Annotated in this window: 50 protein-coding genes (2 of these 50 only partly in view); 32 read left to right on the top strand and 18 right to left on the bottom strand. The window is 64.4% G+C overall.

Features of this window, described 5'->3' with window-relative positions:
- The 3 genes in view from VSR68_RS12325 to VSR68_RS12315 are tightly spaced (at most 14 nt apart) and all read right to left on the bottom strand, a layout consistent with a single transcriptional unit that may run on beyond the window.
- A protein-coding gene (locus tag VSR68_RS12325) for a dipeptide ABC transporter ATP-binding protein (RefSeq protein WP_342940108.1) crosses the window boundary here: on the bottom strand, window positions 1-86 show its start. 1,852 nt of this gene lie to the left of the window's left edge; the window shows 86 of its 1,938 coding nt (coding positions 1-86); the start codon lies at window positions 84-86; its stop codon lies beyond the left edge, outside the window.
- Between the two features lie 14 nt (window positions 87-100).
- Window positions 101-1,108 carry an isoaspartyl peptidase/L-asparaginase gene (locus VSR68_RS12320; protein WP_342940107.1) on the bottom strand — a complete coding sequence of 336 codons (1,008 nt, stop codon included), beginning with the start codon at window positions 1,106-1,108 and terminating at the stop codon, window positions 101-103.
- Entirely contained in the window at window positions 1,105-2,067 is a 963-nt protein-coding gene (locus VSR68_RS12315) for a MurR/RpiR family transcriptional regulator (RefSeq protein ID WP_342940106.1), read from the bottom strand. Before VSR68_RS12315 ends, VSR68_RS12320 begins: the two co-directional genes overlap by 4 nt.
- A gap of 323 nt (window positions 2,068-2,390) precedes the next feature.
- Here VSR68_RS12315 and tssE point away from each other — a divergent pair, with 323 nt between their 5' ends.
- Window positions 2,391-2,789, top strand: coding sequence for a type VI secretion system baseplate subunit TssE (gene tssE, locus VSR68_RS12310; RefSeq protein ID WP_342940105.1), 399 nt, complete (start codon window positions 2,391-2,393; stop codon window positions 2,787-2,789).
- A gap of 262 nt (window positions 2,790-3,051) precedes the next feature.
- On the opposite strand, the gene VSR68_RS12305 is transcribed toward tssE, so the two are convergent.
- A complete protein-coding gene (locus VSR68_RS12305; RefSeq protein ID WP_342940104.1) occupies window positions 3,052-3,798 on the bottom strand; it encodes an SDR family oxidoreductase in 747 nt (248 codons plus the stop codon).
- Window positions 3,799-3,849: 51 nt separating this feature from the next.
- On the bottom strand, window positions 3,850-4,809 hold the full coding sequence (locus VSR68_RS12300) for a GlxA family transcriptional regulator (RefSeq protein ID WP_342940103.1): 960 nt from the start codon (window positions 4,807-4,809) through the stop codon (window positions 3,850-3,852).
- 212 nt (window positions 4,810-5,021) lie between these two features.
- Between VSR68_RS12300 and VSR68_RS12295 the strand changes: the two genes are divergently transcribed.
- From VSR68_RS12295 to VSR68_RS12280, 4 genes are all read left to right on the top strand, one after another.
- Complete coding sequence (locus VSR68_RS12295) at window positions 5,022-5,948, top strand: LysR family transcriptional regulator (RefSeq protein ID WP_342940102.1); 927 nt, start codon at window positions 5,022-5,024, stop codon at window positions 5,946-5,948.
- Between the two features lie 110 nt (window positions 5,949-6,058).
- Window positions 6,059-7,252, top strand: a complete 1,194-nt coding sequence (locus VSR68_RS12290; protein ID WP_342940101.1) for a CaiB/BaiF CoA-transferase family protein — start codon at window positions 6,059-6,061, stop codon at window positions 7,250-7,252.
- Window positions 7,249-8,199, top strand: a complete 951-nt coding sequence (locus VSR68_RS12285) for a hydroxymethylglutaryl-CoA lyase (protein WP_342940100.1) — start codon at window positions 7,249-7,251, stop codon at window positions 8,197-8,199. Before VSR68_RS12290 ends, VSR68_RS12285 begins: the two co-directional genes overlap by 4 nt.
- A gap of 91 nt (window positions 8,200-8,290) precedes the next feature.
- A complete protein-coding gene (locus VSR68_RS12280; protein WP_342940099.1) occupies window positions 8,291-9,634 on the top strand; it encodes an MFS transporter in 1,344 nt (447 codons plus the stop codon).
- 69 nt (window positions 9,635-9,703) lie between these two features.
- Here VSR68_RS12280 and VSR68_RS12275 read toward each other — a convergent pair whose 3' ends face one another.
- Window positions 9,704-10,429 (bottom strand): GntR family transcriptional regulator, encoded by a 726-nt coding sequence (locus VSR68_RS12275; RefSeq protein ID WP_342940098.1) that lies wholly within the window; start codon window positions 10,427-10,429, stop codon window positions 9,704-9,706.
- Between the two features lie 142 nt (window positions 10,430-10,571).
- On the opposite strand from VSR68_RS12275, the gene VSR68_RS12270 reads away from it, so the two are divergent.
- The 4 genes from VSR68_RS12270 to VSR68_RS12255 all read left to right on the top strand — a co-directional run bounded on the left by VSR68_RS12270 (window position 10,572) and on the right by VSR68_RS12255 (window position 17,194).
- The gene (locus tag VSR68_RS12270) at window positions 10,572-11,792 is read left to right on the top strand and encodes a pyridoxal-phosphate-dependent aminotransferase family protein (RefSeq protein WP_342940097.1); all 1,221 of its coding nucleotides are present in this window, start codon (window positions 10,572-10,574) and stop codon (window positions 11,790-11,792) included.
- A gap of 245 nt (window positions 11,793-12,037) precedes the next feature.
- Window positions 12,038-13,324, top strand: a complete 1,287-nt coding sequence (locus VSR68_RS12265) for an MFS transporter (protein WP_342940096.1) — start codon at window positions 12,038-12,040, stop codon at window positions 13,322-13,324.
- A 17-nt stretch (window positions 13,325-13,341) separates the two neighbouring features.
- A complete protein-coding gene (locus VSR68_RS12260; RefSeq protein WP_342940095.1) occupies window positions 13,342-14,091 on the top strand; it encodes a 2-keto-4-pentenoate hydratase in 750 nt (249 codons plus the stop codon).
- A 79-nt stretch (window positions 14,092-14,170) separates the two neighbouring features.
- Window positions 14,171-17,194, top strand: a complete 3,024-nt coding sequence (locus tag VSR68_RS12255) for an FAD-binding and (Fe-S)-binding domain-containing protein (protein ID WP_342940094.1) — start codon at window positions 14,171-14,173, stop codon at window positions 17,192-17,194.
- 63 nt (window positions 17,195-17,257) lie between these two features.
- Here VSR68_RS12255 and VSR68_RS12250 read toward each other — a convergent pair whose 3' ends face one another.
- Together VSR68_RS12250 and VSR68_RS12245 are read right to left on the bottom strand one after the other, a co-directional pair.
- Entirely contained in the window at window positions 17,258-18,382 is a 1,125-nt protein-coding gene (locus tag VSR68_RS12250; protein WP_342940093.1) for an aminotransferase, read from the bottom strand.
- 227 nt (window positions 18,383-18,609) lie between these two features.
- Window positions 18,610-19,533, bottom strand: coding sequence for a helix-turn-helix domain-containing protein (locus tag VSR68_RS12245; protein WP_428983500.1), 924 nt, complete (start codon window positions 19,531-19,533; stop codon window positions 18,610-18,612).
- A gap of 170 nt (window positions 19,534-19,703) precedes the next feature.
- Here VSR68_RS12245 and VSR68_RS12240 point away from each other — a divergent pair, with 170 nt between their 5' ends.
- The 3 genes from VSR68_RS12240 to VSR68_RS12230 all read left to right on the top strand — a co-directional run bounded on the left by VSR68_RS12240 (window position 19,704) and on the right by VSR68_RS12230 (window position 21,846).
- On the top strand, window positions 19,704-20,603 hold the full coding sequence (locus tag VSR68_RS12240) for a DMT family transporter (RefSeq protein ID WP_342940254.1): 900 nt from the start codon (window positions 19,704-19,706) through the stop codon (window positions 20,601-20,603).
- A gap of 236 nt (window positions 20,604-20,839) precedes the next feature.
- Window positions 20,840-21,097, top strand: a complete 258-nt coding sequence (locus tag VSR68_RS12235) for a hypothetical protein (RefSeq protein ID WP_342940091.1) — start codon at window positions 20,840-20,842, stop codon at window positions 21,095-21,097.
- A 173-nt stretch (window positions 21,098-21,270) separates the two neighbouring features.
- Window positions 21,271-21,846: a LysE family translocator gene (locus tag VSR68_RS12230; RefSeq protein WP_342940253.1), complete on the top strand. Its 576-nt coding sequence runs from the start codon at window positions 21,271-21,273 to the stop codon at window positions 21,844-21,846.
- 15 nt (window positions 21,847-21,861) lie between these two features.
- Here the strand turns inward: VSR68_RS12230 and VSR68_RS12225 are convergent, their stop codons facing one another.
- The 5 genes from VSR68_RS12225 to VSR68_RS12205 all read right to left on the bottom strand — a co-directional run bounded on the left by VSR68_RS12225 (window position 21,862) and on the right by VSR68_RS12205 (window position 27,490).
- A complete protein-coding gene (locus tag VSR68_RS12225; RefSeq protein WP_342940090.1) occupies window positions 21,862-23,079 on the bottom strand; it encodes a winged helix-turn-helix domain-containing protein in 1,218 nt (405 codons plus the stop codon).
- A gap of 128 nt (window positions 23,080-23,207) precedes the next feature.
- Window positions 23,208-23,495 carry a hypothetical protein gene (locus VSR68_RS12220; protein WP_342940089.1) on the bottom strand — a complete coding sequence of 96 codons (288 nt, stop codon included), beginning with the start codon at window positions 23,493-23,495 and terminating at the stop codon, window positions 23,208-23,210.
- A 686-nt stretch (window positions 23,496-24,181) separates the two neighbouring features.
- Complete coding sequence (locus VSR68_RS12215) at window positions 24,182-25,885, bottom strand: FAD-dependent oxidoreductase (protein WP_342940088.1); 1,704 nt, start codon at window positions 25,883-25,885, stop codon at window positions 24,182-24,184.
- Between the two features lie 60 nt (window positions 25,886-25,945).
- Window positions 25,946-26,935: a DedA family protein/thiosulfate sulfurtransferase GlpE gene (locus VSR68_RS12210; protein ID WP_342940087.1), complete on the bottom strand. Its 990-nt coding sequence runs from the start codon at window positions 26,933-26,935 to the stop codon at window positions 25,946-25,948.
- A 303-nt stretch (window positions 26,936-27,238) separates the two neighbouring features.
- Window positions 27,239-27,490 (bottom strand): hypothetical protein, encoded by a 252-nt coding sequence (locus VSR68_RS12205; protein WP_012403560.1) that lies wholly within the window; start codon window positions 27,488-27,490, stop codon window positions 27,239-27,241.
- A 489-nt stretch (window positions 27,491-27,979) separates the two neighbouring features.
- On the opposite strand from VSR68_RS12205, the gene VSR68_RS12200 reads away from it, so the two are divergent.
- Entirely contained in the window at window positions 27,980-28,501 is a 522-nt protein-coding gene (locus VSR68_RS12200) for a methylated-DNA--[protein]-cysteine S-methyltransferase (RefSeq protein WP_342940086.1), read from the top strand.
- A 237-nt stretch (window positions 28,502-28,738) separates the two neighbouring features.
- Here the strand turns inward: VSR68_RS12200 and VSR68_RS12195 are convergent, their stop codons facing one another.
- A complete protein-coding gene (locus VSR68_RS12195; protein WP_342940085.1) occupies window positions 28,739-30,412 on the bottom strand; it encodes a methyl-accepting chemotaxis protein in 1,674 nt (557 codons plus the stop codon).
- Window positions 30,413-30,882: 470 nt separating this feature from the next.
- On the opposite strand from VSR68_RS12195, the gene VSR68_RS12190 reads away from it, so the two are divergent.
- A complete protein-coding gene (locus VSR68_RS12190) occupies window positions 30,883-31,992 on the top strand; it encodes a porin (protein WP_342940084.1) in 1,110 nt (369 codons plus the stop codon).
- Window positions 31,993-32,060: 68 nt separating this feature from the next.
- On the opposite strand, the gene VSR68_RS12185 is transcribed toward VSR68_RS12190, so the two are convergent.
- Window positions 32,061-34,394, bottom strand: a complete 2,334-nt coding sequence (locus VSR68_RS12185) for a putative bifunctional diguanylate cyclase/phosphodiesterase (RefSeq protein ID WP_342940083.1) — start codon at window positions 34,392-34,394, stop codon at window positions 32,061-32,063.
- Window positions 34,391-34,546 (bottom strand): hypothetical protein, encoded by a 156-nt coding sequence (locus VSR68_RS12180; protein ID WP_342940082.1) that lies wholly within the window; start codon window positions 34,544-34,546, stop codon window positions 34,391-34,393. The genes VSR68_RS12185 and VSR68_RS12180 overlap by 4 nt, the downstream gene beginning before the upstream one ends.
- A 434-nt stretch (window positions 34,547-34,980) precedes the next feature.
- Between VSR68_RS12180 and VSR68_RS12175 the strand changes: the two genes are divergently transcribed.
- From VSR68_RS12175 to VSR68_RS12165, 3 genes are all read left to right on the top strand, one after another.
- Window positions 34,981-37,002, top strand: a complete 2,022-nt coding sequence (locus VSR68_RS12175; protein ID WP_342940081.1) for an acyl CoA:acetate/3-ketoacid CoA transferase — start codon at window positions 34,981-34,983, stop codon at window positions 37,000-37,002.
- A gap of 90 nt (window positions 37,003-37,092) precedes the next feature.
- Window positions 37,093-37,347 carry a DUF6723 family protein gene (locus VSR68_RS12170; RefSeq protein WP_087736484.1) on the top strand — a complete coding sequence of 85 codons (255 nt, stop codon included), beginning with the start codon at window positions 37,093-37,095 and terminating at the stop codon, window positions 37,345-37,347.
- A gap of 101 nt (window positions 37,348-37,448) precedes the next feature.
- Complete coding sequence (locus VSR68_RS12165) at window positions 37,449-37,688, top strand: DUF2442 domain-containing protein (protein ID WP_087736651.1); 240 nt, start codon at window positions 37,449-37,451, stop codon at window positions 37,686-37,688.
- Between the two features lie 239 nt (window positions 37,689-37,927).
- Here VSR68_RS12165 and VSR68_RS12160 read toward each other — a convergent pair whose 3' ends face one another.
- On the bottom strand, window positions 37,928-39,331 hold the full coding sequence (locus VSR68_RS12160; protein WP_342940080.1) for a GntP family permease: 1,404 nt from the start codon (window positions 39,329-39,331) through the stop codon (window positions 37,928-37,930).
- Between the two features lie 332 nt (window positions 39,332-39,663).
- Here VSR68_RS12160 and VSR68_RS12155 point away from each other — a divergent pair, with 332 nt between their 5' ends.
- From VSR68_RS12155 to VSR68_RS12085, 15 genes are all read left to right on the top strand, one after another.
- On the top strand, window positions 39,664-41,133 hold the full coding sequence (locus tag VSR68_RS12155; protein WP_342940079.1) for a sigma-54 interaction domain-containing protein: 1,470 nt from the start codon (window positions 39,664-39,666) through the stop codon (window positions 41,131-41,133).
- Between the two features lie 71 nt (window positions 41,134-41,204).
- Window positions 41,205-41,795: a BON domain-containing protein gene (locus VSR68_RS12150; RefSeq protein ID WP_342940078.1), complete on the top strand. Its 591-nt coding sequence runs from the start codon at window positions 41,205-41,207 to the stop codon at window positions 41,793-41,795.
- Between the two features lie 73 nt (window positions 41,796-41,868).
- On the top strand, window positions 41,869-42,147 hold the full coding sequence (locus tag VSR68_RS12145; RefSeq protein WP_342940077.1) for a hypothetical protein: 279 nt from the start codon (window positions 41,869-41,871) through the stop codon (window positions 42,145-42,147).
- Between the two features lie 378 nt (window positions 42,148-42,525).
- Window positions 42,526-42,729, top strand: coding sequence for a hypothetical protein (locus VSR68_RS12140; protein WP_342940076.1), 204 nt, complete (start codon window positions 42,526-42,528; stop codon window positions 42,727-42,729).
- A gap of 64 nt (window positions 42,730-42,793) precedes the next feature.
- Window positions 42,794-43,993, top strand: a complete 1,200-nt coding sequence (locus VSR68_RS12135; protein WP_342940075.1) for a serine hydrolase domain-containing protein — start codon at window positions 42,794-42,796, stop codon at window positions 43,991-43,993.
- 124 nt (window positions 43,994-44,117) lie between these two features.
- A complete protein-coding gene (locus VSR68_RS12130) occupies window positions 44,118-44,408 on the top strand; it encodes an H-NS family nucleoid-associated regulatory protein (protein WP_090869800.1) in 291 nt (96 codons plus the stop codon).
- Window positions 44,409-45,009: 601 nt separating this feature from the next.
- Window positions 45,010-45,534, top strand: a complete 525-nt coding sequence (fae, locus tag VSR68_RS12125) for a formaldehyde-activating enzyme (RefSeq protein WP_342940074.1) — start codon at window positions 45,010-45,012, stop codon at window positions 45,532-45,534.
- A 30-nt stretch (window positions 45,535-45,564) separates the two neighbouring features.
- Window positions 45,565-46,665, top strand: a complete 1,101-nt coding sequence (locus VSR68_RS12120) for an aldo/keto reductase (RefSeq protein ID WP_342940073.1) — start codon at window positions 45,565-45,567, stop codon at window positions 46,663-46,665.
- The gene (locus tag VSR68_RS12115; RefSeq protein ID WP_342940072.1) at window positions 46,662-48,101 is read left to right on the top strand and encodes an NAD-dependent succinate-semialdehyde dehydrogenase; all 1,440 of its coding nucleotides are present in this window, start codon (window positions 46,662-46,664) and stop codon (window positions 48,099-48,101) included. The genes VSR68_RS12120 and VSR68_RS12115 overlap by 4 nt, the downstream gene beginning before the upstream one ends.
- A gap of 118 nt (window positions 48,102-48,219) precedes the next feature.
- Window positions 48,220-49,638 carry an MFS transporter gene (locus VSR68_RS12110; protein ID WP_342940071.1) on the top strand — a complete coding sequence of 473 codons (1,419 nt, stop codon included), beginning with the start codon at window positions 48,220-48,222 and terminating at the stop codon, window positions 49,636-49,638.
- A 353-nt stretch (window positions 49,639-49,991) separates the two neighbouring features.
- Entirely contained in the window at window positions 49,992-50,561 is a 570-nt protein-coding gene (locus VSR68_RS12105) for a fimbrial protein (RefSeq protein ID WP_342940070.1), read from the top strand.
- A gap of 76 nt (window positions 50,562-50,637) precedes the next feature.
- Window positions 50,638-51,378: a fimbrial biogenesis chaperone gene (locus VSR68_RS12100; protein WP_342940069.1), complete on the top strand. Its 741-nt coding sequence runs from the start codon at window positions 50,638-50,640 to the stop codon at window positions 51,376-51,378.
- Between the two features lie 231 nt (window positions 51,379-51,609).
- Window positions 51,610-54,240, top strand: coding sequence for a fimbria/pilus outer membrane usher protein (locus VSR68_RS12095; protein WP_342940068.1), 2,631 nt, complete (start codon window positions 51,610-51,612; stop codon window positions 54,238-54,240).
- Between the two features lie 171 nt (window positions 54,241-54,411).
- Entirely contained in the window at window positions 54,412-55,341 is a 930-nt protein-coding gene (locus VSR68_RS12090; protein ID WP_342940067.1) for a fimbrial protein, read from the top strand.
- A 223-nt stretch (window positions 55,342-55,564) separates the two neighbouring features.
- The gene (locus tag VSR68_RS12085) at window positions 55,565-57,166 is read left to right on the top strand and encodes a peptide chain release factor 3 (RefSeq protein ID WP_087732324.1); all 1,602 of its coding nucleotides are present in this window, start codon (window positions 55,565-55,567) and stop codon (window positions 57,164-57,166) included.
- A 111-nt stretch (window positions 57,167-57,277) separates the two neighbouring features.
- Here VSR68_RS12085 and VSR68_RS12080 read toward each other — a convergent pair whose 3' ends face one another.
- Window positions 57,278-57,671, bottom strand: the end of a protein-coding gene (locus VSR68_RS12080) for a LysR family transcriptional regulator (RefSeq protein WP_342940066.1). 476 nt of this gene lie beyond the right edge of the window; only the last 394 of its 870 coding nucleotides appear in the window; the start codon falls outside the window, past its right edge — the gene reads right to left on this strand; its stop codon occupies window positions 57,278-57,280.

Genomic DNA, 57,671 nt, shown 5'->3' with positions numbered 1-57,671 from the left:
TGCGGCGGCAGGCTATCGAGCGGACGTGACTGTTTCGGCGTGTTCGTCACGATGATTTCTCCTGGCGTCTGTGGCAATGAAGGCATGCGGCAAGTTGCGTCTAGCGGTAGATGGCGGTGACGGGCGCTTTGCCGACGCGTGCATAGCCGCGATACATGCCTTCCGTGTTGAACGGCAATACGACGTTGCCGTGCGCGTCGACGGCGATCAGGCCGCCGCGTCCGTCGATGCGCGGCAGGCGGTTCATCACGACATCGTTCGCCGCTTCTTCCAGCGAGACGCCGCGATAGGCCATCTGCGCGGCGACGTCGTAGGCGGCGACCATGCGCATGAACATTTCGCCCGAGCCCGTCGTCGACACGGCGCAGGTGGCGTCGTCGGCATAGCAGCCCGCGCCGATCAGCGGTGCGTCGCCGACGCGGCCCAACTGCTTGTTCGTGATGCCGCCCGTCGACGTCGCAGCCGCGACGTGGCCGTACAGATCGACGGCGACCGCGCCGACCGTGCCGAACTTCCGGTTCGGATCGATGGGCTCGTGAGGTAGCGCATCGTCGTTGGCTTGCGTCGCTGGCGCCGCGGGCGTTTGCGCGGCGAGCGTCGCGCCGTCGTGGTCGAGCATCGCGCGCTGCTGCTCGCGCGCGAGTTGCCACTGACGATAGCGCGCGTCCGTGTGAAAGTACGACGGGTCGACGAACTCGAGGCCCTGGGCTTGCGCGAACGCCTCCGCGCCGTCGGCGGTGAACATCACGTGCTCGCTGTATTCGAGCACGTGACGCGCGGCGACGATGGGATTGCGCACGCGCTTCACGCACGACACGGCGCCCGCTTCCAGCGTGCGGCCGTCCATGATCGACGCGTCGAGTTCATGCGTGCCCGCCGACGTGTAAACAGCGCCGTGTCCCGCGTTGAAGAGCGGGCAGTCTTCGAGCAGCCGCACGGCTTGCGTGACGGCGTCGAGCGCGCTGCCGCCGTCGGCGAGCACGCGTTGAGCAGCGGCGAGCACGGCGCGCAACTCGGCGTGATAGCGGGCTTCCGCATCGGGGGCCATCGACGCGCGCACGATCGTGCCCGCGCCGCCATGAATCGCGATTACCGCCTTGGACGTCATTGCTTTTTCTTCGCTCGGTTGGAGGTGGGTCGCGGGGTCGGCCGCGTGGCCGTCTTCGTGGTGGGCTGCATTGCGGACGTTTCGGTGAGCCAGGGCAGCACGAACTCCGTCATGTCGGCGGCGGCCTGGGCCGAACGTTTCGCGCGATACGCGACGGCGTCGCACAGCGCTTCGATTACCGCGAGCACGGTTGCTTCGGACGTCGCGGCAAGACGCCGCTCGGCACGGATGAAAAGCGAGCGCGTGGCCAGCGCCGCGAGCGGCGACGCCGGGCCGTCCGTCAACGCGAGCACGTCGGCGCCGAGGCCGGCGGCGCGGCGCGCGAGCGCAATCGTGTCGTCGACATAGCGCGGGAACGCAATCGCGATCACCAGATCGCCGCGGCGCGCATTGAAGAGACGGCGCGCCGCGTGTGTCGGCCCGCCGATCAGCGCGAGCGACTGCACGTTGTCGTGATAGGGCAGCAGGTTGTGCTCCATCAGGCTCGCGAGAAAGGCGCTCGCGCCCGAGCCGAGGATAAACACGCGCTGCGCGCCGATGATCGCTTCGACGGCGGCTTCGGCGGCTGCGCTGTCGATCGCGTTGCGCGTCGTGCCGAGATTCGTTGCGGCCTGTTCGAGCGACGCGCTGAAGAGTTCGTCGCCCTTGGTCCGCGACTCCTGCGCGGAACGCAAGCGTTCGACGGGCGCGAGCGTCGCTTCGAAGCCGCGCACAAGCGCTTCGCGAAACGCCGGATAGCCGTCGAAGCCGAGCGCGCGCGAGAAGCGGTTCGCCGTCGCGACGGATGCGCCGACGGCTGTGGCCAGTTCGTCGATACGCATGGTCGCCGCGCGAAACTGGTTGGCCAGCACGAACTCGCCCATGCGCCGGTGGACGGGCGTGAGGATCGGCATCGCGGCCGTGATGCGGGCGGCGATGGCCGGCTCTGGGGCGGCGGAGGGCGTCGGGTGACGGGGCATCGGATGGTGCGGGTTGTGTGCGTGGTCGGCAATGTAAGTAAATTTACATCGAATGTATACGGAGAAAATAAATTTTCACAGTGGAGTAGGGGTTTTCACGAAGGAAACACGAGGGCCACTTGGGCGTTTGTGGAAGGAGACGCAGGGCGATCGGCCCTGGAGGTGTTTCTGGATGACGCGGGGCGCGCGAGTGTGGAAGCAGGCGCGGCGGCGCGGCGGCTGCTGCGGCGAATGGAAGCGGCGCCGTCAGTCGGACGGCGCGCGTTGTTGTTGAGAGGTGGTGCGCGCCACGGGAGTGCGCTGCGGCGTGGTGCTTTTATCCTTTGCGGGGGGCATCAGCGCCGATTGCCATCGACGACTTCGACCCGCACACCCAAACGTTTCTGTCCGTGCAGGACAACATCCATCGGATCCTGAACAGCCGCCGCAACGGTCTCGCGCATCTGCCCGACTATGGGCTCGACGATCTGTCCGAGATATACCGGCACTTGCCGGCGTCGGCGCACAAACTCAGGCGTGAGATCGAGGCCACGCTGCTCAAATATGAACCGCGTCTGTCGAGCATCGAGATCAGCATCGAAGAAACCGCGCCGGGCATGCTGCTGAGTTTCACGATGGCTTGCCATTTGCGCACGCACGGGCTCGTGCGCTTCGGCACACACTTCACGCCGGACGGACGCACGCGGCTGAAAATGCTGAACCGCGACGCCGATCGATACTGAGCTTCCCGCTTCGCCTATCGCGGTCCGAATGCCTTGAGGTGAGGAAATTCGGGAGTGAGCCCTCCGGGGCAGTTCTCACGCACCTCAAGCACGATGGCCGCTGCGAAGAATGCGTGAAAAAGCCTATATTTCCCGGCAATTTCGCGTTTTTCTATAGAGCGGCGAGTCCGCAATGCGGCCATGCATGAAGTCTCCGATCAGGCTGCCTCACGCAAAGGTGAGGCTTTTCGGGACTTCACTCCTGCGCTACGCGACTGCGCGCTTACTGCGGCAGCTCCCGCACATCCGCGGTTGCGACGGCGCCGAACGTATCGCTCAACGCGTAGCCGATCAGCTTGGCCGCCGACTCTTCCGGCGTCGACAGTTTGCCGCTGCGCTTCAGTTCCTCGAACTTCTCGCGCATCGGGAACTTGTCCAGCCCGGTGCTGCGAATCTCCGCCTGCATGTTCGTATCGACGACGCCCGGCGCGACGCTGCAAATGCGCAGCGCCCGGTTCTCGTCGAGCGCCACGGAGCGCGCGTGATGATCGAGCGCGGACTTCGTCGCGCAGTAGATGCTCCAGCCCGAGTACGGATGACGCGCGGCGCCGCTGGAAATGTGAACGATCCGCCGGTCGCCGGCATCGGGGCTTGCGGCGGTGAACGCGCTCGCCAGCATCAACGGCGCGGACACGTTCAGCGTGACGGCTTGCGCGATCGCGGCGACGTCCTGCACTTCGACGGGACCGATCGGCTGCACCATGCCCGCATTGTTGAACAGCAGCGCCGTCTGCGCGCCTTTCAGGAAGTTGCGCAACGTGTCGCCGGAGAGGAATTGCGTGAGGCGTTCCGCATTCGACAGATCGACTTCGACCTGCTCGAAACCTTGCCGCGCGATGAGCGCGTCATTGCGCGAGCGCGAAATGCCGAGCACGGCGATGCCTTGCGCGAGCAGCTGTTCGGCGAGCGCCGCGCCGAGGCCGCGCGTATGACCGGTGACGATGGCGCGAACGGAAGTGGTAGCGTTCATGTCGAGGTTCTAAAGAGCCGTTGATGTGCCGGATATTTTCTCACGCAGCACTCACTCTTGCCGGAAGCGCTCGCGATATTGCTTCGGCGTTGCGCCAATACGCTTCGTGAACACGATGCGCATGCGATCGGCCGTGCCGAAGCCGCAATCGTACGCAATGGTCTTGAGCGCCGCGCCGCTGCTTTCCAGCAGCTTGCGCGCCGCGTCCATCCGCGCGCGCTCGACGAACTCGTGCGGCGTCACGCCCGTATCCTGCACGAAGATCCGCGCGAAATTGCGCGCGCTCATTCCCGCGACGTCGGCCAGTTGCCTGACTGTGAAGTTCTCGCGGATGTTCGCCATCACGTGCGCCTGCACCTTTGCGACGGGCGAGGTTTCGTCGGCGGGCGCGGTCAGGTAAGGGCTGAACTGCGATTGCCCGCCCTGACGCTGCGAGAACACGACGAGGCGCTTCGCCACTTTCAGCCCGGTCTGCGGGCCGTGGTCCTCGGCGACGAGCGCAAGCGCGAGATCGATGCCCGCCGTCACGCCCGCCGACGTCACGAGCCGGTCGTCGCGCAGATAGATGCGATCGAAGTCGACGCGCGCGTTCGGGAATTGCGTCGCGAGCTGTTGCGCGTGCTGCCAGTGTGTCGTGACGTTGCGCCCGTCGAGCAGGCCCGCGTGGCCCAACGCGAACGCGCCCGTGCAGATCGAGCCATAGCGCTTGCATTGCGATGCGACGCTCGCGAGCCAGTCCGTCAGGCGCGGATCGGGCGCGCGCTCCGGCAACGCGGGGCCGCCGGCGATCAGCGCGAGATCGAAGGACGAGCGCTTCTGGTCGAATGTTTCGTCGGCGATGAACGTGATGCCGTTCGATGCGCGCAGCGGCTTGCTGTCGGCGGCGAGCAGCGTCACTTCATAGCGGTCGTTGCCGTCGATGAAACCGTTCGCTTCGGAGAAGACGTCGACGGGACCGGCGACATCCAGCGCCTGGACGCCCGGAAAGATCGCGATGGCGACGCTCGGCATTCGATGACCTCGCAGGCAACGCGTTGAAAAGAGCGCACAGGATAGCAAATCCGCTTTTGACGCCGACGCGCAGGCAGCCACGCCACGCAGAGCAGGAGCAGCGCGAATAGCGGTTACGTATCCACCGGGAGCACTCGAAGCGGGGTGACGGCGCAATTCGCGGCACAATATCACGCATTGCAGTCCCGACACTGCGCGTGCCCGTATTCGCCATGGCTCTGAAGAATCTCCACCGCCGCCTCGACCTCACGACCTTGCAACTCTTCATCGCCGTCTATGAGGAAGGCACGCTGACGCGCGCCGCCGAACGCGAGTCCATCGCCGTATCCGCAGCGAGCAAGCGTCTGCTCGAACTCGAGCAGGCCGTCGGCGCGACGCTCTTTCAGCGCAACGCGCGCGGCATGACGCTCACGCCCGCGGGCGAAACGCTGCTGCATCACGCACGCCGCGTGATGCGCGGCATCGAGAACATTGGCATCGAACTCGCGGGCCACGCGAGCGGCGTGCGCGGCTATGTGCGGATGATGGCGAACCTCTCGGCGATCGTCGAATTCCTGCCTGAAGATTTGCGCGCGTTTCTCGCCGTCAACGATCGCGTGAAGATCGATCTGGAAGAGCGGCCGAGCGGCGGCGTCATCGAAGCCGTCGCGGACAGTCTCGCCGATCTCGGCATCTGTTCCGGTGAAGCCGACGCGCGCGGCCTCGAAGCGACGCACTACCGGCACGACGCGCTATGTGTCGTGATGCGCGACGATCATCCCCTCGCGGAACGCACGAGCGTCGCGTTCGCGGAAACACTCGACAGCGATCACGTCGGCCTGCATTCGGCCAGTTCGATCAACGCGCGCACGCATATGGCCGCGCGCCAGGCGGGCAAGCCGCTCAGGCTGCGCATCCACGTGCCGGGCTTCGACGCCGTGTGCCGGATGATCCAGGCGGGCATGGGCGTCGGCGTGCTGCCGACCAACGTCTACCGCATCATGGGGCGGCCTCTGGGCCTCGTCAGCGTCGCGCTCGAAGACGACTGGGCCGAGCGCGATCTCATCATCGTCACGCGCGACGCGGCGCGTCTTTCGCCCGTCGCCAAGCTCCTGTTCGATCATCTGCGTTCCGTCGAAGCCTTGTCCAGCAAGGCTTAGTGCGGAGCGTTCGCGAACCGCGAACGGTCGTTGGCGAAATGCGGTTGGACGCTCCGGCGGCCGCGCTTCTAACCTTGTCTCCAACATGAATTCACATTGGAGACAGCATCATGAGTGGTCCGTTGCAGGGTATCCGCGTCGTCGAAATCGGCACGCTGATCGCCGCGCCGTTCGCTGCGCGGCTGCTCGCCGAGTTCGGCGCGGAAGTCATCAAGATCGAAGCACCCGAAACGGGCGACCCGCTGCGCAAATGGCGCAAGCTGCATGAGGGCACGTCGCTCTGGTGGTATCTGCAATCGCGCAACAAGAAGTCGATCTGCGTGAATCTCAAGTCGGCCGAAGGCGCCGACGTCGTCAAGCGTCTCATCGCCGACGCCGACATCGTCATCGAAAATCTGCGTCCCGGCGCGCTCGAAAAGCTCGGCCTCGGCTGGGACGTGCTGCACGCGATCAACCCGAAGCTCACGATGGTCCGCATTTCCGGCTATGGCCAGACGGGCCCGTATCGCGATCGTCCGGGCTTTGGCGCGATCGGCGAAGCGATGGGCGGCATCCGCTATACGACGGGCGATGTCGACGGCGCGCCGGCGCGCGTCGGCGTGAGCCTCGGCGATTCGCTCGCGTCGCTGCATGGCGTGATCGGCGCACTGATGTCGGTGCTGCGCGTGAAGACGGGACAGGGCGACGGACAGGTGGTGGACGTGTCGCTCGTCGAGAGCGTGTTCAACCTGATGGAAAGCCTCGTGCCTGAGTTCGATCTGCTCGGCCACGTGCGCGAACGCAGCGGCGGCGCGCTGCCGGGCATTGCGCCGTCGAACACGTATCGCACGGAGGACGGCGGCTTCGTCGTGATCGCGGGCAATAGCGATCCCATCTTCAAGCGGCTGATGCATGTGATCGGCCGTCCCGATCTCGCCGACGATCCCGCGCTCGCGCGCAACGACGGCCGCGTCGCGCAGACCGCGATGCTCGACGCCGCGATCACCGCGTGGACCTCGCATCACTCGATCGACGACGTGCTGGCCGCGCTCGAAAGCGCGGAAGTGCCGTCGGGCCGCATCTACTCCGTTGCCGATATCGTCGCCGATCCGCACTATCAGGCGCGCGAGATGTTGTTGAAGGCCGACTTGCCGGGCGGCGCGTCGGTGAAGATGCCCGGCATCGTGCCGAAGCTGTCCGAGACGCCTGGCGAAGTGCGCTGGCAAGGGCCGACGCTCGGCGAACACACGTCGAGCGTGCTGGCCGCTCTCGGCTATGAACAAAGCGAAATCGAGCGGCTGCGCCGCGAAGGAGCCGTGCAATGACATTCGATGACGATATTCGGTTTGACAAGCTGATCGTGCAGGAAGTCGCGCCGCGCGACGGCTTGCAGATCGAGCCGACATGGGTCGAAACGGCCGACAAGATCGCGCTGATCGATCAGCTGTCGACGGCAGGCTTCACGCGAATCGAAGCAGGCTCGTTCGTTTCGCCGAAAGCGATCCCCGCGCTGCGCGACGGCGAAGCGGTTTTCACGCAGATCCAGCGACGCGAAGGCGTGATCTTCGTTGCGCTCGTGCCCAACGTGAAGGGCGCCGAGCGCGCGCTCAATGCACGCGCCGACGAACTGAACCTCGTGATGTCCGCGAGCCAGACGCATAACCGCGCGAACATGCGCATGAGCTGCGAAGCGTCGCTCGATGCGTTCGGCGATATCGTGCGGCTCGCGCGGCACTTCACGGTGTCGTTGAACGCGACGGTCGCGACGGCATTCGGCTGCCCGTTCGAAGGCGCGATCGACGAAGACCGCGTGGTGTCAATCGTCGACACGTACCGTGAAATGGGCATCAACGGCATCACGCTCGCCGATACGACGGGCATGGGGAACCCGCGCCAGGTCGCGCGACTCGTCAAGCGCGTGCTGCAACGCGTGCCTGCCGACGCGCTCACGCTGCACTTTCACAACACGCGGGGCCTCGGTCTCGCGAACGTGCTGGCCGCGTATGAAGCAGGCGCGCGCCGTTTCGACGCGGCGCTTGGCGGCCTTGGCGGATGCCCGTTCGCGCCGGGTGCGTCGGGCAACATCTGCACGGAAGACCTCGTCAACATGTGCGACGAAATGGGCATCCCGACGGGCATCGACTTGCAGAAGCTGATCGCGTTGTCGCGCACGCTGCCCGCATTGCTTGGTCACGACGTGCCGGGACAGCTGATGAAGGCGGGCCGCAATTGCGACGTGCATCCCGTGCCCGATTACGTGCGCGCTATCTGAAGCATTTCATTTACTTCGACAACAACACTGACGATCGCATGGCATCGCCGCCGAATCCGGCGGTTGCCTTGCATGGGACAGGAGACAAAACATGAGTACAACAGATGCAGTGACGGCCGACGGCCGCGACGACAAACTATCGGCGACAGCCGACATCATCAGGAAGGTCGCGTGGCGGCTGATGCCGCTCATCATGATCTGCTACCTGTTCGCGTTCTTCGACCGCATCAACATCAGCTTCGCGAAGTTCCAGCTGCAAAGCGATCTTGGCTTTTCCGATACCGCATATGGCCTTGGCGCGAGTCTCTTCGTGATCGGCTATGTGCTCTTCGAAGTGCCGAGCAACATGCTTCTTTACAAGGTCGGCGCGCGCAAATGGATCGCGCGGATCATGATTTCATGGGGTCTCGCGACGGCGGCAATGGTCTTCGTCACGAACGAATGGCAGTTCTATGGACTGCGCTTCGTGATCGGCGCGATGGAAGCGGGCTTTGCGCCGGGCGTGCTCTACTATCTGACGCTTTGGTTTCCGGCCAGCTATCGCGGACGTATCACGTCGCTGCTGTTCCTCGCATCGGCGTTTTCGGGTCTGGTCGGCGCGCCGATTTCAGGTCTCGTGCTTGGGCACATGGACGGCGTGTTCGGCATTCGCGGCTGGCATTGGCTCTTTATGCTGGGCGGCTTGCCGTGCGTCGTGCTCGGCATACTCGTGCTGAAGGTGCTGAAGGATCGCATCGACGATGCAGGCTGGCTGTCGCCCACCGAGAAGACGTATCTGTCGGCTCAGGTCGCGCAGCAGGCGCAGCCGACGACGCACGGGCACTCGCTGCTCGGCGCGATCCGCACGCCGGGTTTTCTCACGCTGGGCCTCGTCTATTTCCTGATTCAGATCGCGTCTTACGGCCTCAATTTCTGGGCGCCGCATCTGATCCGCAGCGCCGGCACGCAAAACCCGACGATCATCGGTCTGCTGACGGCCGTGCCGTATATCTGCGGCGCTATCTGCATGGTGGTGGTGGGGCGGATGTCGGACGCGTCGGGCGAGCGCCGCAAGTTCGTGAGCGCGCTGCTGGTGATGGCGGCTGTCGGGTTCTTTGCAGCGGGCTTCTTCGACAAGCAGACCGTGATGCTCGTGGTGGCGCTCGCCGTGCTTGGCGCGGGCGTGATCGCTTCGATTCCCGCGTTCTGGGCGCTGCCGCCGAAGCTCGTGACGGGCGCGGGCGCCGCGGGCGGCATCGCGCTGATCAATACGCTGGGACAGTTGGGCGGAATCGTGAGTCCGGTGATGGTAGGTCGCGTGCGCGACGTGACGGGAAGCACGACGCCTGCGTTGTATGTGATCGGCGCGTTGAGCCTGATCTGCGCGTTGATCGTTCTGTATGGTCTGCCGCAGTCGTTGCGGCAGAGAGATCATACGGGGCGGGTGAACGGGTGATGGTTTCGTGATCCGGTGATGAAAAAACGCACGGCATCCGCCGTGCGTTTTTCATTTTGGGCCTTCAAATCAAGCCTTCAACTTCCCCGCCGCCGCATCTTCCCGCGACTGTATCTGCAACACGGCATCGCGCTTGTCCAGCAGATGCTGCCGCAAGATCGCGCTCAGACGCTTGCCGTCGCGCGCCTCCAGCGCCTTCAGCATTTCATCGTGATCGTGAATCGCGCGGTCCCACTTCGGGGTCTGAAAGTTCGAGCGAAAGCGCAGCGCCTGCAATCTGCGGTTCACCGCGACATACGTCTGACGCAGCGCCGAATTGCGCGCGGCCTCGTTGATCTTGTCGTGAATCGCCTGGTTGCGGCTGTAGTAGCCGGCCAGATCGTTTTGCGTGCGGCACGCGAGCATCGCATAGTGCAGCGCCTTGATCTCCGTCAGCTCGGCAGCCGTCATGCGCTCGGCGGCCAGCTCGCCTGAAAACGCCTCGAGCCCGCTCATCAGCTCGAACGTCTCGCGTATCTCCGCTTCCGACATCTTCGACACCGACGCGCCGCGATTCGGCTCGATTTCGATCAGCCCTTCGGCCGCGAGCACCTTCAGCGCCTCGCGCAACGGCGTGCGCGAAATGCCGAGCGTCTCGCATAGCTCGCGTTCGTTCAGCTTCTTGCCCGGCTCCAGCACGCCTTCGACGATAAAGCGCCGGATGTGTTCGACCACCGTGTCGTGCAGACGCTGGCGTTCGACCTTCGGCATCAGGGGAGACGGTGTCAAGCCTGCGTCAATGTCCGAATTTTGCATACAAAAATCCTCATGCGATATGCGCGGATTTTAAATCATGCAAGCCATTCCGAGGAAATACACGGGTAAACACTGCCTTGGGGCGACTACGATCCGTTGTTATAGTTTTTTGCATGCAAAATTCAATCGAGGAGATCGACCGATGCTGAAGCTCGACTTTCATCCCGCAGGCCGCCACTTCTTGCAGATTCCGGGTCCGAGCCCGGTGCCTGACCGCATCCTGCGGGCGATGAGTTATCCGACCATCGACCATCGCGGTCCGGAGTTCGGCGCGCTGGGCCTGAAAGTGCTCGAAGGCATCAAGAAGATCTTCAAGACGCAGCAGCCCGTCGTGATCTATCCGGCGTCGGGCACGGGCGCCTGGGAGGCCGCGCTGTCGAACACGCTGAGCCCCGGCGATCACGTGCTGATGTTCGAGACGGGTCACTTCGCGACGCTGTGGAAAAAGATGGCCGACAACCTCGGCCTGAAGCCGGAGTTTCTGGGCCTGCCCGGTATCGAAGGCTGGCGGCGCGGCGTGCAGCCGCAGATGATCGAAGCGCGTCTGCGCGAAGACACGCAGCACGCGATCAAGGCCGTGTGCGTCGTGCACAACGAGACGTCGACGGGCGTCACGTCCGACATCGCGGCCGTGCGTCGTGCGATCGATGCGGCGGGCCATCCGGCGCTGCTGCTCGTCGATACGATCTCGGGCCTCGCGTGCGCCGACTATCGTCACGACGAGTGGGGCGTGGACGTGACCGTGTCCGGCTCGCAGAAGGGCTTGATGCTGCCGCCCGGCATCAGCTTCAACGCGGTGTCGCAGAAGGCGATCGAGGCGGGCAAACACGCGAAGCTGCCGCGCGCGTTCTGGGACTGGGCCGAGATCATCGAAATGAACAAGAGCGGCTACTGGCCGTACACGCCGAACACGAACCTGCTGTATGGGCTCTCGGAAGCGCTCGACATGATTCTCGGCGAAGGGCTCGACAACGTGTTCGCGCGTCACGATCGCCTCGCCGAAGCGTGCCGCCGTGCGGTGCGCGCGTGGGGCCTCGAGATTCAATGCGCCGATCCGTCCGTCTACAGCCCTGTGCTGACGGGCGTGATGATGCCAGACGGCATCGATGCCGATGCGGTGCGCAAGGTCATCTACGAACGCTTCGACATGTCGCTCGGCACGGGCCTCGGCAAGATGAAGGGGCGCATGTTCCGCATCGGTCATCTGGGCGACTGCAACGACCTCACGCTGATGGCCACGCTCGCGGGCGTCGAGATGGGCCTGCAACTCGCGGGCGTGCCCATCGCCGCGAGCGGACTGCCTGCCGCGATGGCGTTCCTGATGTCGCAGCCGAACACGCCGAAACTCAAGGCGGCCGCGTGATCCGCCGATAAGCATCAGCGATGAAGGAAGCGGATCACACCGGTTCCTTCATTCGCAGACGATGACGCAGTCACCTCAAGCGCCTCGTCAGCGCAACACAGCACAACAACAAGAAAGCAGCACGCAAGCGAACAGCACCACAGACGCGATCAACGCAAACGGCAGACCACGCAGACGGCGGCTCGCGCGGCATCACGGCTGAACAGCCTGCGCGAACGCGCCGTCACAAGCAACGGAGACAGACGATGAAGCGGTTTCGTGTGACCAGTGCGACCAGTATCGTTCTACTGATGCTATGCATCATGTACTTCATCACCTACCTTGACCGCGTCAACGTCAGTACGGCGGCTGCGGGCTTCGGCAAGGAGTTTCATCTTTCGCATACGGAAGTCGGCCTCGTCTTTTCGGCGTTTGCCTATCCGTATCTCGTGTTCCAGATCATCGGCGGCTGGGTCAGCGATCGCTTCGGCGCGAAGCGCACGCTGATCGCGTGCGGCGCGATCTGGGCCGTCGCGACGCTGTTGACGGGCTTCGCGGGCGGCCTGATCTCATTGCTCTGCGCGCGCGTGCTGCTCGGCTTCGGCGAAGGCGCGACGTTTCCTGCCGCGACGGCTGCGATGTCGCGCTGGGTCGCGAAAGAAAAACGCGGCTTCGCGCAGGGCATCACGCACTCGGCGGCGCGCATCGGCAATGCGATCGCGCCCGGCGTGATCGTGCTCGTGATGACGACGTGGGGCTGGCGCGAATCGTTCTATATCTGCGGCGCGTTTAGCTTGCTGTGGGTCGTCGTGTGGGCGCTGACGTTCACCGAGCATCCGAAAGAGCATCGCCGCATCACGCAGGCGGAACTCGACGTGCTGCCCGCGCCGAAGGCCAAAACCGCAAACGTGCCGTGGAAAGCGCTCTTCAAGCGCATGGCGCCCGTCACCATCGTGTACTTCTGTTATGGCTGGACGTTGTGGCTTTTCCTGAGCTGGATTCCGCAGTACTTCCTGCACAGCTATCACCTCGATCTGAAGAAATCGGCCGTGTTCGCTTCGGCGGTGTTCTTCGCGGGCGTGATCGGCGATACGCTGGGCGGCATCGTCACCGACAAGCTCTTCGAGCGCACGGGCAGTCTCAAGCGCGCGCGCAGCTGGATGGTGTCGATCTGCATGCTGCTTACGCTTGCGTCGCTGGTGCCGTTGATGCTCACGCACAACGTGTATGTGTCGATGGTGTGTCTGTCGTCGGGCTTCTTCTTCGCCGAGATGACGATCGGGCCGATGTGGGCGATTCCGATGGACATCGCGCCGGAATACTCGGGCACCGCGAGCGGCATGATGAATACGGGCTCGGCGCTCGCGGCGATCATTTCGCCCGTGTTGTCGGGCTATCTGATCGATTCGTTCGGCAACTGGGAATTGCCTTTCGTGGGCAGCATGCTGCTGATGGCGATCGGCGTCGTGCTCGCGTTCCGCATGCAACCGGAAAGCCGTTTCGCAGTCGGCTCGGAGCCGGGCGCACAACCTGCCACGCGCTTCAACGCGTGAACCTTGCTAACGTCTGAATGAACATGCTGAGCCGACAACTCGCCGACGCGCGCGCCGATCACACGACGCTCGCGTCACTCCCGAGCGAACTGATTCCCGCCGACGCAAGCGCCGCTTACGCGATCCAGCACGAGCTGCTGGCGTCGCGCGGCGCGCGCATCGGCGGCTGGAAAATCGGTGCGAAATCCACCGAGGGCGCGATTCAGGGCGCGCCGCTGCCATCGACCGATCTGCACGCCGACGGCGCGCGTCTGCCGCGCGCTCACTACACGCCGCTCGGCCTCGAACTGGAAATCGCGTTCCGCTTCAACCGGCGTTTCGAACCGGCCGAGGACGCGTATCATGAAGTGGAGGTGCTCGATGCAATCGACTCGATGGCGGCCACCATCGAAATCGTCGCGAGCCGCTTCGAGCAGTGGCCCAACGTCGACAAGCTCGCGCAACTCGCGGACTTGCAGAATCACGGCGCGTTGATCGTCGGCGAGTTCACGAAGTACCGGCGCGATTTTCCGTTCATCGCGCCCTCGCTTACATTCACGTTCGACGGGCGCGACGTCGTGAAGGCGGCGCCGTCGAATCCGTGCGGCGATCCACGGCGTCTGCTGACGTGGCTCGTCAATCACTGCACGCAGCATCGCGGCATTGCCGTGACGCCCGACATGGTCGTGACGACGGGTTCTTTTACGGGCATGTTCTTCCCAGAGCAGGCGGGCACCGCGCGCGGACACATCGAAGGGCTTGGGCCCGTCAGCGTCACGCTCGAATAGTCCCGCTTTTTCAGGGCCCGCCTATCGCCTATAAGTCTATTAAGCCTCGCCTTCCGGGCATTCTCACAGGCCGAAGCACATGTCGAACGCCAATTCCACTTTGCTCGTCAAACCAATCCATCTCGTGCCTTCGTCGGCGCGCATCGGTACGCCGCTCGCGAACCGGCTGCGCCAGGAGATGCGCGGCGACGTGCTGTTCGATGCCGCAAGCCGCGGCCGCTATTCGACGGATGCATCGATCTATCAGATCACGCCGATCGGTGTCGTCGTGCCGCGCGACCAGGACGATCTGCGCGTCGCGCTGGACATCGCGCGCAGCGAGCACGTGCCGCTGCTCGCGCGCGGCGCGGGCTCGAGCCAGTGCGGGCAGGCGGTGGGCGAGGCGCTCGTCGTCGATACGAGCAAATGGCTCAACCAGGTCATCGACTTCGACAAGGACAAGCGCACGGTGACGGTCGAGCCCGGCATCGTGCTCGATCATCTGAATGCGTGGTTGAAGCCGCACGGCCTGTGGTTTCCCGTCGATGTATCGACGGCGGCGCAATGCACGATCGGCGGGATGGCGGGCAACAACTCGTGTGGTTCGCGCTCGATCGAATACGGCAACATGGTCCACAACGTCGAAGCGATCGACGCGATTCTCGCGGACGGTACGCAAGCGCACTTCGCTTCGCTGCGCGACGCGCCGCAGGGCATGCGTTTGCAGCAGATTCTCGAAGGCGTGAAGGCGATTGCGCTGCGCGAGCGCGATGAGATCGTCGCGCAGGTGCCGAAGGTGTTGCGGCGCGTCGCGGGCTACAACATCGATCTGTTCGACTGCCAGAATCCGCGCGCCTATACCGACGATGGCTTTGCAAATCTCGCGCATCTGCTCGTCGGCTCGGAGGGCACGCTCGCGTTCAGCCGCCAGTTGACGTTGAAGCTCGCGCCATTGCCCACGCACAAGACGCTGGGCGTCGTGAACTTCCCGACGTTCTGGCAGGCGATGGACCTGACGCAGCACATCGTGAAGCTCAAGCCTGTCGCGGTCGAACTCGTCGATCGCACGATGATCGATCTCGCGATGGGCAATCCTTCGTTCAGGCCGGTGATCGAAAAGGCGCTGGTCGGCAGGCCGGAAGCGATTTTGCTCGTCGAGTTCGCCGGCGAGGACCGCGATGCGCAGCTTGCGTTGCTCAGGCAGTTGACGGAGCTGATGGCCGATCTCGGCTTGCCCGATTCCGTCGTGCAGATGCCCGACGCCGCCGAACAGAAAGCGCTCTGGGAAGTGCGCAAGGCGGGCCTCAACATCATGATGAGCATGAAGGGCGACGGCAAGCCCGTATCGTTCATCGAAGATTGCGCGGTGCCGCTCGAACATCTCGCCGAATACACGAGCCGGCTCACGGACGTGTTTCGTCGCAACGGCACGGAGGGGACATGGTACGCGCATGCGAGCGTCGGCACGCTGCACGTGCGGCCCATTCTCGACATGCGACGCGACGGCGCGAAGAAGATGCGCGCCATCGCGGAAGAAGCGGCCGCGCTCGTGCGCGAATACAAGGGCGCGTATTCGGGCGAGCATGGCGATGGTTTGTGCCGCGGCGAATGGGTCGCGTGGCAATACGGTCCGCGCATCAATCAGGCGTTCAGCGAGATCAAGGCGCTCTTCGATCCCGACAACCGGATGAATCCGGACAAGATCGTGCGTCCGCCGAAGATGGATGACGCGCGCAACTTCCGCTTTGCGCCCGGATACAAGGTGCGCGCGTTGACACCCGCGCTCGACTGGTCGACGTGGAATGTCGAGCGCGATCCGCTGACGGGCGTGGAAACGGCGCCCGGAACGGGCAGCGATCTGGCGGGCGGCCTCGCGAAAGCCGTTGAGATGTGCAACAACAACGGACATTGCCGCAAGTTCGATGCGGGCACGATGTGTCCCAGCTATCGCGTGACGAAGGACGAACAGCATGTGACGCGTGGGCGCGCGAATACGTTTCGGCTCGCGCTGTCGGGGCAGCTCGGCGCGGAAGGGCTCGCGAGCGAGGACGTGAAGGATACGCTCGATCTGTGCGTGTCGTGCAAAGGCTGCAAGCGCGATTGCCCGACGGGCGTCGACATGGCGAAGTTCAAGATCGAGGCGCGCGCTGCATGGGCGCAAAAGCACGGCCTGCGCTTGCGCGAGAAGATGATCGCGTTCATGCCGCGTTATGCGGCGCTGGCGGCCAGCATGCCCGGCGTGTTCGCGTTCGCCGCGAACTTGCCGTGGATCAAGCGCACGCTCGGCTTCGCGCCGCAGCGTTCGTTGCCGCGGTTCGTCAAGCCGTTTCTGAGCGACGTCGATGTGAAGGCTGCATCTTCGAATGCTTCGAATCAAGCACAAAAAGAAGTGCTGCTATTCGTCGATACGTTCAACAACGGCATCGAACCGGAGAACGCGCGCGCCGCGCAACAGGTGCTCGAAGCAGCGGGCTATACCGTGCGCTTCAATACGCGCGCGGGCGAGCGTCCTCTGTGTTGCGGGCGCACGTTCCTCGCAGCGGGTCTCGTCGACGAAGCGAAGCGCGAGGCGCGCAGAATGCTCGATGCTTTCAGGCCGTTCGTCGAGCGAGGCGTGTCTGTGGTCGGGCTGGAGCCGTCGTGTCTGCTGTCGTTGCGTGACGAGTTTCTGCAATACGGCTTCGGCGAAGAAGCGGAGCGTCTGTCGAAGCTCGCGATGCTGTTCGAGGAGTTTCTCGTCAGCGAGCAGAAGGCCGGCCGCCTGACGCTCGAATTGAAGCCGCTAGGCGGTGGCGTGAATCAGGCGCTCGTGCACGGTCATTGCCATCAGAAGGCGTTCGATGCGTTTTCGCCCGTGCAAACGGTGCTGAAATGGATTCCCGATCTCACGGTGTCGACGGTCGAATCGTCGTGCTGCGGAATGGCGGGCAGCTTCGGGTATGAAGCGGAGCATTACGACGCATCGATGGCGATGGCCGAGTTGTCGTTGCTGCCTGCCGTGCGCAAGATCGACGCGAACACGGTGATGGTCGCCGATGGGACGAGCTGCCGTCATCAAATCCACGATGGCGCGGGTGTGGAGGCGGTGCATGTTGCGCGGGTGTTGGCGCGGGCGTTGGGGTAGTGGCAACGCGCGAGCCTTCGCTTCGCATGCGAACACGGAGCGAAGGCTTTTGCACAACGCGTTTTAGCGCACGACATCCCGCAAGAACTCCGACACCTTCGCAAGCCCCGCAACCAGCACATCGCGATTGTTCGTATAGCCGATGCGCACATAACCTTCCACATCGAGCGCGCTGCCCGGCGTGAACATCACGCCCGTCTTTTCGAGCAGCGCGACGCAGAAATCGCGCGACGGCATATCGACACCAACACGTACCAGCGCCGTCGTGCCCGACTTCGGCTTGACCCAGGACAGCAGCGGCTCTTTCGCGATCCACGCATCGAGCAGCGCGAGATTCGTGCGCAGAATGCCGTGATTGCGTTCGAGAATCGCCGCGCGGTTTTCGAGGGCGATCGACGCGAGCAGATCGTTGAGCATGCCGACGCTGATCGTGTTGTAGTCGCGATGAATCCGCACTCGCTCGATGATCTCGACAGGCGCGGCGATCCAGCCGACGCGCAGGCCCGCGAGTGACCACGTCTTCGACATGCTGCCTGTGCTGATGCCCTTTTCGTAGACATCCGCGATCGATGCTGTGAAGCCGTTGCCGTCCTGATCGGTGCCGCGATACACCTCATCGCAGAGCACATAGGCGCCGCATGAACGCGCAATCTGCGCAATCTGTTCGAGGAACGCGCGGTCCATCAGCGAACCCGTCGGGTTGTTCGGATTGTTGATCGCGATGATGCGCGTCGTCGGCGTCACCATGCGCCTCAGTTCGTCGAGATCGGGCAGGAACGCGTGTTCCTCGCGCAAACGCAGAACGTCGACTTTCGCGCCGTAGCTCTCGGGAATCGAATAGTGCTGCTGATACGTCGGCAACACGGAGATCACATGATCGCCGGGCTCGACCAGCGTTTCATAGACCAGTGCGTTCGCGCTGATCGCGCCATGCGTGATCAGCACGTTCGGCACACCCTGCGTCTCATACAGCGACGCGACGTTGGTGCGCAACCGCTCGGTGCCGTCGATCGCGCCATAGGTGAGCTTCATCGGCAGAATCTCGGCGAGCAGCGCATCTTCCTTGCCCGCGATCCTCAGCAACTCGCCGACCGTCAGCGATTCCACGCACGTTTCCGCCAGATTCAGTTCGCAATGGTTCTCGTAGAGATCCATCCAGCGTTCGACTCCGAATTCCCTGATTTGCATGACTTCTGTCCTCGAATGAAAGCAGTGGCATGGGGCGCGGCAAGTGTGGCGTGCGCGGCGCGGGCTCGTGTCGACTATAGACTATTTTGTCTCAAATGGACAAGCGTAGTCCATCGAGCCGGCGAGCCTCGATGGACGAGCGCGCGTCAGAAGGCGTCGCGCTCGACGCGTTCAACGAAGAATGCCGGGGAGAGAGTACGCCCGAAAGCGTCGCGAGGCGCGAAGCTTCAGCCTGCGCGCAATGCCTGTCGATAGACGGCGGGCGACACGCCAGTGCCTTGACGGAACCGGTGACTGAAGTGGCTCGCGTTCGCGTAGCCGCATTGCGTCGCGATTTCGGCGAGCGGCATCGCCGTGGTGCGCAGCAGCGTGCGCGCGCGTTCGAGCCGTTGCCGCGCGATCCACGCGTGCGGCGGCAGACCGAACGACGTGCGGAACATCCGCGCGAGATGAAATTCGGAGAGGTTCGCGACGGCCGCCAGCTCGCCGAGCGTGAGCGGCTGCGTCAGATTCGTATCGATGTAATCGCGCAGACGGCGGCGCGTCGCGACGGCGAGACCGCCTTTGAGCACGGCGTCCGTGCGGTTCACGCCCTGCGAGCGCAACAGCAGGCTCAACACTTCGTGCGACGTTTCGTTTGCACGCAAGCGGCCGTCGGCGTCGTCCCAGGCGTCGTTTGCGAGCGACTGGCACAGGCTCGCAATACGCTCGTCCTCGAAGTACGTGCGGTCGGCGAGTGTCAGTTCGCGTGGCTCGCGGTCGAGTTCGCGGATCGCGCGCTGCGTGAAGTGCTCGGGCAGGAAATACAGATGCATGAAGTGCATGTGGCCGCGCACCCACCAGCGCGACTCGTGATCGCCGGGCAGCGCGCACAAACGGCTCGGCGCGCCGTAGCGCCCCGGCAGCTTTTGACGCTCGGTGCGATAGCCGCCGTCCAGATAACACGACAGCGTGTGATGGCCGGGCTGATCGTAGACCGTCTCGGCCTCTTTGGTCTCGCGCGTCCAGATTGCGATGGCCAGCGTGTCGCCGAGCCATGCGAAACGCTCGAGCGTCGCGTTCGACTCGCTGAGCGTCTGGCAGACCGAATGCAGGCCGAACGGCGGATCGGCTGGGTCGGTCGTGGAGATGGACGAGATGTTCACGTGAATGAGAGGCTGAAACGGATGAGGCGTCGTTCGACAAGTATACGGCCTGGTATGCGGCCGCGTGCGCCGCGCCTTCGCTGGCCGGTCAAAGTGCGCAATTCTGGACAATCGAACGGACCCGCGCGGGCGCATAGTCGCGCGGACCGAAGACCGTATTGTTTGACCCACTGGCGATGAATCTCTTTCTTTATGTCGTGACCGTGCTGATCTGGGGCACCACCTGGATCGCGATCAAGTGGCAGCTCGGCGTCGTGCCGGCGCCCGTATCGATTGCCTGCCGTTTCTGGCTCGCGGCAATCGTGCTGTTCGCGCTGCTCAAGTTGATGCGCCGTCCCGTGTGGCCGCCGCGCGCCGCGTGGCGTTTCCTCGCGGCACAGGGACTCGCGCTCTTTTGCGTGAACTTCCTGTGCTTCTACTACGCGGAAAGCGTCGTGCCGAGCGGTCTCGTTGCCGTCGTGTTTTCGACGGCGCCGCTGCTCAACGCGCTCAACGGGCGGCTTTTCATGGGCCGCCCGTTGCAGCCCACGGCGATCGTCGGCGCGGTGCTCGGGCTTGCGGGCATCGTGTGCCTGTCGCTGCAGCAGATGGCGGGGCATCTCGGCGATCACGCGGCATGGCTCGGTCTTGCCGTCGCGTTCGCGGGGACGATGTGCTTCTCGGCGGGCAATCTGCTGTCGAGCCGCATGCAGTCGATGGGCCTGCATCCCATCGTCACGAACAGCTGGGCGATGCTGATCGGCGCGGGCGTGCTGACGCTCGGCAGTCTCGCCGCCGGCTTGCCTTTTGCGCTCGAAACGGACGCGCAGTATCTCGGCGCGCTCGTCTATCTTGCCGTGCCCGGCTCGGTGATCGGCTTCACTGCGTATCTGATGCTCGTCGGCCGCATCGGGCCCGAGCGCGCCGCGTATTGCACGGTGCTGTTTCCGTTCGTCGCGCTCGCGGTATCGACGGTGTTCGAAGGCTATCGATGGTCGGCGCTTGCCGTCATCGGGCTCGTGCTCGTCGTGGCGGGCAATCTCGTTGCGTTCGGCATGACGCAGCGGCTCTTCGTGCGGCGCGCCCGCGCCGCGTGATGCTTCATCGGGACGTGTCGCCATGCGAGCGCAGGCGGCCATGTCGCTGACATCCCGACGTTTTCTGTTGACGCCATGAGCCGATGAGCGCGTGGAGTGAACCGTCGTTGATCGTCGTCAGTCGAACGGATACCCGCCGATGCATGCCGTCTGTGCGAATGGACGGCTGTGCGCGATGGGTATATAACAACAGTACCGATTCCTTCACGATGTCAGAACAGGAGTGACGATTCATCATGACGCGCGATGATCCGGGCAAGCAAAAAACTGGCGAACAGCCGGACCTCGAACACCTCGATGCAGCCGTGACACATGTGGATCAAATGGTGTCGTCGGGCAACATTGCCGTGAGCGCGGCGCGCGGCATTCTCTACAGCCTGATCGAAACGCTGGGCGCGCTGGTAGGCGATCCGGACCTGCCGGAGCATGCGCGTTCCGGCTACGAAGGTCTGCTCGAAACGGCACGCGAATTGCGGGTCAAGCTCGACCGCTGACGGCTGGTTTCCCGGCCATGCATGTGGCGCGTCACTGGCGCCGCATGCATCGCCTGCAACATCTGGTCACAGGATTTCGGCATCGTCGTGCGCTGTGATACAAAGGGCGCTCGTTTCGAACAGCCTGTCTTCTCCTGATGCTTTCCTCGCTGGTTTCTCTTCGCGACGCAGTGATGCTCGCGCTCGGCATCGTCGTCGTGCTGATCACGCCCGGCCCCACGAATACGCTGCTTGCAGCCGCCGGCTTGCGCCAGGGCGCGCGCCGCTCGCTGCCGCTGATCGGCGCGGAACTGGCTGGCTATCTCGTGTCGATTTCGGCATGGGGCTGCTTTCTCGCTCGCGCATCGCATACGGTGCCGTGGCTGCCTTCGGTGCTGCGCATCGCGAGTGGTCTTTACATCGCGTATCTCGCGATCGACATGTGGCGCGCGGCCGTCGCGTTGCCTGATTCGATGGCGCCGGCGAACGGACCGCGCGCGCTCTTCGTCGCAACGCTGCTCAATCCGAAGGCCTTGCTGTTCGCGGGCACGATCTTTCCGCCGATCGCCTTCGAAAGCCTCGCGGGCTATGTGTTCGCGATGGCCTTGTTCGCGTGCCTGCTCTTGCCGATCGCGCTCGCGTGGATCGCGTTCGGCGCGGCGCTCGGCAGCGGCAGGCTCAGGTGGCTCGATCCCGTGAAGATGCAGCGCGCCGCTTCCGTCGTGCTCGGGATGTTTTCGTTGTCGCTGGCGTGGGCCGCATTGCACTGAGCCTGTGAAGGCGCCTCAATCGTCGACGGCGGCGGCGAGCGCGTCGGCGAGGCCGTCAGGCGCCGACGTAATTTGCAGTTGCGGCGTGCCATGCCAGTCCGCGCAACGTTGCAGCGCGCGCCGCAAGTCCGACGTGAGCCGGCCGCTCACGCGCACGCCCGGCTCCAGGTGCAGCGACTTCACTTCGAACACGCCGCTCGCGCGATGCGCCTTCGCGTCCGCGCGTCCGATCAGCTTGCCGCGATTCAGGATCGGCAGCACGTAGTAGCCGTACTTGCGCTTCGCGGCGGGTACGTAGCACTCGATCACATAGTCGAACTCGAACAGCGCGGCGACGCGCTTGCGGTCCCAGACGACGGGATCGAACGGCGAGAGCAGTGTCGTCACCGTCGATGCGAGCTTGCCGTTCGAAGCATCGTCGATGAGGGGTGCGAAGTCGCGATGCACGAACGTGTCCTGTTTCCAGCCGTCGACGCGCACGGGCGTCAGTTCGCCTTCGTCAGCCAGCCGGTTGAGCGCGTCGACGTAGGGGCGGCGCGGCATCCGGTAATAGTCGGCGACCCAGTCCGCGCGCACGACGCCGAGCGCGCGGCAACTGCGCCGCAGCAGTTCTTGCGCGACGGCATCGGCGGGTTGCAGGTCGCGCGCATCGTTCCAGTGCGGCAGCACGCGCGCCGTCACATCGTAGACGCGCTGAAAATTGCGCCGCTCCGCGACCATCAGTTCGCCGATCGCGAACAGCACTTCGAGATGCCGCTTCTCCGGCTTCCAGTCCCACCAGCCATTGCCTTTGCCCGCTTCGCGCGCGAAATCCGCCGAGCGCACCGGCCCCGTCGCGCGAATCTGCGCAAGCAGCCTGTCGATGTCGACGCGGTACTGCGCGTGCCAGTCGGCGGCGTATTTCCAGCCCATGTCGGACGGATCGAGCATCCGGTGGCGCATCAGGCCGTAGTCCTCGATGGGCAGAAAACACGCCTCGTGTGACCAGTATTCGAAGAGCCGGCCTTCCGCGAGATGTTCGTCGAGCCATTGCGGCTGATAAGGCCCGAGCCGGCTGAACAGCACCAGATACGGACTGCGCGCGACGACGTGAATCGTGTCGATCTGCAACTGCGCCATTTGCCGGATCGCGTCGAGCACATCGGCTTTGGTCGCCTTGCGGCGCGGCGGCGCGAGCAGCCCTTGGGCGGCCAGATGCAGCGTGCGGGCGGCGGAAAGAGGGAGAGCGATCACACTGTTATGTCGTAGCGGGCCGAGCGGCAGCATGGACTCGCGCCATGCCGGACTTCCGCTACTGTAGCGTGATCGGTGAAAACGTACGGGCGGTTTGCATCTTCAGCCCGCGTGCCCAGCCGCCGACGTCACCAGCGCCCGTGACCGTGATGCCTTTCCCAGCCGCGATGATGCCAGTGATCATGCCCGTACCAGCGCGGGCCGCGCCAGTAGCCGCCTCGATAGCCGCCATAGTAGACGGGCGGCGGTGGCGCGTAGACCATGGGCGGTGGCGCCGCGTAATAGACGGGCGGCGGCCCGTAGACGGGAGCGGGCGGGCCCAGATAGACGCCGACGCCGACATGTGCCGCAGCCGCCGTCGATGCGCACGCCGCCGCGAAACCGACGGCTGCCAATACGATCGCACGTTTGCTCATGCTGTCCTCCTTTGTCGACCAGAGTTGGCGCTTTAGCTGTCGGCCGGAGTTAGCGCTTCAGCACTTACTCCGGCCCCATGCAGAGCACTTACTCGGATCCCACGCAGCGCGGTCGACCAGAGTTGGCGCTTTAGCTGTCGGCTGGAGTTAGTGCTTCAGCACTTACTCCGGCCCCATACAGAGCACTTCCTCTGGTCCCATGAAAAATTCGACCAGAGTTCGCGCTTCAGCTGTCGGCTGGACTTAGTGCTTCAGCAATTACTCGAGCCCCATGCAGCGCACTTACTCGGGTTCCATACAGCGCGGTCGACCCGAGTTGGCGCTTAAAGCGCCTTGCTCCCGTCTCATGCGCCGCAGTCGAGTTCGCGCCTCAGCGACTTACTCTGGTTCCATCCAAAGCTCGACCAAAGCTGGCGCCTCAGCGCCCCACTCGCGTCGCACGCAACGCTCGCAAAATCCCATCAACGGCGCCCCAAGTGGCCGCGCGTTTCTGACGGGACGCTGACTAAATATTACGAAGAAGAAAGCATCACAGGTGCAAGCAGACCGTCGCGAATGTAACGACCGGTAAGCCATCGGGCGCGCTGCGTGCCGCAAAAGGCGCGACCGGCCGGCGCGGTGACGCGCGCCAGCCGGTGCGGGACAGAAGAGGGGAAAGAAAGAGCGCAAAGAAAGAGGAGAAAGAATCAGGCGCCGAGCGCCACCGTTTCGCCCGTGCGCTCCGCGAGCATCTGATGGATTTGCGCGACGACCTGCGCGCCTTCGCCGACGGCAGCCGCGACGCGCTTTATCGATCCCGCGCGCACATCGCCGATCGCATAGACGCCTTCGACCGATGTGGTCAGATCGCAAGCCGAATTCGCGCCCGTGATCACGAAGCCCTTTGCGTCCAGTTCGACGCCGCACGTGCGTAGCCAGTCCGTGTTCGGATCGGCGCCCGTGAAGAGGAACAGGTGCCGCGAATCGAAACGGTCGCGACCGTCCGCGGAAGGACGCTTCAAGCCGATCTGCGCGAGCCCGGCCTCGTTGCCTTCGAGCCAGCCGATCTCCGTGCCCGGATAGACGGTGACATTGGGCAGCGACGCGATCCGGTCGATCAGATAGCGCGACATCGTCGCTTCGAAGCCGCTGCGCCGGATCAGCACGTGAATGTGCTTCGCGTGCGAAGCCAGATATACGATGCCCTGGCCCGCCGAATTGCCGCCGCCGACGAGCACGATCTCTTCGTGCTTGCAGAGCTTAGCCTCGACGGGCGACGCCCAGTAGTAGATGCCGCGTCCGTCGAAGTGGTCGATGCCCTCGATCTCCGGGCGCCGGTACACCGCGCCGCTCGCGATGACGATCGAGTGCGCGCGAATGCTGCCCTGGCACGCGAGTTCGAGCCGGTACGGACGCTCGTCGCAATGCAGCGACTTGACCCTGACGGGAATCGCGACGTGCGCGCCGAACTTCTGCGCCTGCACGAACGCGCGGCCCGCGAGCGCCTGTCCGGAGATGCCCGTCGGAAAGCCGAGATAGTTTTCGATGCGCGAACTCGCGCCTGCCTGCCCGCCGGGCGCGCGGCCGTCGAGCACGATCACTGAAAGGCCCTCCGATGCCGCATACACGGCCGTCGCCAGTCCGGCCGGTCCCGCGCCGACGATGGCCACGTCGTACACGAATTCCGCATCGAGATCGGGGATCAGGCCGAGGCACGTCGCCAGCTCCGGGTCGCTCGGATGGCGCAGCACGGAGCCGTCCGGGCAGATCACGAGCGGCATGTCGTTCGGGCCCGCCGCGAACTGCTCGATGATGCGCAGCCCGTCTTCGTCACGCTCGTCGAGCACCGTGTGCGGATGACCGTTGCGCGACAGGAAGCCTTGCAGCGACACGAGCCGCCGGTCGTTGCTCTTGCCGACGATGATCGGCCCGCCCGCGCCTTTCTCGATCAGCCCGACGCGCCGCAAAATCAGCGCGCGCATGATGCGCTCGCCCAGTTCGGCTTCCGCGACGATCAGCGCGCGCAGGCGATCCGGCGCGATCAGCAGGGCTTCGCCGGCTTCGAGCGCCATGCCGTCGACGAGCGCCGGCTTGCCCGACAACTGGCCGACTTCGGCGAGAAACGAGCCCTTGTGATGCTCGTTGATCAGGTGCTCGCGCCCGAGGCCGTCGCGCTGATAAATCTTGACCGCGCCCGACAGCAACACGACCATGCCCGGCCCCCGCTCGCCCGTGCGGAACAGCAGCTCGCCCGGTTCGAAACGGCGCACCTCGCCGAACTTGCACAGCCGCTTGATTTCGTCCGGCTGGAGTTCGGGGAACATCTGATGACGCCGCATCGACAGCATCGAGAACGGTGCGTCATTGATGACGACATGCTGCGAGTCTTCGCCCTCTCGCGTGACACCCATCGGATTCGCTCCTTGCAGGGCTGCGCGCCCGGAAGGGCAGCAGCCGATGCGATTGTCGGTTCAGACTGTTTTCGGCGTGATGCCGACGGCGACCGTCGGCTCCGGTTCTTCCGCGAGCGGCTCGAGGTGCCGGCCCGCGTCGCGCCATGCATCGAGGCCGCCGCGCAACGGCAGAACGTCGCTGAAGCCGGCCTCCGTCAACTGCTTCGCCATCCATGCCGCCGACACTTCGTTCGGACACGAGCAATAGATCACGAGCTTCTGGTCGTGCGGATACTTCGTGACGATTTCATTGAGCTGGCGCTCGTCGGCGAACACCGAGCCGGGGATCACGAACGGATCGAGCTTGCGCTTTTCCTGCGAGCGGATATCGAACAGCACGGGCGAACGCTTGTCGAGCATCAGCTTGTACAACTCGTCGACATCCATGCGTGCGGTCGCGAGCCTCCTGATGAGCTGACGGCGCCGATACCAGCGATACGCGCAGTAAATGGCCAGCAGCACCGCGACGACGACAGCCGTCATCTTGCCGAGGCGGCTCGCGCCGGCGAACAGCATGTCGATCTGCTGCGCGAACACGACGCCGAGCACGAGGCCGAGGCCCGACCAGAGCGTCGCGCCGATGCTGTCATACGCGAGGAACGTGCGGTACGGCGTGCCCATCGCGCCCGCCATCGGAATGGAGACGATCGACAGCCCCGGCACGAACTTGGCGACGGCGAGCACGCGCACGCCCCAGCGGCCGAAGAAGCGCTCCGTCTTCTTCACGCAGGTATCGCGCGACAGCGACAGCTTGCACAGCGTTTTCAGCGTGTTGCCGCCGTAGATGCGGCCGGCCGCGAACCAGGCGCTGTCGCCGATCAGCGTGGCCAACACGGCGAGCACGAGCACGGGCAGCACCTGCACGCCGATCGAGCCAGGATGCATGGCGGCCATCGCGCCGAACAGCACGAGACAAGGCATCGCGGGCACGGGCAGCCCGATCGATGCGGCGAGTACATTGGCGAATACGATGGCAGGCCCGTACTGCTCGACGAGATCATGTAGCATCGGCTTACTTTCGCGGCCGTTTGGGCCGGAAGACGACTTGGTGGACTCAACGATTATGGACGCATTTTCACCGCGTGCAAGAGAGGTGCGGTCTGCGCCGACGATACTGCGGAAAAGCGGAAAACTCGTGCCGCCGGGAGCTTCGAAAGGAAGCGTCCGGCGCGCCCGCCGAGCGTCATGCAGCGTCATCCGACGCTCGGCGGAACGATCAGGATGAGGGCGGCGGCGCGAAAAACAAGAGGCGCGGCGCTCGTGATACGGACGCCGCGCGCTCTTTGTGAAACGACTGTCGACTGCTGAGAATTATTGCCGGTGATTGTGCTGCTCGCCCGGCAGTTCTGCGCCATGCGCACGGATGGCCGCGATCAGTTCCGCCGGCGTGATTTCATAACGCACCTCGCGGTGGATGCCCGGCTTGCGTTCATCGACCTCGATCAGAAGAATGCCTTTACCGTCTTCTGTCGATTCGAGGCGCAGCGAGCGTAGTTCGCGACCCGTTGCGTCGTCGTGCTCGGTGAGCAGGGCCATTGCCCCGGAAGACCCGGTGGTGCGCATCGAAAATTCCCTCTTGCGTGATTGAACAACGTTGCTGAACAGGCATTGTAAGGGGTAGCGCCGCGCGCCGTCTGTCGCGTGGCGCTCACACTGCCGCGATTATGCGGGTGAGCCGTGCGCGACGCATCAAAGGGACGAGGCGCTGCGCGCAGAGGCAAGGCTGGCGCGGCTTTCGGCGGGACGCGGCGATTTTCGCACGGGCTGCGCCGGCACGTGCGGCGCGTTCGAGCCGTGCGTCAGCCGCGTTCGCCGCGCCTGTTTGCGGCGCGCTTTCGCGCGCTGTCATGGCAGTGACGTTTGAGTGTATTAGCGCAACTTTCAGGAGGCGCCGTCGCGGCTTGCTGCGCTAAAGTCGGCAGTGTTGGAAGGCGGTTCAGGTGGCATCGGAACGCAGCCTCGGAACGCAGCCTCGCAGCGAGTCGCGGAAGTTCGATCCCGGATCGATGCCGCGCTTCGAGCGCCGTTCAAGTGATTTTGCAGGAGGGTCTCATGAAGCAATGCATGTCGATGCCGAGTCCGCTCGGCGATATTCTGCTGCGCGCGGAAGACGATGCGCTGACGGGTGTGTTCTTCGTCGGCCAGAAGTATTTTCCGGCCGCAGACGCGGCGCTCACGACGCTCGCGTCCTCGCGCGTGCTGCATCAGGCGCGCGAGCAGCTCGGCGAATACTTCGCGGGCGAGCGGCAGCAGTTTGCGCTGCGGCTGCGCATGCTGGGCAGCGCGTTCCAGCGCGACGTGTGGGAACAGCTCGTGAAGATTCCATACGGCGAGACGGCCAGCTACGGCAGCATCGCGCGGCGGCTGGGCTTGCCGCTGTCGGCATCGCGCGCGGTCGGCGCCGCGAACGGGCGCAACCCGATCTCGATCGTCGTGCCGTGCCATCGCGTGATTTCGAGCGCAGGCGATCTGACCGGCTATGCGGGGGGCCTGCACCGGAAAGAAGCGCTGCTGACGCTCGAATGCCCGATGTCGAAAGCGCCCCAGCAACTGGAATTACTCGCTGCGGATTGAGCGAGACGCGCCGGCGCGCATCGAACGCTGGCATCAAGCGCTGGCATCAAGCGCGGCCATCAAGCGCAAACGATCGGCCCAACCGAGCGGCAAAAAAATAGCCCGTCCACGAAAGGGGCGGGCTACATAAACGCCGTTGTTACTCGGGTCAGCCGGCCCGCAAACAATCCTGGGCGCTGACGGTCGTATCTTCATCGGACAATTGTGCGCTGTCGAGATGGGAGTAACGATGATCCATCAGACCAAAGCGTCTTCTGCGGACGCGGCGCGAACCGTGTGAGCGGCTGTCGCCGGGCTGCGCTCCGCAGCGGCCGCGCGAGCGGGCGCCTTGCGCGAGGCGCTCGACGCGGGCGCGCCCGACACCGTGAAGAGCCGCACGGCTTCGTCGAGCACATCGGCCTGTTCAGCGAGACGCTGCGCCGTCGCGGCGGCCTGCTCGACCAGCGCGGCGTTCTGCTGCGTCGCGCTGTCCAGATGCGAGACGGCCTGGTTGATCTGGCTGATGCCGTCGGCCTGTTCGCTGCTCGCATTCGCCACTTCGACGATCAGCGACGACACGCGCGCCACGGCCTCGTCGATCACGGCCATCTGCGCGGTCGTGCGCGCGACCAGTTCGGTGCCTTGCGAGACCTCGCTCACCGTCGTATCGATGACCTGCTTGATTTCCTTCGACGACGCCGCGCAGCGCTGCGCGAGCATGCGCACCTCGCTCGCGACGACCGCGAACGAACGGCCCGCCTCGCCTGCGCGCGCGGCCTCGACGGCGGCATTGAGCGCAAGGATGTTGGTCTGGAACGCGATGCCGTCGATCACGCCCGTGATATCGGCGATGCGCTTCGATGCTTCCGCGATGCCCGCCATCGTCTGCTCGACCTGCTGCGCAACCTGCCCGCCGAGCGCGGCCGCGGCCTGCGCGTCGCGCGCGAGATCGAGCGCGCGCACGGTCGTGTCGGCGTTGGCCTGAACGGTCGTGGTCAGCTGCTCCATCGTCGCCGCCGTCTCTTCCAGCGACGCCGCCTGCATTTCCGTGCGGCGCGCGAGATCGACGTTGCCCGACGAAATCTCGTGCGCGGCGTCGAGCATGCCGCCGATCTGCGAGCGCACGTCGAACACGATCGCCGCGAGGTTGGCCTTCAGCTGGTTGAGCGCTTGCAGCACGTCGCCGAGGTCGTCGTGGCGGGCGATCGTCAGGTCCTGGGTCAGATCGCCGGCGGCCATGCGCGTCGCGAACGACGACATCGCGTCGACAGGCTGGGCCAGGTGGCGCGACAGCAGATACGCGGCAGCGGCGCTCGTCGCGGCCGTCACGCCGAACGCGATCCAGAACGGCAGCGGCGGCAGCCCGCCCCACGCCGCAACGCCTGCCGCGAGCAGCGCGACGGGCGCGACCGTGTAGCCGATCGTCGCGCGCGTCGCGACGGGCAGACGCATCAGCGCCTGCAGCCGGCCGGCGAGACCCGTGCGCGAGACCACGCCTCGCTGCAGCCGGTAGCCGCGTGCCTGGCCCGCGCGCATCTTCGCGTACAGCGCCTGCGCGTTGCGCACCTCTTCGCGGCCCGGCTTCACGCGCACGCTCAGATAGCCGACGGGCGTGCCGTTCTCGACGACGGGCGTGACGCTCGCGCGCACCCAGTAGTGATCGCCGTTCTTGCGCCGGTTCTTGACGAGCGCCGACCACGGATGGCCCGCGCGGATCGTCGTCCACATGTCGGCGAAGGCTTCGGCGGGCATGTCGGGATGGCGGATCAGATTGTGCGGCTTGCCGATCAGCTCTTCGCGCGTATAGCCCGACACGGCGATGAAGGCGGGATTGCAGTACTGGATCTTGCCTTTGAGGTCGGTCGCGGACACGAGCATCTGCGACGAGGGGTAGTCGTACTCGTTCTGTGTAACCGGCTGGTTGTTGCGCATTGCGTTCTTTGCCCTGGACTGCCGGATGTCTGCGCATCCGATTGAATCTCCGTGATTTAACGGCATCGGCTCCCGGGGGCTTGAGCTATTCCTGGTGTTCGAGTCGGGTAAGCGTGCGCCGCGGCATTAGCGCGGCCTGCGAAATCCGGCAAGCGTCGGCCGTCGCACGGAAACAACGCTTTTGAGCGCGCATTGGGCGTACGCTTTCGGGAAAAGCCCGCTTTGCCGAAGCCTCGCCGGTTCCTTCGACACGCGTTCGGACAGGCGGCGCGCGGCGGAATCTTTTCCGCTTTACTTCTGTTTCACGCGAACTCGATAATTGGCTTGCTGTACGCGTTTTGTAAGTTATATTACGGCGCGACGTGTGTTGCTCTGCAACACAATTGATGCGCGCCACTTGTGCATATGGCTGTCGTTCCTATAAAAAGTCGCCTTCGAATCCGAATCGACTCAACCTTGGGAAGCCGAGCATGTCCGCGAACAAGATCAACAAGACAGCCGTAGCGGCAGCCGCAGCCGCCGTACTACTCTCGCTCAGTGCGGGCGCGCACGCGCAGAGCAGCGTCACGCTGTATGGCGAACTGGACACGGGGCTCGCCTATATCAACAACGTCGGCGGCCATTCGCAGTGGAAATCGACTTCGGGCCTCGTCGACGGCAGCTATTGGGGCTTGCAGGGCATCGAGGATCTGGGCGGCGGCAACCGCGCGATCTTCCGGCTCGAGCGCGGCTATTCGGTGACAACGGGCGAGATGTTCAACGATCACCCGTACTACGTCGGCCTCGGCAACGAGAAGTTCGGCACGGTGACGTTCGGCCACCAGTACGACCTGATCCATGACTACTTCGCGCCGTTCACGCTGACGGGCGGCACGGGCGGCACCGCGTTCGCCCATCCGTTCGACAACGACAACGCCAACAACTCGTACCTCGCCGCGAACTCGGTCAAGTACGCGAGCCCGTCTTTCGGCGGCCTCACGCTGGGCGGCATGTACGCGTTCTCGAATGCGGCCGGGCAGTTCGCGAACAACCGCGCGTACAGCTTCGGCGCGAGCTACCAGAACGGCGCGCTCAATGCGGGCGCCGCGTATCTGCATGCGAACGGGCGTGGCAACACGTCGGCGGGCGCATTCACGCCCGTCGTGCTGCCGAGCGCGACGGATGTGTTCGATGCCGGCGTGCAGACGCAGAACACGTATGGCGTCGGCGTGAGCTACGCGATCGGCGACTTCACGATGGCCGCGGCCTGGTCGCGCTCGACGTATGCCGGCGTCGTCGTGATCGATACGGGCGAGTCGGCGCCGTCCATCGGCTTTTCCAACTACGAAGTCAACGGCATCTACCAGCTGACGCCGACCATTTCCCTCGCCGGCTCGTACACGTACACGAAGGGCTCGGGCGCGCACTGGCACAACGGCGGCGTGCAGGCGGACTATCAGTTCTCGAAGCGCACCGACACCTATCTGGAAGCGATCTATCAGCACGCGTCGTCGGGCGCGCCGGCCGTCATCAATACGGCCGATCCTTCGTCGAATCACAATCAGGTGCTGATCGGCGCGGGCCTGCGTCACCGCTTCTGACCGACGCAAAAGCGCATCGCGCCGTCGGCTGCCCGCCGTCAGGGGGCAGGGAGCAGGCGGTCACGCGGTCAGGCGCGCTGCTTCATCAGCCCTTCTGACGCCTGCGGCTCGCTGAGCAGGAAACCCTGCACGTAGTCGCAGTTCACGCGGCGCAGGATGGCGAGCTGCGCCGCGTTCTCGACGCCTTCCGCGATCACCTTGATGCCGAGCTTGTGCGCAAGCCCGATGATGCCTTCGACGATCGTCTGCGTCGTCGGATCGTGCTCGATCTTCGACGTGAAATGCCGGTCGATCTTCACCGTGTGCGGCGCGAAGTCGGCCAGATACATGAGGCTCGAATAGCCCGTGCCGAAATCGTCGATTGCGATGCGCACGCCCAGGCGCTTCAGCTCGACGATCGACTTTTGCGCCTGCTGCGGATTCTTCATCAGCGCCGTCTCGGTCAGCTCGATTTCGAGCTTGTCGGGCGGAATGCCGTGCTGCTTGAGCGCGCGGTCGACGTCGCGCACGACCTGCTCGTTGCCCAGTTGCCGCGCCGACACGTTCACCGACATGCCGAGATTCGTCGCGCCCGCCCGACGCCATGCGGCGAGCTGGCGCAACGCGTGGTCGAGCACCCACACGCCGACATCCGACACGAAGCCGGTCTCTTCGAGCAGCGGAATGAAATTGCTCGGTGGAATCAGACCGCGCGCGGGATGCTGCCAGCGGATCAGCGCTTCGGCGCTGTGCACCGCGAGCGAGTGCGGCTCGTGAATGGTCTGGAAATGCAGGAAGAACTGGTTCGTCGCGAGCGCCTCGGGCACGTCGCGTTCCAGCTCGAAGTCGCCGATCGTGCGCGCGGCTTCCTCGCCCGCGAACTGATAGCCGTTGCGGCCCGTTTTCTTCGCGGTGTACATCGCGACATCCGCGCTCGACAGCAGCGCATCGTGGCCGCTGCCGTGCTCCGGATAGACCGATATGCCGATCGACGCCGTGATGAACGCGCCCGCCCCGCCGCCTTGCAGACGATTCGCCGAAAGGCTGCCGAGCAGCGCCTGCGCGAGCGCTTCGAGCCCCGCCTTGTCGACGACGCTGCCAATCAGCACCGCGAACTCGTCGCCGCCCAGCCGCGCGACATACGCATCGTCGGGCAGCGAGCGGCGGATGACGCCGCCGACGTCGCGCAGCAGATGATCGGCGGCGAGATGGCCGAGCGTATCGTTGAGCACCTTGAAGCGGTCGAGGTCGACGAACATCAGGCCGAACGGCTTGCGCGCCGCGCACCGGCTTTCGATTTCGCGCAGCAGCGCGGCGCGGTTCGCGAGGCCCGTCAATGAATCGGTGTACGCGAGCCGGTCCAGTTCGGCGATGCGTTCCTGTTCGGCCGTCACGTCTTCCGTGATGCCGACGATGCGCAGCACGTTGCCGTTGTCGTCGAGGACGGGGTAGCCCGTGCTGCGCAGCCAGTGCACGGTGCCGTCGGCTTTTCTGATCCGGTACTGCGCGCGTCCTTCCGACGATTCGGCCATCACGCGGCGCATTTCCGCCTGCAACGCCACCCGGTCTTCGGGCACCACGAGATCGAGCCAGCCGTTCGGGTTGCGCAGCAACTCCTCGCGATCGATGCCGAACACGTTCGACGAGCCCGCCGTGATGTAATGGAAGTACTCGAAATTCGCGCTGTACGAGAAGAACACGAGCTGCACGTGCGCTTCCATTTCCGACATCAGCTCGCTTTTCGTGCGCAGTTCCGCGAGCAGCCGCGTCTGGTTCGACATGTCGAGCGATGCGCACACCACGGCAATCACCTTGCCGCCATGATCCTTGACGGGGATGAGCTGCGAGTCCCACCACTTCGGCTTGCCTGCCGTCGTCGTGCAGCTGCCCCGAAACGATGCGGCCGTGCCGCCGAGCGCGCTTTTGAACGCGGCCATCGCCGCGTCGTGGTCGTCGCCTTTCCAGAAGCCGAGCCAGTCGGCGCCTTCGAGCTCGACGGGCGACGACGCTTCCATCAGCGTCGCGCCGTAATCGTTGATGCGCAGCATGTGCCCTTGCGGATCGAGCAGCTTGACGCAATCGCGGCTCGCGTCGAGGAACGAACTGGCGAGCGCCATGGCCGCCGCCTGCCGCGCCTTTTGCGCGGCGAAGCGCCGGCGCGTCGCGATCATTGCGAGCACACCCGCCGTCGCGCCGATTCCGACCTGCACGCCGAGCGGCACGGCCGGCCAGCGCGAGGCCATTTGCAGCGCGACGCCCGCCGTGCCCGCGCCGATCCCCGTCGCTATGCTGATCGCGAAACTCACAGACCCGATCGCGCGCCGGCTCGACCACGCGCCGAGCACGAGCGAGAGAAAGTGCTGATCCTGCTGCGACGCCTTCGCCGCATTGCGGCGCCATTTCAATGGAAGGCTCGTCGTCATTGCGGACTCGCCTTCAGCGGGACGCGCGATGCATCGCGCAGGATCGCCGCCGGCGCGGCGCGCCAATCGATGAAGCATGCGCCGCCCGCGTGAACGAGCCCACGCGCGGCGGGTGCTGCATCGATCGGTTCGGGAAAGGAAGTGCCTGTCATGGGGCCAGCCGCTGTGGCGGTAATTATTGCTGCGCTTGCGAGGCGGCGCTGATTTAATCGTTTACGGCGCGCCGGCGTTTTTGTTTAGCCTGCTGAATTGTGCCTGTTTTTACGGGGTCGAACCATAACGTCGTCTGCCGTTGCATGTGCAACGAAGCGTGATGATGAACGTTGGCTTACCTAAGCTTTCCACGTCCGCGCGAAAAATCCGGTGTGAAGCGAATCGTTCGCGCACGGCTGCGTGCCGCTGGACGGCCGCGCCGTCGCTGGCGATATATGCTGACGATCCCGCGCCGGCTTGCTAAATTGCGTGTTCGGGCACCGCAAAAGCCGCGACGGCAGGCGGTTGCGCCGCGATCGCCGCAACTGCGCAACCCTCGCATTTCTGTGGCTGCGACGGCGTCGTACGGAAGAAGACCCGGCAAGGAGACCCCATGCGCGCCGTATTCCAGTACCCGTTCCCCGTCACCGAGCGCAACGTCGCGCGCGACAAGGTGGTCAGCGCACGCGCGGCCGTCGAGCTGATCCGTCCCGGCGACACCGTCGCGACGGGCGGTTTCGTCGGCGTCGGCTTTGCGGAGGAAGTGGCGATCGCGCTCGAGGAACGCTTCTTCGATGCGAACGCGGCGACATCGGGCGGGCCGGGCGCATTGGGCACGCCGGACGCGTCGAACGCGCATCTCGATCTGACGCTCGTGTACGCGGCGGGCCAGGGCGACGGCAAGGCGAAAGGGCTGAACCATCTTGCGCACGAAGGGCTCGTGCGCCGCGTGATCGGCGGGCATTGGGGACTGGTGCCGAAGCTGCAGCAGCTTGCAATCGACGGGCGCATCGACGCGTACAACTTGCCGCAAGGCGTCATTTCGCATCTGTTCCGCGATATCGCCGCGGGCAAGCCGGGGCATCTGTCGACGATCGGCCTCGGCACGTTCGTCGATCCGCGTCACGGCGGCGGCAAGCTGAACGCGCGGACGACGGAAGACCTCGTCGAGCTGATCCAGATCGGCGGCGAAGAACATCTGTTCTACAAGACCTTCCCGATCGACGTCGCCATCATTCGCGGCACGACGGCCGACGCGAGCGGCAACGTCACGATGGAGCGCGAGGCGCTCACGCTCGAAGCGCTCGCGATCGCGATGGCGGCGCGCAATTCCGGCGGCATCGTGATCGTGCAGGTCGAGCGGCTCGCCGATACCAATACGCTCAATCCGCGCCAGGTGAAGATACCGGGCATCATGGTCGATTGCGTCGTGGTCGCACGGCCCGAGCATCACTGGCAGACGTTTGCCGAACCGTATTCACCCGCGTTCGCGAGCGAGCTGCGCGTGCCCGCGAATTCGGTGCCCGCGATGGAGCTCACCGAGCGCAAGGTCATCGCGCGCCGCGCCGCGATGGAACTGATGGCCAACAGCGTCGTGAATCTGGGCATCGGCATGCCGGAAGGCATTGCGAACGTCGCAAACGAGGAGGGCGTGATCGACCTCTTCACGATGACGACGGAGCCCGGCGTGATCGGCGGCATTCCGGCGGGCGGGCTGAATTTCGGCGCGGCGACGAATACGCAGGCCATCATCGATCAGCCGTATCAGTTCGACTTCTACGACGGTGGCGGTCTCGATGTCGCCTTTCTCGGGCTCGCGCAGGCCGATCGCCAGGGCAATCTGAACGTCAGCAAGTTCGGGCCGAAGCTCGCGGGCGCGGGCGGCTTCATCAATATCAGCCAGAGCGCGAAGCGCGTCGTGTTCGTCGGCACGTTCAACGCGGGCAATCTCGATGTGACGGTCGCAGACGGGCGCCTGCGGATCAATCGCGAGGGCACATGCCAGAAGTTCGTCGACGAAGTCGAGCACCGCACGTTCAGCGGCGAATATGCGGCAAGGCGCGGGCAGCCGGTGCTGTACATCACCGAGCGCTGCGTGTTCGCGCTGACGCCGCGCGGACTCGAATTGACGGAAGTCGCGCCCGGCATCGACGTGCAGAACGACATCGTTGCGCAGATGGGCTTCACGCCGATCATCGGGCGGCCGCCGCGTCTGATGGACGAGCGCATCTTTCGCGCTGGGCCGATCGGCCTGCGCACGATGCTCTTGTGTCTGCCGCTCGAAGAGCGCTTCAATTACGACGCCGAGAAGAACATGTTCTTTGTGAACTTCGAGGGCTTGCAGGTGACGTCGCCGGAACAGGTCGACGCGATCCGGCAGCAGGTCGAGTCGCGCCTGTCGGGTGTGCGGATCAAGCCGCAGGCGATCATCAACTACGACAACTTCTCGATCAATCCCGAGCTGATCGGCGGCTATTCGGCGATGGTGACGAAGCTCGTCAACACGTTCTATTCGGGCGTGACGCGCTACACGACGAGCAGCTTTCTGCGCATGAAACTCGGCGACGCGCTGGAGGAGCGCGACGTCGCGCCGTATATCAACGAACGTCCGGGCGACGCGTCGACTCACCGATGAACGCGCGTGCCGTGCCGACATGATTCGCTCACGATGCGCGTGCGAAAATAGCGCTTTCTGCACGACAGTTCACGCATTCAAGAAGTCATCATGAGCGGTTTCATTCCCAGTGTCCCCGGCAAGAGCGAGAGCGATTTCGAAGTCAGCGCGGGCTCGAAGCTTGCTGGCTACCGGCGCTTTTTCGGCGTGCTGCGCGTCGTGCGCAAGACGGACGGACGTCTGCTGTTTCCGTTCGACGGCGCACCCGATCTCGGCCCTTTTCCAACCAAGGAGGAAGCGCTCGCGGCGGCTCAGGTGTACGGCGAGCATATCGTCGAAGGCGACCTCGCGCGGCCCGAAATGTGAGCGCGCGGGCGCCGGCGAAATTCTGTTCGGGCCCCGCGCAATGCGCTTGAAGCGCGCGCATCGCCCGACTATCGTTTGATTGGATCTTGCCGGAGACGATCATGCGCGCTGATGCCGTCGATGTGCATTTCGACAGTGCACACCTGTTTCTCGACCTGTCCGACGGCCGTGCCGTCGAATTTCCCCTCAACTGGTTTCCGACGCTTGCGGCGGCCACCGACGCGGAGCGCGAGCACTTCGCTATTTCGCTCGACAAGCAGCAGCTATTCTGGCCCGAGCTCGACGAAGACATGGACGTGACCGCGTTGCTGTTGTCGTTGCCGGAGTCGATGCGTCATTAGCGGCAGCGATCCTTTTCTTTCCGTGCGGACGCACGCCTGTGACGTGTGACGAATTGACGTGTGACGAATGCGAGGACGCGCCGCATGCGGCAGCGCCCCGGTAGCGGCTGATTGCCCGATTGATCGCGGTGTCGAATGCAGCGTCGTCATCGGACGCAAAAAACAAAAGGCGACCCGTTGGGTCGCCTCGATCACAACAGGAAGGGCGCGCGAGCCACGCGCGCTGACGTCGTCAATCCTTAAACCAGCCCCGTCGCGTAGTAAAGCGCGATCACGAAGAACACAGCGAGCGTCTTGATCACCGTGACGGCGAAGATATCGCGGTACGACTCGCGATGCGTCAGCCCCGTGACGGCCAGCAGCGTGATGACGGCGCCGTTGTGCGGCAGCGTGTCCATGCCGCCGCTCGCCATCGCGACCACGCGATGCAGCACTTCCATCGGAATATGCGCGGCCTCCGCGCCCTTGATGAACAGATCCGACATCGCCGCGAGCGCGATGCTCATGCCGCCCGACGCCGATCCCGTGATACCCGCCAGCGAACTCACCGACACCGCTGCATTCACGAGCGGATTCGGAATGCTCTTGAGCGCATCGCTGACGACGAGGAAGCCGGGCAGCGCCGCGATCACGCCGCCGAAACCGTACTCCGACGCGGTGTTCAGCGAAGCCAGCAACGCGCCGCCGACAGCCGCCTTCGTGCCCGATGCGAAACGCTCCTGCACGCGGCCGAACGCGGTGATGACGACGAGCAGAATGCCGAGCAGCAGCGCGCCTTCCACCGACCAGATCGCGACGACCGACTTGATCGTCGCCGTCACGGCCGCGCCGTGGTTGCCAGGCAGCACGTCGGGCGCAACGGTGTAGCTCGCGCCGTACCAGTCGGGAATCATGCGCGTGAGCATGAAGTTCGCAACGCCGACGAGAATCAGCGGCGCAATTGCCAGCAGCGGATTCGGCAGACGGTCGGTTTCGACGCTTTCCGGTTCGTTGAGGAGCGACGTGCCGTAGCCTTCGCCCTTCGCCATCGCCGAACGGCGGCGCCATTCGAGGAACGTCAGGCCGACGACGATGATGAACAGCGACCCGGCGATGCCGAGCGCGGGCGCGGCCCACGCGGTCGTCTTGAAGAACGTCGACGGAATGATGTTCTGGATCTGCGGCGTGCCCGGCAGCGAATCCATCGTGAACGAGAACGCGCCCAGTGCGATCGCGCCCGGCATCAGGCGTTTCGGAATATTGCTCTGGCGATACAGCTCGGCCGCGAACGGATACACCGCGAACACGACGACGAAGAGCGAGACGCCGCCGTAAGTCAGCAGCGCGCAGACCGCGACGATCACCGCGTTCGCGCGCGAACGGCCGATATAGCGGATCGCCGAATGCACGATCGACGCGGCGAAGCCCGACAGCTCGATCACCTTGCCGAACACGGCGCCTAGCAGGAACACAGGGAAGTACAGCTTCACGAAGACGACCATCTTCTCCATGAAGATGCCCGTGAACACGGGCGCGACGGCGGCGGGATCGACGAACAGCACCGCGCCGAGCGCGGCGATGGGCGCGACGAGAATCACGCTGTAGCCGCGATACGCGGCAAACATCAGGAACGCCAGGGCGGCGAGGACGATGACAAAAGCCAATTGAGTCTCCAAAGCTTGGTTGTTCTACGTGGACGCGCGCGAAGTTCGGCGCGACGGCCGGCGCCCGCTGACGCAGGTTCCGTGCCATGTCCGTCAGGCGCGGCTCGACGGCATGACGGGCCCTTAACTGGCGCACCACCGGCGGCATTTGCAGCGCGGCAATTCGAACGAATGTACAGAATCGTCTCAGATTCGAGACGAAATTCCGTCCGTCGGATTCGATGCGGCGAAGCATACCCTATTCATCGGGGATCTTGCAGGTCTCGTCCGTGAGATAATCCGTCCACAAACTGAGACAATCAGAAAAAAGACTACACGGAGACAGCGTCAACATGATGAACGACTGGTCGGGCTTGCCCGCGACCTACAGCGACGTCCTGCGCCGCGCGATGGACTCGCTTTTCCGCACATTCGAAAACTTCAGCGAAGGCACGTTCATCGTCGATGCCGACGCGCGCGTCGTGTGGATCAACAAGCGCTACGCGGCGCGCTTCGGTTTTTCCGATCCGCAGCAGGCGGTCGGCCGCGATTGCGAAGCCGTGATACCGAACAGCCTGATGCGCGAAGTCGTGATGACGGGCAAGCCCATCCTGCTCGACATTCTGGAAACGGATCGCGAGCCGCTCGTCGTCACGCGCCTGCCGTTGAAAGACGACGCGGGCAAGACGGTCGGCGCCGTCGGCTTCGCGCTCTTCGACGAAATGAAGGCGCTCACGCCGCTCTTCTCGCACTACTCGCGCGTGCAGCAGGAACTGATTGCGACGCGCCAGTCGCTTGCGCAGGCGCGGCGCGCGAAGTACACGTTCGGGAGCTTTGTCGGCACCAGCGCGGCTAGCCTCGAAGTGAAGCGCCAGGCGCGTCGCGCGTCGCAAGTCGATTCGCCCGTGCTGCTGCTCGGCGAAACGGGCACCGGCAAGGAACTGCTCGCGCACGCGATACACGGCGCGTCGGCGCGCTCGACGAAGCCGCTCGTCACCGTCAACGTCGCGGCCATTCCCGATGCGCTGCTCGAAGTCGAATTTTTCGGCGCGGCGGCGGGCGCGTATACGGGCGCGGATCGCAAGGGCCGCGTCGGCAAGTTCGAGCTGGCCGACGGTGGCACGCTCTTTCTCGACGAGATCGGCGACATGCCGTTGCCGCTGCAAGGCAAGCTCTTGCGCGTTTTGCAGGACCGCGAGTTCGAGCCGCTCGGCTCGAACCGCATCGTGCGCGCCGACGTCCGGATCATCGCGGCGACATCGGCCGATCTGCCCGCGCTCGTCGCCGAAGGCCGTTTCCGCCCGGACCTGTTCTACCGTCTCAACGTGCTGACGATCCACGCGCCGGCGTTGCGCGAGCGGCAAACGGATATCGAAGCGCTCGCCTATACGATCCTCGAAGATCTGTCGACGCAGGTGCGCGGCAGTCATTTCGAGCTGCAGGACGACGCGTTGCGCCTTCTCTGCGCGTATGACTGGCCCGGCAACGTGCGCGAGCTGCGCAATACGCTGGAACGCGCGGTGATGCTGTCGGACAGCGAGCGCATCGATGCGCGCGCGCTCGCGCCGTTCATCGGGCCGCTGCGTGGACAGGCTGCGTTCGAGCCGCCCGCACCGGTTTCGGCGGAACCATCGGCGGCAACCGCCGCGTCGATCGATGCGCCGCAGCAGCAGTGGGCCGACGCGATGGCCGCGTTCGAAAAGCGCTTTATCTGCGATGCGGTGCGCGCCTGCAACGGACGCGTGACGGAAGCGGCCACGCGCATCGGCATGGGGCGCGCGACGCTGTACAAGAAGATCGCGGCTTACGGCATCGACGTGTGACGCACGCCGCGAGCGGCGCTGCGCAGTACGATCGGCATTCGACGGAAAGCACAACCCAAGGAGACGAGGCCATGACACGCCGGGGCGCAGGCATCAGTGCGGGCATCATGCTGTTCATCGCGAGCGCGGCTTTTGACGTGCTGCATGCGCAGCAGGCGCCGATGGCCGGTTCGGGTGCTACGGCTGCTGCATCGACGGAACGGCGCAACTGGTACAACGATCCGTTCTTCGCGCTCTCGCATGCAATCGCCGATTGCCCCGTGCCGCTCGGCCCGATGATGACCCGCGCGCAGATGGAGGACGACGCGCACTATCGCGTGGAACGCGGCACGACGTGCTGGCTCGCGCACAAGTGCACGAAGCCGAACTCGTACATGTACGACCCGGAGATCGCCGGCGCCATTCACGCGCGCTTCACGAATCCGCATGCATTCGACGGCACGAGCCTGTGGATCACGGTGCAGCGCCGCTTCGTCTACGCGGAAGGATGCGCGCCCGCATCGTTCGACCGGCACGCGTTGCAACAGCAACTGGAAGCGATACCCGATGTCGAACAGGTTTTCGTGCGCATCGCGACGGGCACGCATGGGGCAATGCCCTACAAGACGCTTGCACAACCCGACATGAAGCCCGATGCACAGCCCGATGCACAGCCGCAGTAGCCTGATGACGCAATGCAAGGCGGCCATGGCACAATCGCGTTCGTCGAAAAACAAGTAGCCAACGGGGTCTTCCATGAAACGCAGTCAAACATCCGCGGCACGCCCGGCGCGCTGGGTCCGTGGCGCGTCGCTTGCCGCCGCGCTGGCGATGACGGGCGCGCTCGCCGCGTGCAGCAGCGCGCCGCCGCTGTTCTCGCCGGACGGCCGGCCGACTACGCTCGTCCAGTGCCCCGCCGGCTCCGACAACTGCGAGCAGCAGGCGCAGGCGATGTGCGGCGGCGCGTTCGATGCGATGCGCACGACGACCAACAACGGCGTGCGCAGCCTGTTGTACGCGTGCCGCGGCAAGTGAGCGGCGCGTTTTTCTCGTCGACTTTTCCCCGCCCCTGACTTTCCCCGAGCCGTAGCCGGTTTCATCCGCGACGCCGGGCTGCGCGCGCAGCCCTTCATCTCTTCGTAGCACGACTCACCGAAACGTCGCACCGGCACGACGCGCGACGGATTTCCGTGCGGCGCCCAACTGAACGCAACGATCTCCTCGTATAAATTGCCCGGTAAAGAACGCAGCAAAGTTCTGCGGCGCTAACCGTCGCAATCACCAGACACGCGGCTCATCCGGTTTTCGGAAAGCGTGCAGCAGCACAACGTCACAGAGACCAGATAGCACGAGATTTCATCGGCATATTTCGTGCTGTCCGATAACGCCTTGCGAGGGACCACGGGGAAGGCAATGAATCACGAACAGATCGAAAAGGATATCGAGCACCTCGAACACGTGATATCGCGCATTTCGGCTGCCGACGGCATTCCGCTGTCATACTGGCGCAGCCGGATCGACTCGGTATCGCTGGCGCCGCTGGTGCCGTCGCAGGTCAGGCGTGTTCAAAAGCTCAGCGACGCGCTGCATGCACTCGAAGTTCGTTACAAGCGCTGAGCGCGCTGCGCCATTCGCGCTATTGCGCGATGTGCGCCTCGCCAACTGCCCACGAGGACCGTCGATGCACAGAGCAGGATTCTCGGCCGCGCGTCTTGCCCGGTTGACCGATGCAATGCAGCGCTATGTCGATCGCGGCGAAGTGGCGGGCGTCGTCACGCTCGCGTGGCGAAACGGCGAGACGGGGCTCTTCGACGCGCGCGGCTGGCGCGACGAAGCCGGGCGTCTGCCGATGCAGCGCGACACGCTGTTTCGCATCGCGTCAATGACCAAGCCGGTGACGAGCGCCGCGATCATGATGCTCGTCGAAGAAGACCGCCTCACGCTCGATGCGCCCGTCGCGCAGTGGCTGCCGGAACTGTCCGCGCCGCGCGTGCTGCGCGATCCCGCCGGCGCGCTCGATCAAACCGAGCCCGCGCGCGCGCCGATCACGGTGCTCGATCTGCTCACGCATCGCGCGGGTTTCGCGTATCACTTCACGTCGACGGGGCCGCTCGCCGATGCCTACGCTTGCGCGTTCAACGGATTCGATTCGGGCCACGGGCCGGATGCATGGCTCGCGCGCATCGCGACGCTGCCGCTGATGTTCCATCCCGGTTCGCGCTGGCACTACGGCATCGCGACGGATGTGCTCGGCGTGCTGATCCACCGGATCAGCGGCCTGTCGCTCGGCGACTTCTTCCGCACGCGCATCTTCGAGCCGCTCGGCATGCGGGACACGGCGTTCTGCGTGCCTGACGCGCAGCTCTCGCGACTTGCCACTGCCTATGCGATCGACCCGGATTCGCGCCGGCGCGTCGTCGAAGATCATCCGCAAGCGAGCCGCTGGGCCAACCCGCGGCGCTTTCAGAGCGGCGGCGGCGGGCTCGTGTCGACGGCGGAAAATTATTTGCAGTTCGCGCGCCTGCTGCTCGGACGCGGCCGCGTCGGCGATGTGCGTCTGCTGTCGCATCGCTCTGTCGATCTGATGCGCACGAATTTTCTCGCGCGCGACCAGCGCCGGATGCCGTCGATCGGACACGTGCAGTGGTCGGGGCAGGGCTTCGGCCTCGGGCTTTCGATCGTCGACGATCCGGCGCAGCAGTTGCCGCTCGGCTATCGGTCGACGGGATCGTTCGGATGGCCAGGCGCATTCGGCACCAGCTGGTTCGCCGATCCCGTCGAGAACATGATCGGCCAGATGTTGATCCAGCGACGCTCCGTCGAACCGTTCGACATGGTCGTCGAGTTCGAGCGCCGTCTGTACGATGCGATCGACGACTAAATTCGTCATGTTTTGACAACGCGCACTACCGATGCATTTCTGACGGCACTACACTCCTACCCGGCACTTTTTACGTCCAACACGGTCACAGTTGCCGTACGGACACGCATGGAGACCTTGCCAGATGGCCACATACAAACAGTTGACCGCGCAACTCGAAAAGCTCCAGAAAGAGATGGAACAGGCGCGCGAGCAGGAAGTCACGCAGACGATCGCCGAGATCAAGCAGAAGATCGCCGAGTATGGCATCACTGCCGAAGAGCTCGGGTTCTCGACGAAGGCGCGCGCGCCGCACAAGGCTGCGCTGCCGCCGAAATATCGCAACCCGAAGACGGGCGAAACCTGGAGCGGCCGTGGCCGCGCGCCGGCCTGGCTTGCGGGCAAGAATCGCGAGAAGTTTTTGATCGGCGAATGAGTTGTGCCGACTGCTCGCTGATGCATGACGCGCGTGCATCGGCGCGTCGATGTCCTTTCCTCTCATTCCTTCTTGTCCCGCAGCGGCATCGTTCTTTGTCTGAGTTTGAAGTGCAGTGAGCGAATGCATAGGTGCCGCGCGCACCGTTGCGGGCGTCCCGAAAATCCTCACCTTTATCCGATGTGACGCGCGTCGAGGCTCGCGAGGCCGGCGTTCAGGCGGCGTGCGAACGACCTGTCGAAGCAGCCACGCACACGCGTCGGCCAGCCCGCGCGACCGTCTGAAAAGCCTTGTGCGACAAGCGTTTGCGCGCGCCGTCGGAAGCGCGGCCGCGCGCTTCTTCTTCCGGATTCGCTGACACGAACAGCGCTTGCCGATCGCGCATCGGCTGCGCGGCGGGCCGCATTGGCCGCCGCTTTTCGTCTCTCCCGAAAACGCTCACCTCAGCGCATTCCGCCGCCGATCCCCTGATGCCTACTCGCTCGGTGGAAACCCGGAGTTGAGTCCGCCTCATACCCCGGATCAAAAAACATCGATTCATCGTCGCGCGTTCCGGACAGCACAATCCGCGCATCCACTCAAACCTGACGGAACGGAAACCATGAGCGCTACCACTGAAAAGCAACTGTTTATCGGCGAAGGATTCGAAGGTCCGGGCGTGAACCTCGCGCACATCAACGTGCTCGTCGGTCCGCGCAACGGTCCGGCTGGTCAGGCATTCGCCACGGCGCTGTCGACGCCGTCTGCGGGACACGCGCCGTTCGTCGTGATCGCGCGTCCGGGCGTGCCGACCAAGCCGCTGACGCTATACGTCAACAAGGCGCAAATCGAAGGCGACTTCCATGGCAATGCGACGTGGGGCGCATCGCAGGCGGGCATCGCGAAGGCGGTGGCCGAATCGCTGGAGAACGGCACGCTGCCGCCTGAAGCGGAGAACGACTGGGTCGTCGTGTCGGCGAACTGGGTCAACCCGAAGACCGACGATCTCGACGCCGTGTTCGAGAACAACTACCGCGCGTGCAAGAACGCGATCGTCGCCGCGATGAAAGGACTGCCGCGCAAGGAAGAAGTGTTCGCCGCCGCGCGCGACGTGTCGAACCCGTTCTACACGCCGAAGCAGCGTTAAGCCAGCCGACGGCACAAAGGAGACAAAGCAATGGAATACGTTCGCCTGGGCCAGTCGGGCCTGAAGGTTTCGCGTCTGTGCCTCGGCACGATGAACATGGGCACGCCGCAATGGAAGCCGTGGATTTTCGATGAAGCGCAAAGCGAGCCGATCGTGCGCCACGCGCTCGAAGCCGGCGTCAACTTCATCGACCTCGCGGATTTCTACTCGACGGGCGTCGGCGAAGAAGTGGTCGGCCGCATTCTGAAGCGGCTCGCGCGCCGCGAGGAAATCGTCGTGACGACCAAGGTCGGCTACGACATGGGCGCGTATCAGAACGCCGGCGGCCACTCGCGCAAGCACATCATGGACGGCATCGACGGATCGCTGACGCGTCTGGGCATGGACTACGTCGACGTCTACATGCTGCATTTCTTCGACGTGAACACGCCCGTCGAGGAAACGATGGCCGCGCTGAACGACATCGTGCGCGCCGGCAAGGCGCGCTACATCGGCGTATCGACGATGTACACGTGGCAGTTCGCGAAGATCATGCAGGTCTGCGAGCGCAACGGCTGGCACAAGCCGGTCAACATGCAACTGCAACTGAACCTCGCGTATCGCGAGGAAGAGCGCGAGATGATTCCGTACTGCCAGGATCAGGGCGTCGGTGTTTCGGTGTTCAGTCCGCTCGCGCGCGGTCTGCTGACGAGCGATCTGCAATCGACGCGCAATCAGACCGACTTCTTCACCGCGCAAATGTACGGCGACACGGCATCGCGCGAGATCGCGGCGTCCGTTGCGCGCGTCGCGGCGAAGCGCGGCGTGTCGGCGGCGCAGATCGCGCAGGCATGGGTGCTGCAGCGCGAAGGCGTCGCGAGCATGCTGGTCGGCGCGGATTCGCCGGCGCAGTTCGACAGCGCGCTGGCCGCGTTGAGCACGAAGCTCGACGCGGAAGAACTGCACGAACTGGAGCGCAACTACACGCCGTGCGATCTGATCAACGACTACACGGCGGGCAGGCGCATCGCGCGCGAAGCGCGTCTCGCGCAAGGCGTGTTCGCCGATACGGTCGCCGATCTGTGCCAGGCACAAACAGCAAATCAGGCAGCGAATCAGTCAGTGGAGACAGCAGTGGAGAAAGCCGCATGAGCGAATTTCTCCGCACGGGCCACTACATCGACGGCGAGTGGTACGAAAGCGCGAACACGTACCCGGTTCGCAATCCGGCGACGGGCGAGGTGATCGCGAACGTCGCGAAGGGCGGCGCGCAGGAAACGGCGCACGCGATCGATGCCGCCGGGCGCGCGTTTCCCGCCTGGCGCGCGCTGACCGCGAAGGAACGCGGCGCGCGCGTGAAGCGCTGGGGCGAGCTGATGCTCGAGCATCGCGATGCGCTCGCCGAGCTTTTGACGCGCGAGCAGGGCAAGCCGCTCGCCGAAGCGAAGGGCGAAGTCGGCTACGCGGCGAGCTTCTTCGAATGGTTCGCGGAAGAAGCGAAGCGCAGCTACGGCGACGTGATTCCGAGCCCGAAGCCAGGCTCGAAGATCATCGTGACGCGCGAGCCCGTCGGCGTGGTCGCCGCGATCACGCCGTGGAATTTCCCGCTCGCGATGATTACGCGCAAGGCGGGCCCCGCGATCGCGGCCGGTTGCACGATGGTGTTGAAGCCTTCGGAAGAAACCCCGCTGTCGGCGTTCGCGCTCGCCGTGCTCGCCGCGCGCGCGGGCATTCCGGCGGGCGTGTTCAACATCGTGTCCGGCGATGCCGTCGCGATCGGCGGCGTGCTGACCGCGTCGCCCGTCGTGCGCAAGCTGTCGTTCACGGGCTCGACGCGTGTCGGCAAGCTGCTCGCGAAGCAGTTGGCGGATACGTTGAAGAAGCTCTCGCTGGAACTGGGCGGCAACGCGCCGTTCATCGTGTTCGACGATGCCGACATCGATGCCGCCGTGCAAGGCGCGATCGCGTCGAAGTTCCGCAACACCGGGCAGACCTGCGTGTGCGTCAACCGCTTCTACGTGCAGGACGGCGTCTACGACGCGTTCACGCAAGCGCTGACGGAAGCCGTGAAGAAGATGCGCATCGGCGATGCGCTGAAGGGCGACGTCGAGCAAGGTCCGCTGATCAACGAGGCCGCGCTCGCGAAAGTCGAAGCGCACGTCGCCGACGCGCTCGAAAAAGGCGCGAAGGCGTTGACGGGCGGCAAGCGTCACGCGCTGGGCGGCACGTTCTACGAGCCGACGGTGCTCGTCGGCGCAACGCAATCGATGCGGATCGCCGAAGAAGAAACCTTCGGCCCCGTCGCCGCGTGCTTCCGCTTCAAGGCGGAAGACGAGGCGATCGAGGCCGCGAACGATACGCCGTTCGGCCTCTCCGCGTACTTCTATACGCGCGACCTCGGGCGCGCGTGGCGGGTCGCGGAGGCGCTGGAAAGCGGCATGGTCGGCATCAACGAAGGAATCATCTCGACGGAAGTCGCGCCGTTCGGCGGCGTCAAGCAATCGGGACTCGGCCGCGAGGGCTCGAAGTACGGCATGGATGAGTACGTCGAGTTGAAGTACATGATGATGGGCGGCCTCGCGCGCTAAGCGTCGAAGCTGCATCCGCCACGCGCGGCGGAGAGCCAGGGGTACGCGTCCCGGCGCGAATTGCGGGACGCACGATAACGCGATTGCGCGATCAAGCAATAACAAAGGAGACATCATCTTGACCGACCAGGACCTGCTTGCGCGGCCATCCGGCCTCGCTTCCGATTCGCCGCGCGCCGACGCGCGCGCCAATTTCCACGATTCCCACCACCCTCCGCATGCGTGCGGCGACGCAATTCCGCTCGACGATGTGCCGCTCAACGCGTTCCACGTGAAGATCGCCGGGCTCACGTTCGGCGCGCACTTCACGGAAGGCTACGCGCTCGGCACGATCGGCTATGCGCTCGCGATGCTCAACAGGCAGATGCCGCTCGACGCGTTCTGGCAAGGCATGATCGGCAGTTCGGCGCTGATGGGCATCTTCGTCGGCAGTCTGGTGTTCGGCTGGCTATCGGACCGCATGGGCCGGCAGCGCATCTTCCTGTTGAGCTTTCTGATCATCACGCTTGCGGCGTTTGCGCAGTTCTACGTCACGTCGCCGGCGATGCTGTGCGCGTTGCGCGTGCTGATCGGCTTCGGCATGGGCGGCGATTTTGCCGTCGGTCACGCGATCCTCGCGGAGTTCTCGCCGCGCAAGCATCGCGGCACGCTGCTCGGTTCGTTCAGCGTGATCTGGACGATCGGCTACGTGGTCGCGAACGTGCTCGGCATGTACTACGCGGATGCGTCGCCCGATGCGTGGCGCTGGCTGCTGGCTTCGGCGGGCGTGCCCGCGCTGGCCGTGCTCGTCATGCGCATCGGCACGCCGGAGTCGCCGCGCTGGCTGCATGGCAAGGGGCGCATCGCCGAGGCGCAGGCCGTCGTGCTGAAACACTTCGGCCCGAACGTCACACTCGATGGCGCGCACGACGATCATGCGCATGCGAGCGGCGGCTTCGCGCGGCTGTTCAAGGCCGATCTGATTCGCCGCACGGTTTTCAACTGCGCGTTTTTCGTGTGCCTCGTGATTCCGTACTTCGCGATCTACACGTTCCTGCCGTCGATCCTCAAGGCGATACATCTCGACAACGGCTCGGGCGCGGATTTCCTGCTCAACGGCTTTCTCGTGCTCGGCGCGCTGCTCGGCATCTGGCTGACGATCGCGCTGTCGCGCCGGCGCTTCCTGATCGGCTCGTTCGCGGTGACGTGCGTGTCGCTGATCGCGTTGAGCATGCTGCCCGAGTCGGCGGCGCTCTGGATGATCGTCGCGTTCGCCGTGTTCACGCTGACGATGTCGGCGTTCTCGAATCTCGTCGGCGTGTTTCCGCCCGAGTGCTTCCCGACGGAAGTACGCGCGTGCGGCGTCGGTCTCGCGATTGCGTGCAGCCGGCTCGGCTCGGCCGTCGGCACGTTCCTGCTGCCGCTCGGCATCGCGCGGCTCGGCTTTCATTCGACGATGCTCGCGCTGGCCGCGGTGCTGCTCGTCGGCATGATCGTGTCGATTGCATGGGCGCCTGAGACCAAGCATATGACGCTGAATCAGGCGAGCGGCGTGTAGCGCTTCACACGCAGCGATCCATTGCTTCGGCACAGGCCCGAAGCCCCGTCGGGGGCTTCGGGCTTTTTGCTTTCTTTGCGGCCCGTCGAGATTTTTCGAACTTTTTCTAATGTCTTTCGGGCGCGACATTTTTAAGATTTCGTTCATGCCGGGCGAAACGCACATCTCGGTACTTTGGGACTTATTTGAGGGATTCTCGATGTCGAACTTTCTAGGATTCCGTTCGTGCCGGGCGCTGACGAAATGGACAAGCGGGCGCCTGTGATTTACCAGCGGTTCGACGTGATGACACCACGATTCCGCTGAGTTTCATAAACCACTCTTCTTCTTCATTTAGGTATCTGGAGCATTCAATGCAAAAGCGCATCATTTCCGCAGCCGTCGTCGTCGCTACGGGCATCGTCAGCCTCATGTCGCTCACGGCGCACGCTGCCGACGGCACGATCACGATCAACGGCGCGGTGTCGGACACGACCTGCTCGATCAACGGCGTGGCGAGCGGCTCGCCTGCCAATGTGACGACGACGTTGCCGACGGTCCCGACGGGTTCGCTGGCGAGCGCCGGCGCCGTCGCCGGCACGTCGAACCTCGGCGACATCAAGCTGGCGCTCAGCGGCTGCTCGGGCACTGCGACGAAGGCAGTCGCGCACTTCGAGAACGGCCCGACCGTCGATCAGAACAGCGGTTATCTGGTGAACCAGGCTTCGGCATCGCCGGCGCAGAACGTTGAAGTGCGCCTCCTGAACGCGCAGATGCTGCCGATCAACATCCTGACGGGTGCCAACAACGACATCGCCGCCAACGGCGCGACGATCTCCGGCGGCGCGGCCGTGCTGAACTACTTCGCGCAGTACTACGCGACGGGCAAGGCGCAAGCAGGTAGCGTCAATACGACCGTGCAATACACGATGCAATATCAGTAAAGCGCAGTACAAGGCGCTTGCGTCGGCAAGCGTCTTGACGACGGGCGAATGTCGGAATCGGATCAAAGGTCAAGCGATGAAAGCGATGTATCGATGGATGGCGGCTCTGGGCTCGATGAGCGCGCTGTTGATGGGCGTGGCCCATGCGAGCGTGACGGTCGGCGGCACGCGTGTCGTGTATCCGCTCGATCAGCGCGAAGTGACCGTCAAGCTGAACAACGACAGCCGCACGCCGTCGCTGGTTCAGGTCTGGATGGACGACGGCAACGCCGACGCGAAGCCCGGCACCGGCAACGCGCCCTTCGTGATCACGCCGCCGATTTTCCGCATGGACGCGAGCAAGTCGCAGATGCTGCGTGTGATGTATAGCGGCGCGGCGCTGCCGCAGGATCGCGAGTCCGTGTACTGGCTCAACGTGCTCGACATTCCGCCAAAAGCCGACGCGGCTCCGGACGCGAACACGCTGCAGTTCGCCTATCGCACGCGCATCAAGGTGTTCGTGCGTCCGCCGAAATTGCAGGGCTCGCCGGAAGACGCGCCGCGCCAACTGGACTGGAAAGTCGTGCCGGCGCCGCAAGGCAAAGGGCAGGCTCTCGCTGTGTCGAATCCGACTGCGTATCACGTGTCGTTCAGCGAAATCGACGTCACGTCGAACGGACGCACATTCAAGAACGAAAGCGGCGGCATGGTCGCGCCGCACGGCAAGGAGATCATCCCCGTGCCGCAGATGGCGGGTGTGCAGTCGGCCAAGGTTCACTACGTCGCCATCAACGACTTCGGCGGCGCAATCGAAGGCGACGCGACGCTTACGCCGTAACGCCGGATTCATCCCTTGCCGAGGCGTCCGCATCCCGAACGCCGGCGTTTTCCCTTTATTTCGCAAATGTTCGGTGCGCATCACAGTGCGGTGCGCTGTGCCTTTGCGCGCGGCTTCAGGGGCATCTCAAAAATCGAATTCCTTCTAGGTACTTCTATCTCGTAAATCCATAACATCGATTCGTACCTCATCGAGAGACCTCCGTTTCGCAGCAATCGAAGTCGGCCCGTCATGAAGCGTTCGCATTCCAAACAATCGCAATCTCCCAATCGGCAACCGGCGGGTTCGTTCGTGCTGAATCCCGTCACGGCCGTTGTGCTCTCCGCGTTCGCGGTGATCGGTTGCGCGGGTTCGGCGCATGCCGATGCGGCCAACCCGGTCGAATCGAACGGCACTGTTGTCTTCGACACGACGTTCCTGCAAGTCGACGCGGGCGAGCGGGTCGACGTCGCTCGCTTTGCGCGTGGCAACGTGGTGTCGCCGGGTGCCTATACGGTCGACATCTGGGTCAACGACAACCGCGTGGCGCGCGATAGCGTGCGCTTCGTCGCCGCGCACGAGGGCGATAGCGCGCGTGCGTGCCTGTCGCGCAAGATGCTGGAAGGACTGGGTATCGACTTCGCGAAGATCGAGGCGGACACGCGGCAGGGCGCGGCGCACCCGACAGCCGACGAATGCGTTGATCTGAGCGCTGCAATTCCGGGCGCAACCGTCGATTTCGACTTCACCGAACAGAAGCTGGCGCTTTCGGTTCCGCAGAAATACATGCGCAATGCGGCGCGCGGTTACGTGCCGCCGGATCTGTGGGAAAACGGCGTGAATGCGGGGTTTCTCAGCTACAACGCGAACGCCTACCAGTCGAATAGCGGGGGCGCGCATTCGACGCAGGGATATCTCGGCCTGAACGCGGGCGTGAACATCGGCGCGTGGCATGTCCGGCATCAGTCGTCGGTGACGGCATCGACGGGTCAGCCGACGCAGTTCGACAACATCGCCACGTATGTCCAGCACGACGTCACGAAGCTGCGCTCGCAAGTGACGCTCGGCGACGCGCAGACGACGGGCGACGTGTTCGACAGCGTGTCGTTTCGCGGCGCGCAGATCGCCACCGACGATCGCATGCTGCCGGAATCGCTGCGCGGCTATGCGCCCATCGTGCGCGGCACGGCCGAATCGAATGCGCGTGTGTCGGTGCGCCAGAACGGACAGGTGATCTACGAAACGAACGTGTCGCCGGGACCGTTCGAAATCCGCGATCTGTATGCGACCGGCTACGGCGGCAATCTCGACGTGACGGTGACGGAAGCCGATGGACGCACGAAGAGCTTCACGGTGCCGTATGCGTCCGTCGCGCAGTCGCTGCGCCCGGGCACGACGCGCTTCGCCGTCACGGCGGGCCAGTTGCGCGACAACTCGCTGCAAACGAAGCCGGGCTTCACGCAGTTCACGCTGCAGCGCGGGCTCACGAATCTCGTGACGCTGTACGGCGGCGCGATCGCGTCGAACGGCTATCTGGCGGCGAACGGGGGCGTGGCCTTGAACACGAAGCTGGGCGCGTTCGCTGCCGACATCACGTCGGCGCGCACGGAGGTGCCGGGCTATGCGACGCAGCAAGGCCAGAGCCTGCATATCGGCTACAGCAAGTTCATCGATCCGACGGACACGAACATCGCGGTTGCCGCCTATCGCTACTCGGACGCGGGCTATCTCAACTTGGCCGACGCCGCCAGAACGCGCGATTACGCGATCCACGGCGGCAACATCAACGCGGCGGATCGCGAGCGCGGCCGCCTGCAACTGACGGTCAACCAGAACCTGAAGGACCACGGCTCCGTATTTGCAACGGTGTCGTCACAGCATTACTGGAATCGCCCGGGCCACGACGTGTTCTATCAGGCTGGCTATTCGAACGGCTTCAAGTACGGCACGTACAGCGTGACCGCGAGCCGTACGCGCAATTCGGATGGCGCGTTGTCGAACGAGATCATGGTCAGCACGACGATCCCGCTCGGTCATACGCAGCACGCGCCCATGCTGTCGACAAATCTGAACGCGGGCAGCGGCGGCGCGTCGAGCATGCAGGCGAGCATCGGCGGCACGGCGGGCGAAAACAACCAGTACTCGTATAACGCGTACGGCACGGTCGGACGAAGCTCGAGCCAGGCCGTCAACGCCAACGCGGGTGTGAGCGGCGTGTACCGCGCGCCGTACGCACAGGTGACCGCATCGGCGAGCGGCGGCGCGAATTCGTCGCAGATGTCGGCGGGCGTGAGCGGCTCGATCGTCGCGCATCCGGGCGGCGTGACGTTCTCGCAGACCGTCGGCGACACGTTCGGCATCGTCGAGGCGAAGGGCGCGGAAGGCGCGTCGATTTCGAGCGCGACGGGCGTGAAGGTCGATTCGCACGGCTATGCCGTCGTGCCGTACCTGATGCCTTATGCGGCCAATACGGTGGACATCGATCCGAAGGGCTCGTCGACGGATGTCGAATTCGAATCGACTTCCGAGCATGCGGTGCCGCGTCTCGGCTCGGTGGTGATGCTCAAGTACAAAACGGCGACGGGCCGCGCTGCGCTGATCCGCGCGCCGCGCATGGGCGGTGAAGCGCTGCCGTTCGGCGCGGATGTTGTCGATGGCAGCGGGCGCAACGTCGGCGTCGTCGCGCAGGACAGCCGGATCTTCGCGCGCGGGCTGGAAGACAACGGCACGTTGACGGTGAAGTGGGGCGACGAGCCGGGTCAACAGTGCGGCGTTAAGTATTCGCTGCCGGTGAAGGGCAAGAGCGATAAGGCCGATGCGGCTTATACGTCCGTTGAGTCTCACTGTTTCGGCGTGGTGCTGGCTCAAGTGGCGCGAAACTGAACAGCGCGGGCATCGGTGGCGGCCAGGTTGAGGCGCTGTTACGTATTTAACGGGTAGATCGAAAAGATGAGCAACGTCCCAATTCATAGAGCCGAGTTGAAATCAAACGCCTCTCAAGCTGCACGTTGTGTGAAGGCGCTTGTATGCCGAGCGATGATAGGCCTCGCCGCAATGCTGACGTTAATGGCGCCGATCACTCGCGCGGTGGCGGGCACGATCACGTTCCCAACCAACGGGATGCCGAATCTGGTGTTTCCCGCGTCAACTGCGGTGTCGCGCGATGTGCCCGTTGGCACGGTGTTGTCGAGTCAGGCTAACAATGCTGGTATTTCCGCGAGCAGCGTGACTTGCAACGTTCAGAAGGACGTCACGGTCAATGGCACCCCTCTTCCCGGCGATCCGCTCACGTTCCAGACAAACGTGCCTGGCATTGGCGTGCGCTTTTACATTACTAACGGCTGGAACGGCTCATGGATTCAGGTTCCCGTTTCGCAGACTCTTTCCTCTCCTAGCGGAGCGAGCGCGCACTATACGAGAGCGGATCTCGTCGTCACCGGGCCCGTGAGCACGGGCTCGATAACGACACTCCCGAGCATGATGGTCAAATTTTCGGGAAGCTGCATTACGACCGTGACCGCGACGCAATCGTTGACGCCCGGCACGGCCATCACCAGCAACACGTGCAGTGTCACCACACCGGCGCTTGCTTTCAATCTTCCGAAGGGGCTTTCGAACAAACTCGTCACCACGGGATCCACGACGGGTGACACGACTGTCCCGCTCGGCCTGAATTGCGCGGCGGGAGTCAAGGTTGCAGTGACGATCACCGATGCGACGAATCCGCAGAACCTGACGACCACTCTCTCATTGGCTCCCGGATCGTCGGCCTCGGGAGTTGGCCTGCAAATACTGAATGGAAGCACGCCCGTCGCATTCGGACCTGATTCAGCCGTGGCAGGCAATACCAATCAGTGGTCGGCAGGGACGGCAGCGGGGGGAACGATGCAAATTCCGCTTACTGCTCGTTACGTACGGACTTCGGGCACACTTGTGCCGGGAAGTGTCGCGGGTAGAGCGACCTTCACCATGTCCTATCAATAGCGTTCGAGGGGGTTTCGGCCGCGCGGACGCGGCGGTTGGCCAAAGAGCGGCGAGCAAGCCTCCTCACGAGTCGCGGAGGAAGAACGCCAAAAATCCATGACCTGTCCCGGCACGTGTATCATCGCCGCTTTCACAGACTTTTGCGGGGCAGCTAGCCAGGCCTGTCGTCGCGCCGGACAGCGCTTTGTCCCTCCCGTCGCCCGCAAGTTCGACCCTTATTTTCATGTCAGTCTCCGAACTCAAACGCCGCCGTACCTTCGCGGTCATTTCCCACCCAGACGCGGGTAAAACCACGCTCACCGAAAAGCTGCTGCTGTTTTCGGGCGCGATCCAGATCGCGGGCACCGTGAAGGGCCGCAAGAGCAACCGCTACGCGACGTCCGACTGGATGGAGATCGAAAAGCAGCGCGGCATTTCCGTCGCGAGCTCGGTGATGCAGTTCGAGTACGGCGATTGCGTGATCAATCTGCTCGATACGCCGGGCCACGAAGACTTCTCCGAAGACACGTACCGCGTGCTGACGGCCGTCGATGCCGCCGTGATGGTGATCGACGGCGCGAACGGCGTCGAAGCGCAGACGTTGAAACTGCTCGAAGTGTGCCGCAGCCGCAAGACGCCGATCGTCACGTTTATCAACAAGCTCGACCGCGAAGTGCGCGAGCCGCTCGATCTGCTCGACGAAATCGAACAGCACCTGGGCGTGTCGGCCGTGCCGTTCACCTGGCCGATCGGCATGGGCAAGGACTTCCAGGGCGTCTACGACGTGCAGAACGATCAGGTGCGCGTGTTCCGCGCGGGTCAGGACACGCTCGGCGGCGAGGTCGAGACTGTGCGCGCGCCCGGCGACGAGGAAGGCGAGCGCCGCTTCGGCCACGCGTGGGTGCGCGCGAAGGAAGAAATCGAGCTGATCACGGGCGCGACGCCCAGCTTCGACCGCGACGAATTTCTCGCGGGCCAGCAGTCGCCCGTGTTGTTCGGCTCGGCGATTAACAACTTCGGCGTGAAGGAAATTCTCGACGCGCTCGTCGATCTCGCGCCGCCGCCGTCCGCGCGGATGACCGTGCAGCGTCCCGTGCAGCCCGACGAGCCGAAGTTCACCGGCGTCGTGTTCAAGGTGCAGGCGAACATGGACCTTGCGCACCGCGATCGCGTCGCGTTCATCCGCGTGTGCTCGGGCCGTTTCGAGCGCGGCATGGCGCTGAAAGTCACGCGCAACAACAAGACGTTTCGCGCGAACAACGTCGTGACGTTCCTGTCGCAGCGCCGCGAGACGGTGAGCGAAGCGTACGCGGGTGACATCATCGGCATTCCGAATCACGGCACGCTGAGTCTCGGCGATACGCTGACGGAAGGCGAGCTGCTGCAGTTCGTCGGCTTGCCGTTCTTCGCGCCGGAAATCTTCCAGACGGTCGAAGTGGTCGATCCGATGCGTGCGAAGCAGCTCGGCGAAGCGCTGAAGCAGCTGGGCGAAGAGGGCGCGATCCAGGTGTTCAGGCCCGTCGTCGGCGGCCTGATGATTCTGGGCGCCGTCGGGCAACTGCAATTCGAAGTGGTGTCGCACCGGCTGTCGACGGAATACAAGGTCGACGTGCGGATGTCGCCCGCGCGCTACCGCATGTCGCGCTGGGTGACGTGCGACGACGCCGCCGAACTGCGCCGCTTCTGCGATTCGTACTCGCCGCGTATCGCGTACGACGCCGCCGAAGCGCCGACGTACCTCGCGTCGCACATCTCCGAAATCGAAGTCGCGCAGAAGGCGTGGCCGAAGATCGTGTTCAACGAATTGCGCGAGCATTCGGGCGCGCCGTTCAGGAAAGCGATGTAACCGTCACGCGGTTCGTACGCAATTCGTACAATTCTCCGCCGCTGAACGACAAAGCCGTGTTCGTCAAAACGAACACGGCTTTTTGCTTTTTGTTGCGAACGGCCTCGCGCTCTACGACATCTCCAGCACCTGCTCCCGCAGCCAGCTTGCAAACGCCTGCACGTGTTCCAGCGTCTCGTGGCGCGGCGCGATATCGAGCCAATACCCATAAGGCCCGCTGACCTCGACGTCCGACATCGGCGCAAGACTGCCTTCGCCGAGTTCCTCGACGATCATGTTGCGATCGACGACCGCGAGTCCCACGCCTTTGCGCGCCGCGTGGATCGCCTGTTCGAGCGTCGAGAACTCGATGCCGTTTTCGGCGTAGCGCGCGGGCAGGCCGGCCTTGTCGAGCCAGTCCGGCCACAGGTTCAGGCGCGCGTCGTTGTGCAGCACGTGCAAGGCGGGCAGCGTTTCAAGCAGGCTGTCGAGCGGTTCGCCCGCGAACCGCGGCGCACCGACCAGC

Origin of the sequence: Paraburkholderia phymatum, from assembly GCF_038900715.1 — a bacterium.
Taxonomy (GTDB): domain Bacteria; phylum Pseudomonadota; class Gammaproteobacteria; order Burkholderiales; family Burkholderiaceae; genus Paraburkholderia; species Paraburkholderia phymatum_A.
The sequence above is the reverse complement of the archived record's forward strand: the minus strand, read 5'-3'. Positions and strand labels throughout refer to the sequence as shown.

Bases quoted from the DNA above. Each gene is read 5' to 3' on its own strand.
- VSR68_RS12320 (WP_342940107.1), bottom strand. From the start codon at position 1,108: ATGACGTCCAAGGCGGTAATCGCGATTCATGGCGGCGCGGGCACGATC.
- VSR68_RS12315 (WP_342940106.1), bottom strand. From the start codon at position 2,067: ATGCCCCGTCACCCGACGCCCTCCGCCGCCCCAGAGCCGGCCATCGCC.
- VSR68_RS12305 (WP_342940104.1), bottom strand. From the start codon at position 3,798: ATGAACGCTACCACTTCCGTTCGCGCCATCGTCACCGGTCATACGCGC.
- VSR68_RS12300 (WP_342940103.1), bottom strand. From the start codon at position 4,809: ATGCCGAGCGTCGCCATCGCGATCTTTCCGGGCGTCCAGGCGCTGGAT.
- VSR68_RS12295 (WP_342940102.1), top strand. From the start codon at position 5,022: ATGGCTCTGAAGAATCTCCACCGCCGCCTCGACCTCACGACCTTGCAA.
- VSR68_RS12290 (WP_342940101.1), top strand. From the start codon at position 6,059: ATGAGTGGTCCGTTGCAGGGTATCCGCGTCGTCGAAATCGGCACGCTG.
- VSR68_RS12285 (WP_342940100.1), top strand. From the start codon at position 7,249: ATGACATTCGATGACGATATTCGGTTTGACAAGCTGATCGTGCAGGAA.
- VSR68_RS12280 (WP_342940099.1), top strand. From the start codon at position 8,291: ATGAGTACAACAGATGCAGTGACGGCCGACGGCCGCGACGACAAACTA.
- VSR68_RS12275 (WP_342940098.1), bottom strand. From the start codon at position 10,429: ATGCAAAATTCGGACATTGACGCAGGCTTGACACCGTCTCCCCTGATG.
- VSR68_RS12270 (WP_342940097.1), top strand. From the start codon at position 10,572: ATGCTGAAGCTCGACTTTCATCCCGCAGGCCGCCACTTCTTGCAGATT.
- VSR68_RS12265 (WP_342940096.1), top strand. From the start codon at position 12,038: ATGAAGCGGTTTCGTGTGACCAGTGCGACCAGTATCGTTCTACTGATG.
- VSR68_RS12260 (WP_342940095.1), top strand. From the start codon at position 13,342: ATGAACATGCTGAGCCGACAACTCGCCGACGCGCGCGCCGATCACACG.
- VSR68_RS12255 (WP_342940094.1), top strand. From the start codon at position 14,171: ATGTCGAACGCCAATTCCACTTTGCTCGTCAAACCAATCCATCTCGTG.
- VSR68_RS12250 (WP_342940093.1), bottom strand. From the start codon at position 18,382: ATGCAAATCAGGGAATTCGGAGTCGAACGCTGGATGGATCTCTACGAG.
- VSR68_RS12240 (WP_342940254.1), top strand. From the start codon at position 19,704: ATGAATCTCTTTCTTTATGTCGTGACCGTGCTGATCTGGGGCACCACC.
- VSR68_RS12235 (WP_342940091.1), top strand. From the start codon at position 20,840: ATGACGCGCGATGATCCGGGCAAGCAAAAAACTGGCGAACAGCCGGAC.
- VSR68_RS12230 (WP_342940253.1), top strand. From the start codon at position 21,271: ATGCTCGCGCTCGGCATCGTCGTCGTGCTGATCACGCCCGGCCCCACG.
- VSR68_RS12220 (WP_342940089.1), bottom strand. From the start codon at position 23,495: ATGAGCAAACGTGCGATCGTATTGGCAGCCGTCGGTTTCGCGGCGGCG.
- VSR68_RS12215 (WP_342940088.1), bottom strand. From the start codon at position 25,885: ATGGGTGTCACGCGAGAGGGCGAAGACTCGCAGCATGTCGTCATCAAT.
- VSR68_RS12210 (WP_342940087.1), bottom strand. From the start codon at position 26,935: ATGCTACATGATCTCGTCGAGCAGTACGGGCCTGCCATCGTATTCGCC.
- VSR68_RS12205 (WP_012403560.1), bottom strand. From the start codon at position 27,490: ATGCGCACCACCGGGTCTTCCGGGGCAATGGCCCTGCTCACCGAGCAC.
- VSR68_RS12200 (WP_342940086.1), top strand. From the start codon at position 27,980: ATGAAGCAATGCATGTCGATGCCGAGTCCGCTCGGCGATATTCTGCTG.
- VSR68_RS12195 (WP_342940085.1), bottom strand. From the start codon at position 30,412: ATGCGCAACAACCAGCCGGTTACACAGAACGAGTACGACTACCCCTCG.
- VSR68_RS12190 (WP_342940084.1), top strand. From the start codon at position 30,883: ATGTCCGCGAACAAGATCAACAAGACAGCCGTAGCGGCAGCCGCAGCC.
- VSR68_RS12185 (WP_342940083.1), bottom strand. From the start codon at position 34,394: ATGACGACGAGCCTTCCATTGAAATGGCGCCGCAATGCGGCGAAGGCG.
- VSR68_RS12180 (WP_342940082.1), bottom strand. From the start codon at position 34,546: ATGACAGGCACTTCCTTTCCCGAACCGATCGATGCAGCACCCGCCGCG.
- VSR68_RS12175 (WP_342940081.1), top strand. From the start codon at position 34,981: ATGCGCGCCGTATTCCAGTACCCGTTCCCCGTCACCGAGCGCAACGTC.
- VSR68_RS12170 (WP_087736484.1), top strand. From the start codon at position 37,093: ATGAGCGGTTTCATTCCCAGTGTCCCCGGCAAGAGCGAGAGCGATTTC.
- VSR68_RS12165 (WP_087736651.1), top strand. From the start codon at position 37,449: ATGCGCGCTGATGCCGTCGATGTGCATTTCGACAGTGCACACCTGTTT.
- VSR68_RS12155 (WP_342940079.1), top strand. From the start codon at position 39,664: ATGATGAACGACTGGTCGGGCTTGCCCGCGACCTACAGCGACGTCCTG.
- VSR68_RS12150 (WP_342940078.1), top strand. From the start codon at position 41,205: ATGACACGCCGGGGCGCAGGCATCAGTGCGGGCATCATGCTGTTCATC.
- VSR68_RS12145 (WP_342940077.1), top strand. From the start codon at position 41,869: ATGAAACGCAGTCAAACATCCGCGGCACGCCCGGCGCGCTGGGTCCGT.
- VSR68_RS12140 (WP_342940076.1), top strand. From the start codon at position 42,526: ATGAATCACGAACAGATCGAAAAGGATATCGAGCACCTCGAACACGTG.
- VSR68_RS12135 (WP_342940075.1), top strand. From the start codon at position 42,794: ATGCACAGAGCAGGATTCTCGGCCGCGCGTCTTGCCCGGTTGACCGAT.
- VSR68_RS12130 (WP_090869800.1), top strand. From the start codon at position 44,118: ATGGCCACATACAAACAGTTGACCGCGCAACTCGAAAAGCTCCAGAAA.
- fae (WP_342940074.1), top strand. From the start codon at position 45,010: ATGAGCGCTACCACTGAAAAGCAACTGTTTATCGGCGAAGGATTCGAA.
- VSR68_RS12120 (WP_342940073.1), top strand. From the start codon at position 45,565: ATGGAATACGTTCGCCTGGGCCAGTCGGGCCTGAAGGTTTCGCGTCTG.
- VSR68_RS12115 (WP_342940072.1), top strand. From the start codon at position 46,662: ATGAGCGAATTTCTCCGCACGGGCCACTACATCGACGGCGAGTGGTAC.
- VSR68_RS12105 (WP_342940070.1), top strand. From the start codon at position 49,992: ATGCAAAAGCGCATCATTTCCGCAGCCGTCGTCGTCGCTACGGGCATC.
- VSR68_RS12100 (WP_342940069.1), top strand. From the start codon at position 50,638: ATGAAAGCGATGTATCGATGGATGGCGGCTCTGGGCTCGATGAGCGCG.
- VSR68_RS12095 (WP_342940068.1), top strand. From the start codon at position 51,610: ATGAAGCGTTCGCATTCCAAACAATCGCAATCTCCCAATCGGCAACCG.
- VSR68_RS12090 (WP_342940067.1), top strand. From the start codon at position 54,412: ATGCTGACGTTAATGGCGCCGATCACTCGCGCGGTGGCGGGCACGATC.
- VSR68_RS12085 (WP_087732324.1), top strand. From the start codon at position 55,565: ATGTCAGTCTCCGAACTCAAACGCCGCCGTACCTTCGCGGTCATTTCC.